The sequence below is a fragment of the Luteibacter sp. P4_D7_3 genome, from assembly GCF_056401735.1.
The window spans coordinates 1-41,606 of the sequence record NZ_JBFUIT010000011.1 but is presented as its reverse complement, the minus strand read 5'-3'; the positions used below and the strand labels follow the sequence as shown (position 1 = coordinate 41,606).

At 65.1% G+C, this 41,606-nt stretch carries 33 protein-coding genes and 1 pseudogene; 25 read left to right on the top strand and 9 right to left on the bottom strand.

Features of this window, described 5'->3' with window-relative positions; translation table 11 throughout:
* Positions 1 to 108: 108 nt before the first annotated feature.
* The 19 genes and pseudogenes from AC1DSN_RS02620 to AC1DSN_RS02530 all read left to right on the top strand — a co-directional run.
* Positions 109 to 1,479, top strand: a pseudogene (locus AC1DSN_RS02620) (YadA family autotransporter adhesin); the annotation flags it as partial.
* Between the two features lie 21 nt (positions 1,480 to 1,500).
* Positions 1,501 to 2,889, top strand: coding sequence for a YadA family autotransporter adhesin (locus AC1DSN_RS02615; protein WP_477329483.1), 1,389 nt, complete (start codon positions 1,501 to 1,503; stop codon positions 2,887 to 2,889).
* A gap of 205 nt (positions 2,890 to 3,094) precedes the next feature.
* Complete coding sequence (gene gspE / locus AC1DSN_RS02610) at positions 3,095 to 4,810, top strand: type II secretion system ATPase GspE (protein ID WP_477329481.1); 1,716 nt, start codon at positions 3,095 to 3,097, stop codon at positions 4,808 to 4,810.
* Between the two features lie 8 nt (positions 4,811 to 4,818).
* A complete protein-coding gene (gene gspF / locus AC1DSN_RS02605; protein WP_477295053.1) occupies positions 4,819 to 6,036 on the top strand; it encodes a type II secretion system inner membrane protein GspF in 1,218 nt (405 codons plus the stop codon).
* Positions 6,037 to 6,062: 26 nt separating this feature from the next.
* Complete coding sequence (gene gspG / locus AC1DSN_RS02600) at positions 6,063 to 6,488, top strand: type II secretion system major pseudopilin GspG (RefSeq protein WP_082878826.1); 426 nt, start codon at positions 6,063 to 6,065, stop codon at positions 6,486 to 6,488.
* Between the two features lie 16 nt (positions 6,489 to 6,504).
* Entirely contained in the window at positions 6,505 to 6,945 is a 441-nt protein-coding gene (locus AC1DSN_RS02595; RefSeq protein ID WP_063570378.1) for a GspH/FimT family protein, read from the top strand.
* Positions 6,942 to 7,358 (top strand): prepilin-type N-terminal cleavage/methylation domain-containing protein, encoded by a 417-nt coding sequence (locus tag AC1DSN_RS02590; protein ID WP_477295056.1) that lies wholly within the window; start codon positions 6,942 to 6,944, stop codon positions 7,356 to 7,358. The genes AC1DSN_RS02595 and AC1DSN_RS02590 overlap by 4 nt, the downstream gene beginning before the upstream one ends.
* Complete coding sequence (locus AC1DSN_RS02585; RefSeq protein ID WP_063570376.1) at positions 7,355 to 8,020, top strand: prepilin-type N-terminal cleavage/methylation domain-containing protein; 666 nt, start codon at positions 7,355 to 7,357, stop codon at positions 8,018 to 8,020. Before AC1DSN_RS02590 ends, AC1DSN_RS02585 begins: the two co-directional genes overlap by 4 nt.
* On the top strand, positions 8,017 to 8,871 hold the full coding sequence (locus AC1DSN_RS02580; RefSeq protein WP_063570375.1) for a type II secretion system minor pseudopilin: 855 nt from the start codon (positions 8,017 to 8,019) through the stop codon (positions 8,869 to 8,871). The genes AC1DSN_RS02585 and AC1DSN_RS02580 overlap by 4 nt, the downstream gene beginning before the upstream one ends.
* Positions 8,868 to 10,106 (top strand): PilN domain-containing protein, encoded by a 1,239-nt coding sequence (locus AC1DSN_RS02575; protein ID WP_477295059.1) that lies wholly within the window; start codon positions 8,868 to 8,870, stop codon positions 10,104 to 10,106. The genes AC1DSN_RS02580 and AC1DSN_RS02575 overlap by 4 nt, the downstream gene beginning before the upstream one ends.
* Entirely contained in the window at positions 10,093 to 10,689 is a 597-nt protein-coding gene (gene gspM / locus AC1DSN_RS02570; protein ID WP_231873815.1) for a type II secretion system protein GspM, read from the top strand. The genes AC1DSN_RS02575 and gspM overlap by 14 nt, the downstream gene beginning before the upstream one ends.
* Positions 10,686 to 11,459, top strand: a complete 774-nt coding sequence (locus AC1DSN_RS02565) for a hypothetical protein (protein WP_063570372.1) — start codon at positions 10,686 to 10,688, stop codon at positions 11,457 to 11,459. Before gspM ends, AC1DSN_RS02565 begins: the two co-directional genes overlap by 4 nt.
* A 38-nt stretch (positions 11,460 to 11,497) precedes the next feature.
* Positions 11,498 to 13,699, top strand: coding sequence for a type II secretion system secretin GspD (gene gspD / locus AC1DSN_RS02560; protein ID WP_477329479.1), 2,202 nt, complete (start codon positions 11,498 to 11,500; stop codon positions 13,697 to 13,699).
* Between the two features lie 42 nt (positions 13,700 to 13,741).
* On the top strand, positions 13,742 to 16,252 hold the full coding sequence (gene hrpB / locus AC1DSN_RS02555) for an ATP-dependent helicase HrpB (RefSeq protein ID WP_477296148.1): 2,511 nt from the start codon (positions 13,742 to 13,744) through the stop codon (positions 16,250 to 16,252).
* Positions 16,253 to 16,408: 156 nt separating this feature from the next.
* A complete protein-coding gene (locus tag AC1DSN_RS02550; RefSeq protein WP_213949834.1) occupies positions 16,409 to 17,590 on the top strand; it encodes a hypothetical protein in 1,182 nt (393 codons plus the stop codon).
* Positions 17,587 to 19,539, top strand: coding sequence for a hypothetical protein (locus AC1DSN_RS02545; protein ID WP_477296147.1), 1,953 nt, complete (start codon positions 17,587 to 17,589; stop codon positions 19,537 to 19,539). Before AC1DSN_RS02550 ends, AC1DSN_RS02545 begins: the two co-directional genes overlap by 4 nt.
* Before the next feature lie 2 nt (positions 19,540 to 19,541).
* Positions 19,542 to 20,393 carry a hypothetical protein gene (locus tag AC1DSN_RS02540; protein WP_477296146.1) on the top strand — a complete coding sequence of 284 codons (852 nt, stop codon included), beginning with the start codon at positions 19,542 to 19,544 and terminating at the stop codon, positions 20,391 to 20,393.
* Positions 20,394 to 20,432: 39 nt separating this feature from the next.
* A complete protein-coding gene (locus AC1DSN_RS02535) occupies positions 20,433 to 21,665 on the top strand; it encodes a hypothetical protein (protein WP_477296145.1) in 1,233 nt (410 codons plus the stop codon).
* A complete protein-coding gene (locus AC1DSN_RS02530; RefSeq protein WP_477329477.1) occupies positions 21,662 to 22,501 on the top strand; it encodes a hypothetical protein in 840 nt (279 codons plus the stop codon). The genes AC1DSN_RS02535 and AC1DSN_RS02530 overlap by 4 nt, the downstream gene beginning before the upstream one ends.
* Positions 22,502 to 22,514: 13 nt before the next feature.
* On the opposite strand, the gene dbpA is transcribed toward AC1DSN_RS02530, so the two are convergent.
* The 8 genes from dbpA to AC1DSN_RS02490 all read right to left on the bottom strand — a co-directional run bounded on the left by dbpA (position 22,515) and on the right by AC1DSN_RS02490 (position 30,836).
* Complete coding sequence (dbpA, locus tag AC1DSN_RS02525; protein ID WP_213949831.1) at positions 22,515 to 23,891, bottom strand: ATP-dependent RNA helicase DbpA; 1,377 nt, start codon at positions 23,889 to 23,891, stop codon at positions 22,515 to 22,517.
* 45 nt (positions 23,892 to 23,936) lie between these two features.
* Positions 23,937 to 25,004: a hypothetical protein gene (locus AC1DSN_RS02520; protein ID WP_477329475.1), complete on the bottom strand. Its 1,068-nt coding sequence runs from the start codon at positions 25,002 to 25,004 to the stop codon at positions 23,937 to 23,939.
* Positions 25,005 to 25,009: 5 nt separating this feature from the next.
* Positions 25,010 to 26,134 (bottom strand): hypothetical protein, encoded by a 1,125-nt coding sequence (locus AC1DSN_RS02515; protein ID WP_477329474.1) that lies wholly within the window; start codon positions 26,132 to 26,134, stop codon positions 25,010 to 25,012.
* Positions 26,127 to 27,101: a hypothetical protein gene (locus AC1DSN_RS02510; protein WP_063573214.1), complete on the bottom strand. Its 975-nt coding sequence runs from the start codon at positions 27,099 to 27,101 to the stop codon at positions 26,127 to 26,129. The genes AC1DSN_RS02515 and AC1DSN_RS02510 overlap by 8 nt, the downstream gene beginning before the upstream one ends.
* The gene (locus AC1DSN_RS02505; protein WP_477295941.1) at positions 27,098 to 28,231 is read right to left on the bottom strand and encodes a hypothetical protein; all 1,134 of its coding nucleotides are present in this window, start codon (positions 28,229 to 28,231) and stop codon (positions 27,098 to 27,100) included. Before AC1DSN_RS02505 ends, AC1DSN_RS02510 begins: the two co-directional genes overlap by 4 nt.
* A 178-nt stretch (positions 28,232 to 28,409) precedes the next feature.
* Positions 28,410 to 29,129 carry a pseudouridine synthase gene (locus AC1DSN_RS02500; protein ID WP_213949827.1) on the bottom strand — a complete coding sequence of 240 codons (720 nt, stop codon included), beginning with the start codon at positions 29,127 to 29,129 and terminating at the stop codon, positions 28,410 to 28,412.
* 4 nt (positions 29,130 to 29,133) lie between these two features.
* Positions 29,134 to 29,907 carry an ABC transporter permease gene (locus AC1DSN_RS02495; RefSeq protein ID WP_063572878.1) on the bottom strand — a complete coding sequence of 258 codons (774 nt, stop codon included), beginning with the start codon at positions 29,905 to 29,907 and terminating at the stop codon, positions 29,134 to 29,136.
* A complete protein-coding gene (locus tag AC1DSN_RS02490; protein WP_213949826.1) occupies positions 29,904 to 30,836 on the bottom strand; it encodes an ABC transporter ATP-binding protein in 933 nt (310 codons plus the stop codon). Before AC1DSN_RS02490 ends, AC1DSN_RS02495 begins: the two co-directional genes overlap by 4 nt.
* Positions 30,837 to 30,918: 82 nt before the next feature.
* Here AC1DSN_RS02490 and AC1DSN_RS02485 point away from each other — a divergent pair, with 82 nt between their 5' ends.
* Positions 30,919 to 31,665 carry an FAD-binding oxidoreductase gene (locus AC1DSN_RS02485; protein ID WP_477295940.1) on the top strand — a complete coding sequence of 249 codons (747 nt, stop codon included), beginning with the start codon at positions 30,919 to 30,921 and terminating at the stop codon, positions 31,663 to 31,665.
* 29 nt (positions 31,666 to 31,694) lie between these two features.
* On the top strand, positions 31,695 to 32,975 hold the full coding sequence (locus AC1DSN_RS02480) for a flavohemoglobin expression-modulating QEGLA motif protein (protein WP_477329471.1): 1,281 nt from the start codon (positions 31,695 to 31,697) through the stop codon (positions 32,973 to 32,975).
* A gap of 10 nt (positions 32,976 to 32,985) precedes the next feature.
* Here the strand turns inward: AC1DSN_RS02480 and AC1DSN_RS02475 are convergent, their stop codons facing one another.
* Complete coding sequence (locus AC1DSN_RS02475; RefSeq protein ID WP_477329469.1) at positions 32,986 to 34,854, bottom strand: reprolysin-like metallopeptidase; 1,869 nt, start codon at positions 34,852 to 34,854, stop codon at positions 32,986 to 32,988.
* A gap of 225 nt (positions 34,855 to 35,079) precedes the next feature.
* Between AC1DSN_RS02475 and AC1DSN_RS02470 the strand changes: the two genes are divergently transcribed.
* From AC1DSN_RS02470 to AC1DSN_RS02455, 4 genes are all read left to right on the top strand, one after another.
* A complete protein-coding gene (locus AC1DSN_RS02470; RefSeq protein WP_477329467.1) occupies positions 35,080 to 37,380 on the top strand; it encodes an NADP-dependent malic enzyme in 2,301 nt (766 codons plus the stop codon).
* Positions 37,381 to 37,645: 265 nt separating this feature from the next.
* Complete coding sequence (gene aceE, locus AC1DSN_RS02465; RefSeq protein WP_213949823.1) at positions 37,646 to 40,339, top strand: pyruvate dehydrogenase (acetyl-transferring), homodimeric type; 2,694 nt, start codon at positions 37,646 to 37,648, stop codon at positions 40,337 to 40,339.
* A gap of 217 nt (positions 40,340 to 40,556) precedes the next feature.
* Positions 40,557 to 40,889 carry a DUF4377 domain-containing protein gene (locus tag AC1DSN_RS02460; protein WP_063570509.1) on the top strand — a complete coding sequence of 111 codons (333 nt, stop codon included), beginning with the start codon at positions 40,557 to 40,559 and terminating at the stop codon, positions 40,887 to 40,889.
* Positions 40,890 to 41,149: 260 nt separating this feature from the next.
* On the top strand, positions 41,150 to 41,606 hold a 457-nt coding region (locus AC1DSN_RS02455; protein WP_477329465.1), incomplete at its 3' end, for a tyrosinase family protein.

The window sequence follows — 41,606 nt, the reverse complement described above, 5'->3', positions numbered from 1 at the left end:
GCGGTGAACAAGGGCCAGCTCGATTCGTCGGTGAGTGGCGCCACGCGCTACTTCAAGGCGAACGGTCTGAACGACGGCAGCGACGATGCGCAAGCAACTGGCCAGTACGCAACGGCTTCGGGTTCCGGTGCTCTCGCCGGCGCTGATGGTGCCACGGCGACCGGTAGTGGTGCGGTAGCGACGGGCGTCAACGCGACAGCGACGGGTTACGGCAGCGTCGCCACGGGGCAGAACAGCGCTGCGTATGGCGCCGTTGCGCAGGCCGACGGTGCGAGTAGCACGGCCATCGGCGAGTCATCCTACGCGTCGGCGGCAAATTCGGTCGCCCTCGGTGCCGGTTCACTGGCTGACCGCGCGAACGCCGTCTCGGTAGGCAGTGCGGGTAGCGAGCGTCAGATCACCAACGTCGCCGCGGGTACCGAAACCACCGATGCGGTGAACAAGGGCCAGCTCGATGCATTGGCGGGTGGCGTAAGCGACGCCAGTCACTACTTCAAGGCGAACGGCCTCAACGACGGTAGCGACGATGCGCAGGCGGTGGGTGATTTGGCCACGGCGGCGGGGTCGGGCGCTTTCGCGTCGGGTACCGGTGCGACGGCGACAGGTGCGGGCGCCAATGCGGTGAACCAGTTCGCCACGGCGAACGGTTACGGCAGCACCGCCAGTGGCATGAACAGCGCTGCCTTCGGTGCGGGTGCACAGGCGACGGGTGCTGGCAGCGTCGCGGTCGGAGGCAATGCCGTCGATGAGGACGGTAACCCCCTTATCTCAGACAGCAATGGAAACCCCGTCGACACCGGCGCGACCAGCGCAGGCGTCGGCGGTACGGCGGTTGGCGCAAGCTCCCAGGCAGGCGGCTTCGCAGCGACCTCGGTCGGTGTCGGCGCCTACGCCAGTGGTGCACAGTCCACGGCCCTGGGTGCCGTCGCCAACGCCACCGGCGACTACGCGACGGCCGTGGGTACATCGACGACGGCTTCGGGTGCGGGCTCGGTAGCCGTCGGTGGGCCGAGCAACCTGCCGGGTGTGGGCCTGATCTATACCGGTGCGACGGGTGACAGTGCCGCCGCGTTCGGCGCGGGTGCGCAGGCCACGGCGGATTACGCCACGGCGCTCGGTGGCGTGGCCGCTGCCGAGGGCGTCGGTAGCACGGCGCTGGGTTACTTCGCCTACGCGCCGGGCGGAAATGCTACCGCGCTGGGTATCAATAGCTGGGCATCCGGTGCCAGCAGCGTCGCGGTGGGTGACTTCTCGACCGCCTTGGGCGCGAACAGCGTCGCGCTGGGTTCGAACTCGCTGGCCACCCGCGCGAATACGGTGTCGGTGGGTGATCGCGGTAGTGAACGGCAGATCACCAATGTCGCAGGGGGCGTGCAGGGTACGGATGCCGTCAACGTACAGCAGCTGAATACCCTGTCCGACAGTGTGAGCAGCGCCAGCCACTACGTATCGGCGACTGGCGCGGCCGATGGCTCGGACGATGCGAGCGCCACGGGCCAACTGGCCATCGCGACCGGGGCGGGGAGTAGCGCGAGCGGCGACCTGTCGACCGCCAACGGTGCCTTCGCCACCGCGAGCAAAGAGTCGTCGACGGCGATCGGTGCCTCGGCCAATGCCGGGGCGGCCGGTGCCACGGCCATCGGCGACAGTGCCAGGGCCCTGGGCGTCAATTCGGTCGCGCTCGGTAACGGATCGCTCGCGACGCGGGCCAACACGGTGTCGGTGGGCAGTGCGGGAAACAACCGTCAGATCACCAATGTGGCATCCGGTACGCAGACGAACGATGCGGTGAACGTCGGTCAGTTGAACACGGCACTCTCAAGCGCCTTCTCGGGCAGCTCGAACGTGGCGGGAAACGCCATGGCGATGGCCCTGGGTGGTGGCGCAACGATGGGCGCCAATGGCTTCGTCGGCCCGGTCTATCGGGTGCAGGGGGGCTCGTACGGTACGGTGGGTGGCGCGGTCGGTGCGCTGGACGGCGCCCTGACATCGCTGAACAGCCGTGTGGGCAGTCTGGAATCGAAGTCGGCAGGCGGTTCCGGCACCGGAACGACGCCGATTCGGCGTGATGCGGTCGCTGCAGCACCGGCATCGGTCAGCAGTCCGGGCGTCATGGCGGCCGCCGTCACACCGGCTGTCACATCGGCCGCCGTGGCGCCTGTCGTATCTGCTGCTGCGGCAGCGCCGCCGGTGACGGCCCAGGCCGTCGTGCCAGGGACCGGCAACGGCATCGCGATCGGTACCGGCAGCTATGCTAAAGACCCAACGGACATCGCGGTTGGCAACAACGCCAGTGTCGGCGCCGATAACGGCACGGCGGTCGGCAACGGAGCGACGGTGACGGCGGCGGCGACCAACAGCGTCGCGCTCGGCGCCGGATCGGTCGCTGACCAGGCCAACACGGTGTCGGTGGGTGCGGTGGGCGCCGAACGGCGCATCACCAACGTCGCCGCCGGCACCGCGCCCACGGACGGGGCCAATGTCGGGCAGGTGGATCAGGCCGTGGCGACTGCGAAGGCCTATTCCGACCAGGGCGATGCCGCCACCCTCAACAGCGCCAAGCAGTACACGGACCAGAAGTTCGGGGATGTCGTGAGCGGCGGGGCCTTCAACGAGTACAAGAGCCAGGTCGACCACCGCTTCAACGACCTCAACGACCGCCTGAACAAGGTAGGCGCCATGGGTGCGGCGATGTCGCAAATGGCGTTCAGCACCCAGGGTGTCAGCGGGGACAACCGGCTTGGCGTGGGCGTCGGTGGGTACAAGGGTCAAGGCGCGATGTCGGTCGGCTACTCGCGCAGCCTCAGTCCCAAGGCGACTCTCACCTTCGGCGCCGCGATCAGCGGTGGTGAGACTTCAGGAGGTGTTGGTGTAGGCATCGGCTGGTAATCAGCCCGGCGATATCCTACGAGTCAGCCCTAAGGGCGCGAAAGCCGGCGGTGACGTCGGCTTTCGCTTGTTGCGCCATGTCGCGGAACACGGGATTCACGGTCGCCGTCGACGCACGGTATGTGCTACCAATAGCGGCCCGCGCGGTCTGGATCGATCGCGTGGATCGACCGCTTTAACGGACCGTGAGGAAGGCATGTCTGCAATGACTGAGCATAGGGATATGCTGACCGGGGAACCGGGAGAAGCTCACGTCTGTGCGCACCTGGTGGCGCATGGCCGCCTTAAGGACACCGACCTCGCGCGGGCCAGGCGCCTGCATGACGAGACGCCGGAGGGTACGCTTACCTCGTTGATGGCCCGTCTTGGCCTGGTGTCGGAGCGCGATCTGGCCGATGCCTGGGCCGAATTGCTCGGTCTGACGCTGCTGGCAGCCAAAGACGCCCCGGACCTGCCCCCGGCCGATATCGAACTGTCGGTTCGCTTCCTCAAGCAGTACCACGTCATTCCCGTTCGCGAAGGCGAGGGCGGTCTGGCGCTTCTGGTTGCCGATCCCGCCGACCCGTATCCGTTGCAGGCTGTCCGGCTCGCCACGGGTCGCGACCTGCCCCTGCGGGTGGGACTGCGTTCGGAGATCGACGGACTCATCGAGCGCTATTACGGCCAGGGCCGTTCTGCCATGGGCAGCATTGTCGAGAGCCTGGATGGCAGCGCGGCCGAAGAGGACGATGTCGAGCACCTGCGCGATCTCGCCTCCGAAGCGCCGGTGATTCGCCTGGTCAACCTCATTCTCCAGCGCGCCGTGGAACAGCGGGCGTCGGACGTGCACATCGAGCCGTTTGAGAACCACCTCAAGGTCCGCTACCGCATCGATGGCGTGCTGCACGAAGTGGAAGCGCCACCGTCGAGTTCCACCGCTGCGGTTATTTCGCGCGTGAAGATCATGGCCCGTCTCAACATCGCGGAGCGGCGACTACCCCAGGACGGCCGCATTCAGCTGCGCGTGCAAGGCAAGGAGCTGGACCTGCGCGTGTCCACGGTGCCGACCAGCTTCGGCGAATCGGTGGTCATGCGTATCCTCGATCGCGAATCGATCATTTTCGACTTCGCCTCGCTGGGCTTCACCGACAACTTCCGCGATCGTTTCGTCGAAGTGCTCGACCGCCCGCACGGCATCCTGCTGGTGACCGGCCCGAMCGGCTCCGGCAAGACGACGACGCTGTACACCGCGCTGTCACAGATCAATACGCCGGACGTGAAGATCATCACGGTCGAAGATCCGGTCGAGTACCAGATCGAAGGCATCAACCAGATCCAGGTCAAGCCGCAGATCGGCCTGGACTTTACCGGTGCGCTTCGCTCCATCGTCCGACAGGATCCGGACGTCATCATGATCGGCGAAATGCGCGATCTCGAAACCTGCCGCATCGCGATCCAGTCGGCGCTGACGGGGCATCTGGTGCTGTCCACACTGCATACCAACAGCGCGTCGGGCGGCATCACGCGCCTGCTCGACATGGGTGTGGAAGATTATCTGCTTGGCTCGACCGTGAATGGCATCCTCGCCCAGCGCCTTGTTCGCCGGCTGGATCCGGAAACGGCGATCGCGTACGAGGCGCTGCCCGAGGTGATTGAACAGTTCGAGCTGCACAAGTACACCGACGAGCGGCCGATCCGCTTGTGGAAGCCCGGAACCAGTGCGACCAACCCGACCGGCTACCGCGGCCGCCGCGCGATCATGGAATTCCTCGTCATGAGTGATCCGCTTCGTCGCCTCGTGATGCAGCGTTCCGATGCCGGCGAAATCGAACGGCAGGCGCGGGCCGAGGGTATGCGCACCATGTACGAAGACGGCCTCGCCAAGGCGGTGGCCGGTGTCACCACGATCGAAGAAGTCCTTCGCGTCACCCAGGAATCCTAGGCCCTCCCATGAGCCAGTTCCGTTACCGAGCTATCAGTGCCGCCGGCGAAGCGCTCACCGGCAGGATGGAAGCTGCGTCCGTCGAAGACGTGGTTGCGCGCCTCCAGGATCAGGGCCACACGCCGTTGGAAGCCGCACCCGCCGACGGCGCGGCGAGCGGTGGCGGATTCGCGGCGTTGTTTCGCAAGGGGGTGTTCACCGGGGATCAGCTCGCCCAGTTCACTCACCAGCTCGCCACCCTGCTCAGCGCCGGCCAGCCACTGGATCGGGCGCTTGGCATCCTGCTCGACCTTCCCGAAGGCGAGCGCGCGAAGAACCTCGTCGAGCGCGTGCGTGACCGCGTCCGCGGCGGAACGACCTTGTCCACGGCACTCGACGAAGAGAACGGGGTCTTCCCGCGTCTCTATGTCAGCCTCGTGCGGGCGGGCGAAGCCGGTGGCTCGCTCGACGAAACGCTGCGCCGCCTGGCCGACTACCTGGAACGGGCACAGGCGCTCCGCGGCAGCATTATCAACGCGCTGATCTATCCCGCTTTCCTGATGGTCGGCGTGCTCGGTTCACTGGTGCTGTTGCTGGCTTACGTCGTGCCGCAGTTCGTGCCGATCTTCGCCGACATGCAGGTGCCGATCCCACTCATTACCAAGGTGGTACTCGCCCTGGGTACGGTGATCAGTGACTGGTGGTGGGCGCTTGGCCTCGCGCTCTTCGTCCTGGGCGTCTTCATCCGCCTGCGCCTTCGTGATCCCGACGCGAAGCTGGCCTTCCACGCGCGCCTGCTCACCATGCGGGTATCCGGGCCGTTGTTACTCAAGGTCGAGACCGCACGCATCGCACGCACCCTGGGTACCCTGCTGAAGAACGGCGTGCCCTTGCTTTCGTCCTTGGCCATCGCTCGCCAGGTCACCGGCAACCGCGCGCTCGACCTGGCGCTCGAACAGGCCGCTGAACGTGTCAAGGGCGGCGCCGGTCTCGGCAGCTCCCTCGCTCAGACAGAGCGCTTCCCGCGCCTTGCGCTGCAGATGATCCAGGTCGGCGAAGAGGCCGGCGCGCTCGATACCATGCTGCTCAAGGTTGCCGATACCTTCGATGTCGAAGCCAAGCGCGCCATCGATCGCCTGTTGGCGGCGCTGGTCCCGGCACTCACCATCGTCATGACCGTCATGGTCGCTTTCATCATGGCGGCGATCCTGCTGCCTCTGCTCAGCCTTACCAGCAACATCAACTGACCGTATTCGTTCCAAGGAGCTCTGCCATGCGCGCGACACGTACGCTTCGACCCCGCCTCTCCCGTGGCTTCACGCTGCTCGAAATGCTCGCCGTCATCGTCCTGATCGGCATCATCGGCGCCATCGTCGTGACCCAGGTCGGCAAGAACGTCGACAAGGGCAAGTACGGCGCGGGCAAGGCCCAGGTCGTCACCCTGGGCCAGAAGGTCGAAAACTACGCGCTCGATAACGGCGCGCCGCCGCACGACCTGGGCGACCTCGTCGCCAAGCCCGCCGATGCACAGAACTGGCAGGGTCCTTACGCGAAGGAGTCGGACCTGAAGGATCCGTGGGGCCATCCGTTCGGCTATCGCTACCCGGGCGAACACGGCAGTTTCGACCTCGTGTTCTATGGTCAGGACGGCAAGTCCGGCGGCGAGGGCTATTCCGCCGACTACGGCAACTGGCAGTAAGCGACCCGGCACGGCCATGCATACGCGCGGATTTACGCTGTTCGAAATGCTGGCCGTGATCCTGCTCATCGCGATCGCGGCGGCGGCAGTGTCCATTCCTATTACCCAGGGGCTCGCCAGCGCACGCGTGAATGCGGCCAGTGGCGAGCTCGCTGCTGCCTTGCGCTGGACCCGTGCGCAGTCGATCGTCAAAGGCGAAAGCCTTGCCCTCGAGGTGGATACGTCGGCATCGACATACAAACCGCCGGGCAAGTCGTTGGTCACCCTTCCGAAGGATATGCGCGTCTCGATCACAAGTGCGCGCGAGGACCAGGCGAACGCCACCACCGGACGCATCCGCTTCTTCCCCGACGGCAGTTCGACGGGTGGTCGCGTTACGCTGACGCGTGGGCAACGGGAATGGCACGTCAACGTCGCCTGGCTCACGGGTGCCGTCAGCGTCGTGGATTCGAAGTGAGCTATCCCGGTCGCCAACGCGGGTTCAGCCTGCTCGAGATCATTGCCGCCATTGCCATCCTGGCGATCGCCTTCGCCGCGCTCATGCAGGTTGCGGGCAGTTCCATGAGCCTCACGGCACGCGCCAATGAACGTACCCAGGCGGCGCTGCGCGCGCGCACGCTACTTGACGGTGCCTTCGTCATGGAGCCGCTGCGCGAAGGCGATAGCGAGGGGCGCTTCGACGATACCTACCGCTGGCACATGAACGTCACGCGCTATGTCACCCCCGATGTGAAACCTCCGGCGGACGGCACCGCCAGTCGCGTGTATCGGCTGGATCTGGACGTCACCTGGGGTGTGGCCGACAACGAGCGGCACGCGCGTTTTTCAACGCTGCGCATGGGTGGCGCGAACACGGACGGCTCACCGTGAGGCGCGCGGCCGGTTTTAGCCTTATGGAAGTGCTCGCGGCGCTGGCGTTGCTGACCATCGTGTTGCTCGGGGTCTACTCGGGCATCAGCACGGCGTCGCGCATCGTCCGTAGCGGCGACCAGGCCATCGAGCGCATGGATGAGATCCGTTCCGCGCAAACGTTTCTTCGCAGCGAACTGGCCCAGGCGCTCGCCGTGCCGTTCGACGAGACCGACGATGGCGATCCGATCGTGTTTTCCGGTACCTCGCGCACGCTGCGGTATGTCGCCCCGATGCCGGGTTACCTGTCGAAACTCGGCCCGCAATTACAGACGGTCTCGCTGGTCGACGATGGCCGTCAGAGTTATCGCCTCGAAGTGACTCTTGCGATGTTGCCTCCGGATGGCGGCGCGCCGCAGCCGATCGGCGAGCCCGAAGTCCTTCTTCGTGGCATTCGCAAGGGCTCGATCTCGTATCGTGGCATGGACGATCAGAACCGCCCTGGCGACTGGCAGGACAGCTGGGATGACGGGCGGCGCACGCCGTCGCTGGTTCGCATCGAACTCGATGTCGGCGGCAACGTGACCTTTCCGACCCTCGTCGCACCCATCCGCATCGACGCGTCGGCATCGCGGAACGGTCTGTCGCTGACGCGTGGCACACGCGGGCCGGTGATTCGATGAATCGTGAACGCAACCGAGGTGTCGCGCTGCTTATCGTCCTGTGGGGCTGCACGTTGTTGGCCATCATGCTTGGCGGGTTCGCCGCGCTGGCGCGAACCGAGGGCTTGCAAGCGCGCTACCAGTTCGCCCAGACGCGTGCCCACTATGCCGCGGAGGCAGGCATGGTCCGCGCCATCGAGGGTTTACAGACGACCGACCCCGACGGGCGCTGGATTGCCGACGGACGCCCTTATGTGTTCGAGTTCGATGACGCCAAGGTCAACATCACTGTCGTCGATGAAGACGGCAAGGTGGACCTCAACGCCGCCTCCGACCAGGTGTTGACCGGCTTGTTCAAGGCGGCCGGCGCCAACGACGACAAGGCGAAGAGCCTTTCCGCCGCCGTCCAGGACTGGCGCCGCCCCGGCGATGCCGCTTCGCCCAACGGCGCGAAGAAGCCCCAGTACGAAGCAGCGGGCCTCGGGTACGGGCCGCGCAACGGGCCCTTCGCCACGGTGGAGGAGGCGCGCATGGTGCTCGGCATGGATCCGGCCATCTGGACCGCCGTCGCGCCAGTCCTGACGATCTGGTCCGGTCGCGAGCGACCGAACACCGAGCACGCCCAGCCGCTCGCACTGGCTTCGATTCCCGGACTTGGCGAGGCGGGTGCCCAGGCCATCCTGGCCACCCGCGGGCAGGCCAACGGTGCGTCGGTCGCCGGGGGCAACGGTGTCACGCACACGATACGTGCGGAGGCCATCCTTGACGACGGAACTCGGAGTTTCCTTACATCGACCGTCCGACTGCGTGGGATAAGATCCGGTAACCAGCCCTACGCGATATTGCGTTGGCGCGAAGGAGATGTTGAATGACCGCTTTGCAGGATGCCTCCCAGCTTCAGCTCGACCGCCTGCGCCGTGCCTGGCGCGGCAGCGTGCTGCCGGGCTTTCTGCGCTGGTGGGGTGGCGAGTTGTCGGCGCTGCTGCCGGTACGCTGGCGACAGGCCTTCGCCGGTGGCGAGCGCTGGTATGTCCTCGAACGCGGCGACGACGTCTGGCAGCTTCGTCGCGCCGGCGAAAGTCTGTCCATCGCGGACGCCTTCGACGCCGACACCGCCGAACACCGTGCCGCCCTGCTGGCGCGTGCCCTGGACGAGTGCGATCCCGCCGATCGCCGTATCGCTTTGCTCATGCCGGCCGCCCAGGTGCTCCGGCGTCGTCTGGTGCTGCCGGTCGCTGCACGCGACAACCTGCGTCAGGTGGTCGGCTACGACATCGACCGGCAGACACCCTTCCGCGCTGAGGACATCCACTTCGGCGTGCGCGAACTGGGTGAAGGCGGCCCGGAGGGGCGCTTCGTTGCCGAGCTCGCCGCCACGCCACGTGCCTCCCTCGATCCGCTTCTCGACGAGCTCGCGGCCTTGCGGGTTGCCCCCGATCGCGTCGATGTCCCCCAGGGCTACGGACTGGCCGGTGTCGATCTGTTGCCGCCTGCGCGTGCGCCGCGCCGCGTGGATCGTCGACGCCGATTGAACCTCGCCCTGGTTGCGGCCATCGTGCTCCTGCTGTTTGGCGCCATGGGCGCATGGCTGCACAATCGAAACGTCGCGCTCGAGACCATGCGTGCCGACGTCGATGCCATGCAGTCCGATGCACAGCGGGTGAAGGCCCTGCGTCAACGTCTTATGGATAGCGCGGGCGCCTCGGGCTTCCTCGTCCGTCGCAAGAGCGAGTCTCCGTCGATCCTGCCAGTACTCGACGAACTCACCCATCGGCTGCCCGACGACACCTGGCTGGAGCGCTTCACGCTCAATGCCACGGGTCAGATCGGCTTTCAGGGCCAGAGCCCGCAAGCGGCCCGCCTCATCGACGCGCTCAAGGGAGCGCGCAGCATTGCCGAGCCGAGCTTCCAGGGCACCATCCAGACGGATCCCACGTCCGGCAAGGAACGCTTCTACATGCAGGCCAAGGCGTTGATGGCGAAGCCTGTGACTGCCGCACCTGCAAGGGCAGCGTCTGCCCCCGCGCCGGCAGCCGCATCGACGAAGGCAGCGGCGACCCCGACCGCCCCGATCAAGGAGGATGCCCGTGCGCATGAAGCCCGCTGAATCTCGCGTCGCCGCGATCCTGCTTCTGGTCGTAGCCATCGCCATCGGCTATTTCGTGTTGATCCACTGGTGGTTCGTATCGCCACAATTGGCGATCGCCAGCGACATGAATGACCTGCGCGACACGCAACGCCGATACGCCGCCGCGATCGCCGAGCGACCACAGCTGGAGAAACGTCTGGCTACGCTCGAACAGGGCCAGACACGGAGCGATGCCTTTCTCGCCGGCGACGACACGAACGCTGCCGCGGCGGGGCTCATGCAGCGCATCGTGGATGTCGCCGCAGCCCACAAAGAAGATGGCTCCTGCGACGTCGTGCAGAAAATGCCCGTACCAAGCCAGGAGAAAGCCGGTGATCCGTACCGGAAAGTCACCGTGAATATCAGCCTGCGCTGCCAGGTGCAGCCGATGACCGCGGTGCTTCACGATATCGAGGAAGAAACGCCGTACCTCTTCATCGAGGACTTCAGCATCTATCGCAATCCCGTTGCTGCGCGAGCCGGTGGCGCTGCGCCGATGGAAGTGCAGTTCACCGTGTCCGGTTATATTCATGCCGCCCGCGCGGCGAAGGCGGCCACATGAACGCGGCCGGTCAACGTCGGCTGACGCCGGTGCTCGCCATCATTGCGCTGGCCTTTGGTTGCACCGCTGTCGCCTTTGCCATGGGCGTAGGGCAGGGCGTGCGCTGGGACGATCCGGCGCCACCGGAAGCCTTGCCGCAGCTGCGCGCCGCAGCGATGCCGCCCACCTCGCCACTGAATCGCTATGCCGAGGTCTGGCAGCGACCGTTGTTCATGGCTGACCGTAAACCCGTGGCGGCAGCGGACACGGACGATTCATCCAGCAACATCGGAGATCTCGAACTGACCGGCATCATCATGACCTCAGACCTGCGCATGGCCTTGCTACGCGATCGGGGCAAGGACATGACGGTGCGCGTCAAGGAAGGCGCCGCGCTCGCCGACGGTCACTGGACGCTTGCCTCGCTGACGCCCCGCAGCGCCGTGTTCGACAACGGCGGCCAGCGCCGCGAATTGACGCTGAAGGTCGCCGCTCCCGAGGCACTGACCAAGGACCCAGGTCGGCAGGGAGCCGTACCGGCAGCGGGACAGTCGCCCCAGCCTCCGCGCACTAACCCTGGCCTTTCGGGCAGCGGTGTGCACGTGGAGCAGGCGTCCGGCATGACCGGCCCCGCACTGCCTCGTCCGCCTGCCGCACCGGCGCGGGATGCTCCGCCCCGACAGGACGACAGCGCGCTCCAGCAAGCCAGGATCGAAGCCCTGAAACAAGCCGTACAGAAGCGCCGCATGGAGCAACAACAACAGCGGCAGCAAGCGCAGGACTCGCAGTAGCGGGCGCATGAGGCGCCCACCACGGAAGGAAGGACATCATGAAGCGACTCAATCTCGGCATCGCCGTCGCGGCGGCTTTGCTCGCGACGGGCTGTGCCCCCCACGCGACGCGCTCGACCTATGGCGATATCGCGCGTGAAGCCCTCGCCGGCGTCGACCATCCCGTACCGGAGCCGTTGCCACTGGCCCCGGCTTCTGAATCGCCCCCGTCAACGGCGCAGCCCGCCGGGGCCCAGAGGGAAATCAGTCGCGGCAGCGGAACCTTCATCCACCCGCAGGCGCTGAAGGAGCCTCGACAGACGGTGGCTGRCGAGGGAGCGGTCACACTCAACTTCGAAGACCAGCCGATCGAGGCTGTCGTCAAGGCGATCCTCGGCGATCTCCTCGATGCGAATTACTCGCTCGCCCCCGGCGTGCGCGGCACCGTATCGTTCTCGACATCCAAGCCGGTCAAGCGCGAAGACGCCTTGCCGATCCTCGAGAACCTGCTGTCGTGGACGGGCAATGCACTCGTCAGGGAGCACGGTCGATACACGGTCGTGCCCACGTCGCAGGCCGTCGCCGGGCGGCTCGCGCCGACCCTCGGTGCGAATGCCCCTCGCGATGGCCTCGGTGCCCGGCTATTCCCGTTGCGCTTCGTCGCCGCACCGGAAATGGCCAGGCTTCTCGCGCCGTTCGCGGCGACGGACGCCATCCTCCTGTCCGATCCCGCAAGGAATGTCCTGGTGGTCGCGGGTACGCGTGAGGAACTGGATAACGTGGCACAAACCATCGACACCTTCGATGTCGATTGGGTGAGTGGTATGTCGGTAGGTGTCTTCGGCCTGAGAAATGCCGGTGTGGCTGAGTTGATGCCTGCGCTGGATTCCGTATTCGGGCAGAAGAGCGGTGCGCCTGTCGCGRGGCTTATCCGGTTCATCCCGATCGAACGCACCAACGCGATCGTCGTGATCGCCACGCAGGCCGCGCACATCGAGCAGGTGGGCGAGTGGATCGAACGTATCGACCGTGGCGGCGGCAACGAACCGCGCCTCTTCGTATACGACGTTCGAAACCTTCTCGCCTCGGATGTGGCCCGCTACGTGGGCAACATCTTCGGAGGTGCCGTCAGTGGCGACACCTCATCCGCGCAAGTAGGGCCCGGACTCAATGGCATCGCCTTGGGAGGAAGCGTGGGCGACGGAGGCAACGGCTTCGGTGATGGCAGTGGCGGTGGAACAGATGTCGCCCCGGACAGCGACGCGTCGTTCTACCAGGCGCCATCCGCGGCGTCATCGGGCGATGGAAAGTCCAACATCCGCATCACCGCGATCGATGCGAACAACCAGTTGATGATTCACGCGCGGCCGTCGCAGTGGGCCGATATTCGCCAGGCCGTCGAGCGGCTCGACGCCGTTCCGCTCCAGGTGCAGATCGAAACCCGCATCCTGGAAGTCGTGCTTCGCGACAACTTCCGCTTTGGCGTGCAGTGGTATCTCGAGGGTCTCGCCGGCGGCAGCGGTGACTTGAGCCAGCCCGGCAACAAGCAGCAGTGGGCGCTAGGCAGCGGAGGTGGCAAGCCTTCGGGTAGTGACACGCTCTTCTATTCCTTCGTAAACAAGAACGTCCAGGTCGCGCTGCGCGCCATGGAAACGGACAGCAACACGACGACGCTCTCCGCGCCGTCGCTGGTGGTGGTGAACAACCGCAAGGCACGTATCCAGGTGGGCGACCAGATTCCCGTCACGCAGACCTTCGTCAACCCCGGCCTGGGTAGCGATAAAGAAGTGGGCCAGGTCACCTACAAGGACACCGGCGTCATTCTCGAGGTGCGTCCGCGAGTGAATCCGGGTGGCCTGGTTTACCTGGACGTGACCCAGGAGGTCAGCCGGGCCGACGAGGCCGTTGTGCCGGGACAGAACGTCGCCATCGCGAAGCGCAAGCTGGATACCCAGGTGGCGGTGCGCAGCGGGCAGACCGTGTTGCTGGGTGGCCTCATCAGGCAACGCGACAACCGTGGACGCGCGGGGGTGCCGGGACTGTCGCGCATCCCATTGCTGGGCGCCCTGTTCCGCAGCCGCAACGAAGATCTCATGCGGACGGAACTGATCGTACTGATCACGCCGAAGGTCATCGCCAGCGGCGACGATGCGAAGCGTGTCTCCGATGAGTACCGACAGCGCTTTCGTTCGCTGCAACCGCTCGAAGCGGCGACGCCGGAGGCCGCGACCGCATCGGCCCCAGCCGCCAGCGCGGGATGATTCCGGGCGATCCTGCGCCGGCTTGCGTAACATAGCCGGCGCATGACTCCCGTCTTCCCGATCACACCGCTCCTCCCAGACATCGTCGCTTCGCTCGCGGTGCGTCCACGCCTTGTCCTGGAGGCGCCGCCAGGCGCAGGTAAGACCACCCAGGTGCCGTTGGCCCTGCTGGCTGCACCGTGGCTCGCGGGAGCCCGCATCATCGTGCTCGAGCCGCGCCGTATCGCGGCGCGTGCCGCAGCGGCGTTCATGGCCGCGCAGCTCGGCGAGCAGGTTGGCGAGACGGTTGGCTACCGGATCCGCTTCGAGTCCCGGGTGGGGCCCCGTACCCGGATCGAGGTCGTTACCGAAGGCATCCTCGGYCGCATGATCCAGGACGATCCGACACTGGATGGCATCGGCGCGGTGCTCTTCGACGAATTCCACGAGCGTCATCTTGCCGGCGATCTGGGGGCCGCGCTCGCGCTGGATGTGCAGGCGAGTCTCCGCCCTGACCTCCGGCTGCTGGTGATGTCGGCAACGCTGGATGGTGAGCGCATCGCCCGCTGGCTCGACGCGCCCCGGCTGAGTAGTCCCGGCCGGAGCTTCCCCGTCTCCATCGTGCATTCCCCTGCGCGACCGCAGGAGACCACCGAGCAGCACCTCGCGCGGACCGTGCTCCAGGCGCTGCGTGAAAATCCCGGCGATGTGCTTGCCTTCCTGCCGGGTCGGCGTGAGATCGAGCGCGCCCGCAGCATGTTGGAGAAGCACGACGACGCGATCGAAGTAGTGGCATTACACGGTGAGCTGTCGCTGGCCGAGCAGCAACTCGCGCTGGCGCCTGCGGACCCTGGCGTGCGCCGTGTCGTGCTTGCGACCAATGTCGCCGAATCGAGCGTCACGTTGCCGGGCATCCGTGCCGTCGTCGACGCCGGTCTCGCGAGGGAGCCGCGATTCGATCCCCAGTCCGGCTTCACGCGACTGGAAACCGTGCACATCTCCCAGGCTTCGGCGGACCAGCGCGCGGGTCGCGCCGGTCGTGTCGCCGAAGGCACGGCCTACCGACTATGGCCGCAAAGCCGCCGTCTCGAACCATCGCGCACGGCGGAAATCGAACAGGCCGAGCTTTCCGGTCTCGCGCTCGAACTGGCCGGATGGGGTAGTGATGACCTGCCGTGGCTGGACGCGCCGCCGGCCGGCGCGATGAGCCAGGCGCGTGACTTGCTGCGGAGGCTCGGCGCACTCGACGAGACCTCGGCGATCACCGCGTTAGGCCGCGACATGTTGGGCTTGGGTGCGGCCCCGCGCCTGGCCGCCGCGGCATGGCGGACGCCGCCGGAGCGTCGCGCACTGGTCGCCGATCTGCTTGCCTTGACCGAAGCCCGCTCGCCGCTGCGGGGGGAGCTCGGGCGCACCGACGACTTCCGCCAGCGCGTCGCCGCACTGCATCTCTGGCGCGACGCGGGAGCGCGCGGTGCACGCGCAGGCTCGGCCGACATCGGCGCACTCGCGGCGATCGAGAAGGCCTCTTCCGGTTGGCGTCGACGACTCGACGTTCGTTCCGCCGCCAGCGGCGTGCCCGACGCGCACGCGGTCGGTGACCTTCTCGTTCATGCCTTTCCCGATCGCGTCGCCCGCCGTGACGATAGTCAGCCGATGCGCTACCAACTCGCCAACGGCCGCGGTGCGCGCCTGCACGAGGCGAGCGCGCTGCTCGGCGAGCCGTGGCTGGTCATCCTCGACCTGCGTCTGGACGCTCGCGACAGCCTGGTCTTCGCCGCTGCGCCCTTCGATCCCGACGTGCTCGAGCGCGACCACGCGGATCGTTTCATCACCGAACGCGTGTTGCGGTGGGACGACGAGCGGCAGATCGCCGAAGCCTTCGAGGAACGACGTTTCGATGCACTGGTGATCTCGCGCAAGGCCATTCCGGTGCGTGGCGATGACGCCATGCCGGCACTCCTCGCCGCGATTCGCGCGCGAGGTATCGCCAGCCTGCCGTGGAGCGACAACGCGCGGCGCCTCCGTGCGCGTATCGGGGCCCTGCACGCATGGCGTCCCGAGTTGAACCTGCCAGACGTCGCCGATGCCACGCTGATGCGTTCGCTGGAATCCTGGCTCTCGCCGTATCTCTCCGGCAAGCGACGGCTCGAAGCCCTGCAGGCGGCGGAACTGTCCGAGGCGCTGTCGGCCATGCTGGACTATGAGCAGCGTCGCGCGCTCGACGCGCATGCACCGGAAGAACTGAAAGTGCCCAGCGGGATGACCCGTCGGCTGGAGTACGGCACACGCGAAGACGACGCCGGTGCGCCGCCGGTGCTCGCCGTAAAACTGCAGGAATTGTTTGGCCTCGCCGATACGCCGCGTGTAGGCGACGGCCGCGTGCCCGTGATGCTGCACCTGTTGTCGCCCGCGGGCCGTCCGATCCAGGTCACACAGGACCTCGCCGGCTTCTGGAACCGCACCTATCCGGAAGTAAAGAAGGAGCTCAAGGGACGCTATCCGCGGCATCCCTGGCCCGACGACCCGTGGACAGCCGTGGCGACGCACCGCGCGAAACCACGCGGGACCTGACACGCGCGCGGGACATTGCCGTGCCGCTGCAGCGGCGCGCGCCGCTACTGCCTGAGCCACCTCCCTGCTGAACTACGTCGTCTACTCGCATCTACCGGACAAGGAGTTCCTGGTATGCCGTCGACGAACGTTCCCCAAGCACGCCAAGGTCGACGCATGCGTCACCTGGTCTGGATCGCCTGCGCCTGGTGCGCGGGAGCGGCAGCGCAGACGTCCGTGCCGCTCGCGCATTTCCTCCAGCCACCTGCCGGTGATTTCATTGCCGAGTTGATGAGCGAGCGCTTGTGGCGCCTGACGCCGTCCGCTTCGCCGCTCCACGACGACTCCGATGTGGAGCGACTCTCGCTGGTCGATCCGACGAACATGTATACCGAGCTGGCGCCTCTCAGCGAAAGGACCATGGACGCGACATGGCGCGCGGCGTGGACGTCCCTCGGACAGCGCGGCTTCGCCATGCCGCTCCCGCAAACCCAGGCGATTTTCCGCTGGGATCTCGGTCTGACCCGTGCACGCCCCGGTATCGAAATGCCTCCGCTGCGGCATGTGGAGGAACTGGGGAAACCCTGGGTAGCCGCGAACATCATCAAGGCTGGCGTGGACCGTGACCTGTTCGTCCAGGCGCGGCTGCTCGCCGGTCCCGGCAATGGGTTGATCGCGGCTAATCTGGCCCTGGCGGGGCAGCTCTTGCGCGAGAAGATCGAAGCGGCACAGGCATCGGGCGAGATCTATGCCGGCCTGTGGTCCGCTCCGCTTGAACACATGGTGGCTGCGCGTCGGGCGCATGCGCTGAGCGCGGTGGAGACCTCCTATCTGATGCGACTGCTCGAGAACGAGCTTTCCTCATCACGCGATCGTCCCCTCTCCGTCTATGGCAGTCGCGCGGTTCCCACGGCCGTCCGCGTAGCGCGTGCCGCGGCGGCGTATCGCTCGGAAAACTACACAGCGCCCTATCCCTGTTCCGACGATGGCGCCTTCGTCCCCGGCGTGGCGTCGACGAGCCTGGCTGACACGGAATCTGCTTTTTGCTTCACGGACATGATCGATCGCCGCGTCCTCGCCTGGTACGGCGCCGCGTTGCGCGACGATCTCGCCGCAAAGCTCGAGGATCCCGAGGTCATGGTGTCTGCGGTCGGCCCTCTGATCGAAGCCATCGACCGGCTGCGGCCCGCATGGTTGGGTGCCTTCGTTGGCGACACCCAGGATGCCTCGCTGGATACCGACATCGTCGCGGCGACGGTGGGCCGGGAACTGGTGTGGCAAGGACGGATCTCCGCGGAGGCCCAGGCCGCGCTGGAAGAACTTGCCGTCGACCGAATGTGTCGAGGGAGTGCGCTATGAAGCGCTCGAATCTGCGTTGCCTGGTCCATACCGGATTTGCCGTGTCGTGCCTGGTCGCGAGCCTGTCCGCTGCGGCGGTCGTTATCGGCAGGCGCTCGGTAGACGACGATCCCAACGGCAATGTCGTGAACGCGTTGATGAATGGCTTTCGCTTTTATGCCGATGGTTTGTCGGCGCGATACATCGATCGGGCCAACCAAGGCGTCGCGCCTGCGACCGGGCAGACGTGGCGAGCGTTCGAGCAGCGTATGATCGGCTCCACCTTTGTCACCCTGCTTTACACCTACCAGAGCGCCGATGGCGTGTCGCGCTCGCGAACGTATTACGCCATGTCCGGCAGCAGGGGCTCGGTCGACAGCCGAGCGGAGACCCTGCTGACCCCGGATCTCCCGGACTGGCTGGACCCGTGGCCCGGCGAAGTCATGGCGACCTCACAGGACGGCGCCAACTCGCGCGTGCCCTGGCAGATGCCGATGATCCGACCGGAAGCACCTTGGGATCTGCAGGACGCCGAAATGAAGGCCGTGCGCACGCTGGAGACGGACCTCAGAGACGGGACGGTCGAGAAGGGTGGTCTTGCCACTGTCTTCGTCAGCGGGCCGCTGTGCCTGGCCTGCGATCAGGCATTGAACAACTTCGCCAATGCGTATGAGCTGAGCCTGGTGGCGAACGAGAACGTGTGGGGTGGCTCGCAGGCGAGCGCACTGTTCCATGGCAGGCAAATGGCCTATATGGCCACCGTGCGCAGTTCGCTCATCGGCCGCGAACGGTTTCGTCCCTCGCATGCACCGCCGGCACGGGGAAAGGTCCCCGACATGTGTGTCGCGGGACGTCCCGTCGTCTCGTTCCCGCTGGCGGTCAGGCCGTCGACCCATAGCGCGCTGGTGACCCTGATCCGCGCGTATGCACGGACGAAAGGTGATGCTTCCTACGTTCTCTCCGGCAGCGACGAGAGCTACGCGCGTTGGGTACTGGTCGATCCGTCGTCGCCGTATTCGGAACCCGCGGAGCGCGACCTCTCGAGCATGAACGACGCCGTCCGTCTCGCCGCACAACTGCTCGCCATCGAAGGCCGCGTGCCCGGGCAGCGTGAACTGAGCCTGCGCAAACAGCGCGAACTGGGCTTCACCAAGAGCCGGCCCTGGACGGACGTTGACGACTACTACGGTCCCCCTATCAACACGTATCGCGGCGTGCCCAGTCATACGAAGGCAGGCGTTCATGCCAACGTCGTGATCGGTGTGCGGGACATGGTCGGCCATGACTATCCGGCTATCGGCGCGTTGTATGCGGTTGCTGCACAGCTGCTTCGGGAGAAGCTCGACGCGACGCCGGTCGCTGAGCAGCGGCGGCTCGGACTGCGCCCGGAGGTCCTGCAAGGGCTGGTCTCGACCCCGCGCGAGTGGCGACCGACCGAGTTCGATCGACAATACCTCGCCATCCTGCTCGACGGTGCGATGCGCGAGTGGGATATCGGTGCGCCACACAACAACACGCTTCCCCGTTTGCCGGTGGCCTTGCGCATCGGGCGCATGGCGGCGGCGTATCGCGACCAGCAGCCGTTCGATGTGGACCCCTGCCTCAATGCGAGGGATCACGACCCGGCGACGGCCGGCAAGGGCGGTGGCGATCCGCGACCGTTGTGCTTCAACGATGCGACAGACCGCGCGGTCTATGCATGGTTCGTCGACGAACTTCATCGCGAGATGGCACCCAGGCGCCCATCTGAGATCGGCGATCCTCATCGGGAGAAGATCGCGGGCCCCTTCCGGTACACCCAGTTCGCCGAACGATCGCTGGGCGGCGCGTCGCTGCACGCCGCGGTGCGCAAGGAAGTGGTGGAGATGAAGATCGTCAATCGATTGGTCGCGGACGGCGACCTCTCCTACGCAGCATCGCTGCCGGTGATCCGTCGCGCTGTCACCCTTATGCAAGCGAAGGGGAACTAGTCATGCGCCCATCATCCATGACGTCTGCCGCACGGCTGGCGCTTGCCGTCCTGCTTTGCTTCGGCGGCGCAGACGCGTCGGCCGTCCGTAGGAAGCCCGCGCCCAAGCCCACGCCTGCGCCGACGGAGCTTCCCGACCCTTCACCAGGTACGGTCGTCGAAGCCGGGTATACGGAGGATGTCGAAGGCACGATGACCGATCGCCTTGGCTTCCTGATMAATGTCTATGCGCACGGCATGCAGGGCTACATCAGCGACGCCGTGCGCGACCGCAGCCGGGGTGTGGGTGAGCCGTCAATGGAGCGGTTTCGGAACCAGCTGATGAGGGCGACCTTCGCCTTCTTCGAATACAGCTGGCACGTCGGGGATGTTCGCTACACGCGCGTCTACGTGTCGCGTTCGAATCACGAATTCGAGCGGCTCATACCACAGGGCGATTCGGATCTGGTCGTGCCGGGAACGCGGGAGGCGGATTACCTGCCCGACGTGAGTGTCTTTCGCTTCGCAAGGACGAATGTGGAGGTGCCGGGTTCGTCGGTCAGGCCGAGCCACGATCCGCTGGCCAATCGGGCCAGCGATGCAGAGATCAAGATTCTGCAGACGCTGAAGAACGATATCTACCTGAATCCCGAGATGGCGAATGGGGAGCTGGTCGGCTTCGTCAGCCAGAAGCCCTGCATATCGTGCAGCCCGGCGCTTCGCCGTTTCGCCAGCGAGACCGGTGCGACGGTACGGGTCAACTACGTCGACGGTGAAAATGCCGATGGCAGAAGGACACCCTTGTTCCTGTCGTTGCGGCAGATTCGGGAAGTCGCGGCGACGCTGCTGGTGAGTTATTTCTCCCACATGCCCTGACGAGTGGGACGTAACCTCGGGTCTTCGAGAAGGAATCTCATGACTACCTTGCTTCAGCCCGCACCGGCTCGCGCCTGCCGGGTGGGTGTCACCCTCGCATTCGTCGTCGCATCGAGCTTTGCTGCCGGCGGAGCTCTCGCCAACACAAAGCAAACCAGCCCCCTTGCGCCACCATCGGGCGACTTCACTGCGCTCTGGATGGAGGAGCGCATCAAGGCGAACGGCCTGGCCGGAGCCATGCGTGACGACGACTCGTTGACGTCTCGCTTGCTCGTCGATCCTTCTTCTCCCTATAGCGCGGTAGCCGACTTGCGAGAGAGCCAACCTGGCGACGCTCCGTGGGTGAGGGCGCTTCATCGGATGGACGAAGATCTCGAGACGCCGATGACGCATGCGGAAGCAAGAGCTGCCGTCGCCTGGGATCTCGGCCTGACCAACGCCTTGCCGGGATTGTCCGCGGGTGACCATCCCGTCGCCTTCGCAGGCGACAGCATGGTGCAAGCCCATCTCATCAAAGCGGGCGTTGCCGTCGACATCTTCAATCAAGCACGTCGCTTGTTCGGCGAACGGCACTATGCGGTGGCGGCTTACTACGCTGTCGCGGCCCAGGTGCTTCGCGATCGCATCCCGACGCTGCAGGTGACGAGACGGCGTGTATCCGGCGTTCGCGAGATGGTGTTGTTTCGCTTCCTCCTGGCCGATCGCCTGACGGATATCGTAAGTTCGGACTGGTCATACCTCACGCACATGCTCGAGTCGGAAATGTCGGGCTGGCATGCGGGGCGAGAAACGATCTACGGCCACAGGGAGATCCCCCTGGCGTTTCGTGTGGCCCGGGTGGCGGCGGCTTACCGGCAAGCCATGCCCTATGCAGGGCGTCCCCCGTGCGACGCCCGCGGTGTGGCCGATCGACATGTCGCGGCATCCAGTCCCTACGACCCCCGGCGCGAGCTGTGCCTGTCGAATGCTATCGATCGCAGCGTGCATGCCTGGTTTCGGCGCGTACTGGAAACCCAGATGACCCAGGACGAATCACATCACGGCCTGTGGCCACCTGAGCTATCGCCCGCACTGCTGCCGCTGGACTATGCCCGGTCCGGGCGCGAGACGATGCCGCATGGTGAACTCTTCGCCCGCCATGCGGGGCATACCGAGACGGCCGATCGCTTGCTGATCGAAGATCGTACACGAGGCGCGTTTTCCGCCGAGGAGGCTGCCGAGGTCATCAACAACCACGTGGCGACGCACTTGTGCGGCAGGAGTCGCCCATGAGATCGCGCCGTGCATCGATTCGCCACCGCCTGCTCCTTGGTCTGTTCCTCGCCGTCGCTGGATGCCCTGCCAGTGCGGGCGAGGTGAAGACTTACGAATGGACCTATGACTACGACGACATCGTGCTATGGCACCTACGCCTGAGCTTCCTTCACCACGCCATCCCTTCGGTGGAATGGTTTCTCGGCGCCACGTCGCATAGGCGGGGCAACCGCCAGGCCTTCCATGAATTCGCGCGACAGTTCTTTTCATCGACCTTCGCGGCGTTCGAATACACCTATACAGTCAATGGCAGGGAGCACACGCGGACCTACTATGCGCGGTCCGGCGAGGACCCACCGAGGCTAGGCGTGCGTGGACAGGCGCCGGCACCCTATGAGAACTATCTGCAGGTGCAGCCTACCGAGGTGCACGCCGTGTTGTTGCCCTCGGACAGGTCGGTGATCACCTGGACGGCCCTGGCTGACGGTCGGCCGTCCGATGCACGACGCAACGACGCTGAACTGAAGGCCGTGCGGTCCATCGAACGCGACCTGATCAGCAAGCGCGTCCCGCTCGGGGGCGAAGTCACCGCCTTCGTCAGTCAGCCGATGTGCCTTTCCTGCGAGATGGCCGTGCGTATGTTCGCCCTGCAGTACGACATCGACGTGCACATCAATGCACTTTCCGGCGACGGCGCGTGGGCATCGCAGCGATTCATGCGCAAGCGGGTGCTGTTCTTCACCTCGGCGATGGGCTCGCTCATGACTCGCGGACCCACGCCGAGGCCGGGGCCACCCACACCGCCTCCCGCCGCCGACACGAGAGGTTATTGCGCCGCGCCGCGTTCGTACTGAGGTAGCCCGGGAATCAGCCGAGCGGTCTTACCCGGAAGTTGCGGCCCTTGATCTTGCCGGCGCGCAGGCGCTCGAGGGCCCGATTCGCGAGATCCCTGCGGATGGCTACATAGGCGCGCGTGGCGAAGACATCGATCTTGCCGATGTCCTTGGCCTCGAGGCCGGCATCGCCGGTGAGTGCGCCGAGGATGTCGCCCGGGCGAAGCTTGTCCTGACGACCGGCGTCGATCACGAGGGTTTTCATGGCCGCGAGGTTGAGCACCTTGCGGCCATCCCCGACCGGCTTTGCCGGATAGCGCAGCATGGGGCCGCCAAGACGTTCCTCGATGGCGCGAATCTTCGGCTGTTCGCGCGAACCGACCAGGGTGATGGCGAGACCCCTGGCGCCGGCGCGGCCGGTGCGCCCCACGCGATGGGTGTGCGTATCGGCATCGTGGGCGACGTCGTAGCTGATCACCAGTGGCAGGTCGATGATGTCCAGGCCACGCGCGGCCACATCGGTGGCGACGAGGATATTGCAGCTGCGATTGGCGAAGCGGACGAGCACTTCGTCACGATCGCGCTGTTCAAGGTCGCCGTGCAGGGCCAGCGGCGAGAAGCCACGGCGATCGAGCTCCGCGGCAAGCGTTTCGGTGTCCTTGCGCATGTTGCAGAACACCAGGGTGGCTTCCGGCTTCTCGTGGGTCAGTATGCGCGACAGCACGTCGGGCTTGTTCGCCGGTTCCACCTCGATCATGCGCTGCTCGATGGTGTTCTCGTCGTGCTTTTCTTCGACGGTGACCGTGACCGGATCACGCTGCACGCGACCGCTAACGGCACGGATCGCATCGGGATAGGTAGCCGAGAACAGCAGGGTCTGGTGATGCTTCGATATGCGCTTGACGATGTCGTCGATCGCTTCCTCGAAGCCCATGTCGAGCATGCGATCGGCTTCGTCGAGCACCAGCACCTTGATGCCGCCGCCGTGCAGGCTTTCACGCTTGAGATGTTCCTGCACTCGTCCCGGGGTACCGACGACGATGTGGGGGTCGTGTTCGAGCGAGGCGAGCTGGGGGCCCAGTGGCATGCCGCCGCACAGCGTCAGCAGCTTCACGTTGGGCAGGTTGATGGCAAGGCGGCGAATCGCCTTGCTCACCTGGTCGGCGAGTTCGCGCGTCGGGCAGAGCACCAGCGCCTGCAGCTGGATTTTCGTGAGATCCAGTTGCTGAAGAAGCCCCAGGCCAAACGCCGCGGTCTTGCCGCTGCCCGTCCGGGCCTGGGCGATCACATCGCGGCCGTCAAGGATAGGCGGCAGGCTTTCCCGCTGAATCGGTGTCATCTCGGTGTAGCCGAGGGAGTCCACGGCGGCAAGGAGGGCGGGCGAAAGGGTGGTCTGGGCGAAGGCATTCATGTGCCCATGATCGCATGCCGGGTCGGACGCCGCCGCTTCACGCGGTCAGCAGCCGGTGGCAGGGTCTTTTGGAACGCGGGGCCGCGGTGGGGGAGATCCTTCGGATGAGYCCTCGGAGACGCGCTGTAACCGAATCGGGTTCAGCCGGAACGAGCGTCGGGCCCAGGGCATTCCCTTGAAGGACCGGCCCATGGCGCGGGGGCTCAGTGACCGCCTGATCTGGCCTTCGCGAGCACCCCGCAAGAGATCCGCTGCCAGCAGGGGGCGGTCGGTGACCGTATCGACCAGCATGGTCCCTCTCAAGCGGGCGCGGCCCGAGGCGATCAGCTCAGCCTGGGCAGGACGGGACATGGAGGGGAAGACCTGGGCGAGGCGGACATCGACAGCATACGTGTCCGAAAAGCGTTTCATCGCGTACTTGCACGACGTGCACGCCATGCCGCTGACGCTGCCCTGAATCCTCCCGCCGCTTGGGATGACTCCCGTACGAAGATCCCGCTCGATGGCACGCAAGGCCTTGAACTCGGGATCGAAGGCCCGGTTCTCGCCTTCGACGAGGAACGCCTCCAGCGCCGAGCTATCGTCGGCCATCATGGGGGCTCGCACGTTGATCTCATCGAACTCGGTGTAGAAGCGGTTGTCCTCCAGGTCCGCGGCGACCTCGTCCACCGCCGGCAAGGCACGCACGGAACCCTCGTCCTCGGATTCGATATCCATGGGGCTGGCCGGTGTGTCTGGCGTGCCCGGACGCGTCGGTCCTTCAAAGATCGACTTTGCCAGCGAGCCCAGCGGGCGCCCGCCCATCGCGTGGTACACCCGGACGTTGGCGACACCGTTGATGGCGAAGTGATATTCAAGGCGGGCGATGGGCGCATCGCGCATGACATTCTCCAGGGCTTCCCAGCGAATGGCGCGATACTCGTCCTGGTAGCGCTCGCTGATCAACGAGCGCATGGCGTCGACGTAGTGTTGGCTGGTCGACTCCAGGAGCGCCGTGACGTTGCCCTCGTCGAGGGTGATTCGATCGGTCTCCACAACACCGCCCATGCACGCTGAGGAAATGGTGGACGCGAAAATCGCGGCTGAAAGCGTCGCAATGAGAGCGGGGCGCATGGCGGTCACTCCGGAAAGGGGCAGAAAAGATGGTCAGCGCGTTCGGCAGCCATGTCGGCCTCGACCGGCGTGAGCCATTCGGCGGTGACGAGATCGTCGGCGGCGACGGCCTCGACCACCTCGACGAGCGGCGCGAGGTCGAGCAGGGTGAGCACTGCCGCGGCGAATCCCGCCAGTCTCAGCATGCCATCGTGCTCGCGTTCCGGTATCCAGATCGCCTGTCGCTGCGCTTCGTCGATATACCAACGGTGGACGGCACGATCGGTTGCCGCGACGAAGCAGAGCGGGCGATCGTCCCCCTCGACACCGGTTCCCGCGCGCCCGGTCACGGGCGTTGCATCGGGTCGGCAGGGATAGCTACCGAGATACCCTTGCGCATCGCGATACGCGGCGGCCGCGCGAGCCACGCGGTAGACCGTGGGGAGTGCCCTCAGGCCCGATCGGGAGCGCTCTCCCGGTTGCCAGTGGATCAGCCGGTGTTGAACCAGCGTGGACAGGTACTGCATGTCATAGGTGGAAACCTGATCGAGATAGGCAGCCTTCATGACACGGCGAAAGACCGCTTCGTCGATACCGAGCAGGGCACGACGTTCCGGTATCGTCGCCTGAACCTGGTCGCGCAGCATCTGCATGGCGACGGCATAGGTCGCGGCCCGAGCGGAATGGCGGAAGCCGGTCAGGTCGATCATGTGCCAGAAGATGTCGGCGTCGACGTCAGCCTTCGTCGCGCTCGCGGCCACGAAGGTGTCCTTGTAGCCTGGATGCGGCTCGACGTCGTGTCCGGGCCTGGCGCGCGTCAGGCCGAGATCCCAGTCGAGAACGGCCACCGCCGAGGCCGTGGAGAGATTGCCCGGCAGACCCGCGAGGACCTCCGGCCACTCGGCATCGTTCGTGAAGTCGGGTTCACGCACGGTCTCCGAATAAGGCGATGCGGGGTCGGTGAGCAACTGGAGCATCAGCTCGCTCTCCGATCCGGCGAAGGCCTGCTCACCGCCAACGCGTGCGACGCGCTCGCGCTGCAGGTGCGACCACACGTCGACATCGACGATCGTCGTCGCCTGGGCGAACGAGCTGCCGATCACGACGAGGCTGACGCCGAGAGCGCGGATGCCATGGCGCACGTCAATCACCACACGGTTCGATGGCCTTCGATCCGGCCTCTTCGGCTTCCAGGGCCTTGACGCTATCCAGGCCGATCCACGATCGCTTCCCGGGGTCCGTGACGGCATTGCGCCTGAAGTGCTTGCTGGCGTACGCCTTGCGCGAGTTCTTCAGCGCCTCGGACGACGTGTGGCTCGCCTCCAGTGCGGGATCGAGCGCGACCGTGTTCTTGTCACGCTCCACTAACTGTTGAATCGTGCCATTGATGTCGAAGTGTTCGGCAAGGTCTTCCGAGGCAGGACCGCACGATTCGCACATCGCCTTGCTCACATATCCGGTGAGTGTTCCACCACGCGTGACGATGCCATCGTTGATGTCGGCTTCGATCTGCCGGAAAATTTTCAGCTCCGCGTCTGCCTTATGAGTGTCCTTGCCGCCGACGAGACGCGACTGGATGACGGAGTCGCTGCGTAGCGGAAGATTGGGAACGCGCACGTTGAACGGGGTGTCTGCCGGGTAATACACGCGCTCAGCGAAATCCTTCGCAATGTCCTCATCGGAGATCTCGTAAGGCCGGGATCCTTCGGACTCGTTAGCGCTCGATTCGCCCGCGGATGCATCTGTCGACGGGGAGAAGTCATACCGGCTCAGGACGACCTCCATCGCGGGGCCACTGCGCGCATGATAGACACGTCGGAGCGTGCGTCCGTCCTTGGTGTACACGTACTCCATCCGTGCGAGGGTCGGGGAATGTATGCCGTGTCGCACGCGACCCCATGTTCCGCTATTTCCAACCGTGTCCAGCTGCGCGTCGATGAGCTTCGCGCGATAGGCATCGGCGAAGAAGATCGACTCGCCGTCCAGCATGGCAACGACGCCCTCACCGGAAGCGAACTGTCCAACGGTTTCGATCTTTCCCGCGTATGCCAGCGAAGCCGAAAGGCCGAGCATCAAAGCGCCCAGGCGGACAGAGAAGAGAACGTTACGATTGATCATGAGCGGAGCCTGCAAGTCAGTTGATTGGCGCGTTCTTCGGCGTATGCCGCCTCTTCCTCGGGGATGGCGCCCTCAGCGCTCATCTCGCCGAGAAGGCCTGCTTCACCCATTTCGACAAAGCCTGCGAGATCGATCAGGAGCAGTGCGCCGCTGAACCAGGACATCAGACGCGTGGCGGTCTCGTCGCGATTCTCATGTGCTTTACGTATGAGGGATGCTTCGTGGCGCATCTGACGGCGGAACCACGACTGCACGGCACGATCGGTCGCGGCGACGAAGCAAAGAGGACGGTTGTCGTCGATGGCGTCCGCTCGGGTCGGTTCATCCGGATGGGGATCGTTGCCCCGGCAGTAGCCGTGCGGATTGAGATAGCCTCCGGCATCCGCGAAGGCCGCGGCGACGCGTGCGACACGATATGCGGCCGGGAGTTGCCTGTGTCCGTCCGTGTCGATCGTGAAGTCCTGCCTGGACAGGGCATAGCGAAGGAGGTCGGCGAGGTAGGCCTGGTCAAACGCGTCGATCTTCTCCGGATTGTTCTGCTGGAGATAGCGGCTCAGCACGCCGGGTTTGATCCCGAGGGCGTCGTACGTCTCCGGCGCGTTGCTCCGGACCTGATGGCGAAGCAACTGCAGCGCGACGGCGTGGCCGGCGCCGATGGTGGTCATCCGCCCGTTCATATCCCAGGCCTTCAGGAAGATGTCAGCGTCGACGCCAGCCTTGATCGCACTGGCAGCGGCATATTCACCCCGATAGGCGCGGACAGACGCTTTGTCGACGACCACATCGATTCCGATTCTCGCCTTGGTGAAGCCACCCTGCCATTGCAACATCTCGAGAGCAGCGTCACTTTTCTCGGTCGCGTCGATCGGAAGGCTGTCGACGAAGTCGTACCACCAGATTTCATTGGTGATGGGCGGATCGATCCGCAGATCGCTGTACAGCGAATCCGGGTTGTCGAGGAACTTCGAAACGTACGCGTGCGTGTCGTATCCGAATGCCTTCTCCGCACCCACCGTAGCGGCGCGGTAACGAATGAGTTCGCGATAGACGTCGACGGTGGTTTGCCCTGCAGCCAATGCGGGGCCGGGAAGAAGGGCGGCGAGGCACGCCAGCCGGAGGAGGGGCTTCATGTCTGAGGAACATCCTTGTTTGAATCACGGTGCCGTCTTCATGTCGGCCCACGTAGTTTCTGACAAGGCACGACGGGTCGCCGCCGGGGTTGCCCCAGACAGTTGTGGTCCTATCTCGTTTTGCTATGTCAGTGGAAACGCAGAGGCTGTAGGCGTTCGTGCCAGAGCCGTGCCGGCTCTACCAGCGCGTGCGTTCCGGCAGCAAGCCCTGGAGCTCAGCTTCGGTCAGGTTTCGCCACTGCCCCGGCTTGAGATGCCCCAGCTTCACGTTGATGATGCGCACGCGTCGCAGTTGGGTCACGCGATAGCCGAACGCCGCAGCCATCAGGCGGATCTGTCGGTTGAGGCCTTGCGTGAGCACGATGGAGAAGCCGAATTTCGCGATCTTGCGCACGCGACAGGGATCGGTCATCTGGTTGTGTACGCGCACACCCTTGGCCATGCCGCGGATGAACTCGTCGGTCACGGCCTTGTTCACCGCCACGAGGTATTCCTTTTCGTGGCGGTTTTCCGAACGCAGGATCTCGTTGACGATGTCGCCATTGCTGGTCAGCAGGATCAGGCCTTCGGAATCCTTGTCGAGCCGGCCGATAGGGAAGATGCGCTGCGGATGGTCGACAAAGTCGACGATGTTGCCATCGACGGTCTGATCCGTGGTGCAGGTGATGCCCACCGGCTTGTACAAGGCGATATAGACGCCGCGGTTTTTCGCTGACTCGGGGGCCATCGTTCGCGCGACGACGATCTCGCCATCCACGCGCACCACATCGCCCTCGAGGGCCTTGGCGCCCATGCCGACCACGTCCTCGTTGATCGTCACGCGACCGGCGACGAGCAGTTCGTCCGCCTCGCGTCGCGAGCAGAGGCCGGCCTCGCTGATGTACTTGTTGACCCGCATGTCGTTACGAGCGCAGGCCCACGCCGCGCGAGAGCAGGCGCAAGGCGATACCACTGAGGCCGACCACGAAGACCAGCATCACGATGAACGCGGTGACGATGGGCACGTCGCTCACGCCGAGCACGCCGAAGCGGAAGGCGTTGACCATGTAGAGGATCGGGTTGGCCAGCGAAATGGTGTGCCAGGGCTCGCCAAGCAGGTCGACCGAATAGAACACGCCACCGAGATACGTCAGTGGTGTGAGCACGAAGGTCGGCACCAGTGCGATATCGTCGAATTTCTTGGCGAACACGGCATTGACGAAGCCGGCCAGCGAGAACACCGTCGCACCAAGCACCACGGAGAGGAAGGTGATGATCGGGTGGGCCACATGCAGGTCGGTGAAGAACAGCGCAATCACCAGCACCAGGGCACCGACGATCACGCCGCGCGTCACTGCGCCAGTGACATAACCCAGCAGGATCACCCAGTTCGACATCGGCGAAACCAGCATTTCCTCGACGAAGCGGCCGAACTTCGCGCCGAAGAACGAGGAGGAGATGTTGCCGTAGCTGTTCGTGATGATGCTCATCATGACCAGGCCCGGCACGATGTACTGCATGTACGTGAAGCCATGCATCAGGCCGATACGGCTGCCGATGAGCTTGCCGAAGATGACGAAGTACAGCGTCATCGTGATCGCGGGCGGGATCAGCGTCTGCGTCCAGATGCGCAGGATGCGCGCGATCTCGCGGCGAACGATGGTGTTCAGCGCAACGAGGTTGGTGGCAGCGCTCATGCCGCGTTCTCCCTGCCGTGCTCGACCAGTCGGACGAAAAGCTCTTCCAGCCGGTTGGACTTGTTGCGCATCGAAGTGACGGTGACACCGTGCGAGGAAAGCGCGGCGAACAGGGAGTTCAGGTCGTGGGAGCGGGACATCTCGGCTTCGATGGTGTGATCGTCCAGCGTGCGGAGAACCACGCCGGGCAGGACGGGAAGGACGCCCGGTGCGCTGGGAACGTCCAGCACGAAGGTTTCCACGTCCAGCGTGGCCAACAGGCTCTTCATCGACGTGTTCTGCACGATGCGACCCTGGTCGATGATCGCGATGTTGCGGCAGAGCTGCTCGGCTTCCTCGAGATAATGCGTGGTGAGGATCACCGTGGTGCCGGCAGCGTTGATGCCGCTGACGAACTGCCACATGGAGCGGCGAATCTCGATGTCGACGCCCGCGGTGGGCTCGTCGAGGATCAGCAGCTTCGGCTCGTTCATCATGGCGCGGGCGATCATCAGGCGGCGTTTCATGCCGCCCGACAAGGTCCGTGCCTGGCCGTGTGCCTTGTCCCACAGGCGCAGCTCCTTCAGGTACTTCTCCGCGCGCAGGGAAGCCTCGGCGCGACCGATGCCGTAGAAGCCGGCCTGGTTCACGCAGATGTCGAAGGGCTTCTCGAACTGGTTGAAGTTGAGTTCCTGGGGCACCAGGCCGATCAGGCGCATCGCCTCGCTGCGGTGCTTGTGGATCGACACCCCGAAGATCTCCGCGTCGCCCGAGGTCGAGTTGACCAGGGAGGAGAGGATGCCGATGAGGGTCGACTTGCCGGCACCGTTGGGGCCGAGCAGGGCGTAGAAGTCGCCCGGTTCGACGGTCAGGGAGATGCCTTTGAGGGCCTCCACGCCGTTGCCGTAGGTCTTCCGTAAATTATTGACGTTTAAAGCAGGAGTGGTCATGGGCTGCGCCGGGATGACAAGCCGCCTATTATACCGGGCTTTGTCTGTCCACCTTGTTCCCGCACGTCAACAGAGACTTTCCATGGCCGAACAATTCCAGCTCCGACTCGCCGACAGCTTCATGCTCGCCCCCTCGGTGCGGCACCTGTCGTTCGAGCGTGCCGACGGCCAGCCGCTGGCCTTCGTGCCGGGGCAGTTCCTCCAGGTCCACTTCCATTACGACGATGGCAAGCCGACCAAGCGCAGCTATTCGGTAGGGACCATCGGGGACGGAACCGGGCCGGTCGATCGGGTCGAGATCGCGGTGAGCTACGTGGACGGCGGGGCGGCAACCAAGCTGCTGAGTGGTCTGAAACCGGGTGAGACGATCGACGCGAGCGGCCCGTATGGCCGTTTCTGCCTGATGGACGCCGACCAGAACCAGCGCTACATCCTGATTGCCACGGGTACCGGCGTCACCCCTTACCGCGCCATGTTGCCGCAGATCGCCAGCCTCATCGCCAGCCGTGGCTGCCGTTTCGTGCTCCTTTACGGCGCCCGCAACGAGGGAGAGCTGCTCTACGGCGAGGAGTTCGAGGCATTTGCCCGTACTCACGAGGGGTTCGATTTCCACCCCTGCCTGAGTCGGGGCGCCCGGCCGAACCCGCGTCCCCACGACCGCCTCGGCTATGTCCAGGACATGCTGGTGGAGCTGCAGCCCAACGGCGAGCAGGACATCGCCTACCTGTGCGGCAACCCGAACATGGTCGACGCCGCCTTCGCCTCGCTGAAGGAGCATGGGCTGTCGGTGCAGCACATCCGCCGCGAGAAATACATCTCTTCGCGCTGAAACGGCGCCCCGGCCTATACTTCCGCCCCATGCACGCCCACGTCCTCCCGCCCCATCTGACTCCGGAAATGCGGCGCTATGCGGCGCTTGACCAGCGGCTGCTGGCCGCTGTCCGCGCCATCCGCATCCTGCCGACGGTGTCCTGGCCGGCATCGGTCGAAGAGCGCCTCATCGAGGAATTCGGGGCCGGGCGCCTTTCGCTGCCGGATATCCGTTACCGGCCACCCGATCTGGGGGGCACCCGGGCCGAGTTGGAAGCGATCGAGCGGGAGGTCTGCGAAGACCATCCGATTGCCGAGTACCTGCGCCGAACGGCCGAATCCTGGCGCGTGGCCACCGAGATGCTCGATGCCGCCGGCACCGATGGCGTCACCGTCGCCTCGGTGGCGCTTTACGGCAAGCCGGGCGACGCCATCCCCGGAAGCAACCGCAGCAACCTCGATGCCGCCCGCTATTTCGTCGACCTGGCGGACGAGTTGGGTGCGGATCTGGAAACCGAGGACGCCACGGGCACGATTCCGGCCGAAGAACTGCGCCGCGACATGTCCGAGATGCTCGATGCCTTCTTCTCGCCGGGAACGATTTCGGTCGAAGTCGATCCCGAGCTCACCGCCAAGGCCGCGGCTGGCGCGACGCGCATCCGCCTGCGTGGTGGCATCCACTTCACGGAATACGACCGGCACCAGCTGCTCGCGCACGAGGCCTTCGTCCATTCGCTCACGGCGCTCAACGGCCGCGAACAGCCCGTGCTCGCCTCGCTGGCGCGTACATCGCCGCGTGTCACCGCCACGCAGGAAGGCCTGGCTGTGTTCGCCGAGCTGATGTCGGGTGCGATCGACATTTCGCGGCTGAAGCGCATCAGCCTGCGCATCCTTGCGATCGACATGGCGCTGAACGGCGCGGACTTCGTGGACGTGTTCCGTTATTTCCGCGAATGCGGGCAGAACGTGGGCGACAGCTTCCATTCCGCGCAACGGGTCTTCCGCGGCGTACCGCTGRCCGGCGGCTCGGCCTTCGCCAAGGACAACGTCTACCTATCCGGCCTGCTGGCGGTGCACACGTTCTTCCGCTGGGCCTTGCGCCAGCGCCGCCTCGACCTGTTGCGCAACCTGTTCGCCGGCAAGCTCGCCCTGCATGACGTGATGAGCCTCGAAGCCCATTTCGCCAGCGGCGATATCGTCGCGCCGCGCTATCTCCCACCGTGGATGCAGCACGTCCATGGCCTGGCCGGGAAGCTGGCCTTCTCACTCTTCGTCAACCATATCCATATGGCGGGCGTGGAGGCCGAGGAAATCTCCCTCGGCCTGTAGCGCGTACCCGTTACGGGCCGGGCACGATCGTGAAATCGCCGGGCGACACGGCGAAGAAAGGTCGCCAGTCACAGCGCAGGCGCATGCGTGCATGGTCGGTCGGCGTCTCCAGGGTGGGCAGCATCACCTCGGTCTCGCCGCTGTTCCGCACGTCCGTTGCGATGGGCGTGGCGAGCCACGTGTCGCCGCCATCGACGGAAAGATCGATCTCGAGAAAGTGACAGGAGATCGGTTCGCCCGTGGTGCCGGCGACATCCCAGCGTACGCGCAACGCCTGTCCAGCGATGCCTCGCGCCGCCGCTTCCGGCGATAGCACGGCGAAGGGCCGCCCGGTATCGACCACGCGCACCCGGGTGTCGGTGCTGGCGACCGTCGCATGCTCGCCACCGTTGTCTCTCACGGTGAGTCTGAAATTGAGCCGGCGCGATGTCGTCGGCAAGGTTTCGCCGGGCTCTGCGGTTTCACGGCCAAGCACCGCGGCCATCCTCGGGAAGCTGCGGTTGCCCGAACGTGTGGGCGCGAACGAACGGAACAGGGGGCCGTTGCCTTTATCCGTGAGTGAACCACGTTGCTCGTCGCCGACATCCATCTGCTCCCAGGTGTAGGTCAGGCGACGCGCACCCGCTTCCTGCTCCGCCATGGCTTCGAGAGCGAAGGGCGTGCGGGCCGGGATGACCTTCTCCTCGGCGAGCGGTTCGGGGTCGAACCATGGGGCGGACACCGGATTGATACGCTTGTTGGCGCAGCGCCCACCGCGTGACCCCAGCCACGCCTGCATCTGTTCGATGTTCGCGGCATGGAAGTACAGGTCCGAGCGTGCCTGCAACGCCTGCGCGTCGCCGCCGCAGCCGGAGGGCGCATAGCCCATCGCCGTGCTGCCGCTACCGGGTTCCACCGCGCGATCGGGGAGGGTCGGGCGGCTGCATCCGTTGGCGGTGGGCCACGCACCCAGCTGGCGGCCGAGCACATGGATCATGAACCCGATGGCATGCGGCTCACTCTCGGGATGCGCGTGGCCGCTCCATGCCGCGGCCTTGTGCGTGGCAAGAAAATCGGCGCGTCTATCGTCACTGCATGAGGTGCCGATATGGCTCTCGCCACCGAACAACGTCGTCACGGCATGTCCGATGTCGTAGTTGCGCTTGCCGATCTCGCGGTCGATCAGCGTCACCGTGGCGGGGCCCGGGTCCATGCGTCGGTAGGGATCATGTCGCGGATCGGCACGGATGATCCTGTCGTTGTCGTCGACCAGGGTGAAATGCACGCCGACATCGGTTTCGAAGACTTCATTGGCGCGATTCACGGCATGGACGATCTCGCCGAGCGCGTCTTCGACCGTGCCACCGAGTTTCGCGACATAGCGGCTGTCTGCGGCGACCGCAAGCCGGAAGTCGTGGCGGATGCCGCCACCACTTCGTGCCGTGGTCATCCTTGCGGCAAGCCCTGAATCCTCCGTCGGCGTGGCGGCCAGTGCGTCCGCTGGGGCAACCGACGTGTCGTCTGACGCGACGTTCGCCATCCTTGCCACCTCGCCGGGTCGAAGGATCCACTCGGCATGCCCGTCGCGAACGCTGGCTCGCATGCCTGCCTTCGACAGGTCCAGCCGAACGGTTCGCCCCTGCGTATCGCTGCCGCGAAAGCTCCGCATGCCGGGAAACTTCTTCGCGAGGGCAACGGGGAGGGCGCCCGAATCGCGCACGCGGAAGCGCGACGACGAGGTGGCGCTCGTCGGAAGGGTCACCTCGACGCTACGACTCGCGTCCTGGGGCAGTCGAAGCAGGCTCCGGCGCAGCGCCGGCTCGTCGACCACGACGTTCGCCAGTGACAGCAGGGGGAAAAGGCCGCCGACCAGGGCGGTAACGATAGCGAAACGCGACATGACGATCCTCGACGTGCAAGAAGGACCGTCGACGGTAGGCGCGCCAGCGTGGGCAATCTGCCGGATTCCGCATGGCTGACATGTAGCGTTTTCATATCACAGGATGTCGCAATGCAACACACCCCGGGTCGGGCGAATCGCCATGGCGGTGCTAACATCGACGCTTCACGGCGTGGCTGCAGGCCCGCTGTTCGTCCCTTTTCATTGAAGCTCCCACAGGACCCCATGGCCATCTCCGAGGAACTGCGGCAAGCCGCGCTCGAGTACCACCGCCTTCCCCGTCCGGGCAAGATCAAGGTCACGCCGACGACGTCATTGCTGACCCAGCGCGATCTTTCCCTCGCGTATTCGCCGGGCGTCGCCGCGGCGTGCGATGCGATCGTCGCCGACCCGCGGGAGGCCGCTGAGCTTACCGCGCGCTCCAACCTTGTCGCGGTGATCACCAACGGCACGGCAGTGCTCGGCCTGGGCAACATCGGCGCACTGGCGAGCAAGCCGGTGATGGAAGGCAAGGGCGTCCTGTTCCAGAAATTCGCCGGTATCGATGTGTTCGACATCGAGATCAATGAGAACGACCCGGACAAGCTGGTGGATATCATTGCCAGCCTCGAGCCGACCTTCGGTGGTATCAACCTCGAAGACATCAAGGCGCCGGAGTGCTTCATCGTCGAGCGCAAGCTGCGCGAGCGCATGAAGATTCCCGTGTTCCATGACGACCAGCATGGCACGGCGATCATCGTCGGCGCGGCGGTCATCAATGCGTTGCTGGTCACCGGCAAGAAGATCGAGGACGTGAAGCTCGCCACCACGGGCATGGGCGCCGCAGGTATTTCCTGCGTCGACATGCTGGTGACGCTGGGCCTGAAGCGCGACAACATCCTGGCCTTCGATCGCGACGGTGTCCTGCACACCGGCCGTACCGACCTCGACCCGGACAAGCAGCGCTATGCGCGCGATACCGACAAGCGCACGCTGGCCGAGATCGTCGTCGGCGCGGATATCTTCCTGGGCCTTTCCGCCGGTGGCATCCTCAAGCCGGAGATGGTCGCGACCATGGCCGAGCGCCCGATCATCTTCGCGCTGGCCAATCCGAACCCGGAGATCCTTCCGGAGGACGCCAAGGCTGTCCGCCCGGACTGCATCATGGCTACGGGCCGTTCGGACTACCCGAACCAGGTCAACAATGCCCTTTGCTTCCCCTACCTGTTCCGCGGCGCGCTCGACGTGGGCGCGTCGGTCATCAATGAGCAGATGAAGGTGGCCTGCGTGAAAGCCATCGCCGAGCTGGCGCGCCGTGAAGCGTCGGACGTCAGTGCACGGGCTTATGGCGGCAAGCCGCCGAGTTTCGGCCCCGAGTACCTCATTCCACAGCCGTTCGATCCGCGCCTGCTGATCCAGCTGCCGCCGGCGATCGCCCAGGCCGCCATGGATTCCGGTGTGGCCGAGCGTCCCATCCAGGACTTCCCGGCTTACATCGACCAGCTCACCAGCTTCGTCTTCCGCACTGGCCTGCTGATGAAGCCGGTGTTCGATCGCGCCAAGGCCGATCCGAAGCGCGTGGTCTACGCCGAAGGCGAAGAAGAGACCACGCTGCGTGCCGTGCAGACGGTGGTGGACGAGGGTCTGGCCCGGCCGATCCTGGTCGGCCGCCCCGACGTGATCGAGCGCCGCATCGCGCGCGCCGGTCTGCGTCTGAAGCCGGGTGTGGACTTCGAGATGTGCAACATCCACTCGGATCCGCGTTTCGAGGATTACTGGCGCCTCTACCACTCGATCATGGAGCGCCGTGGCGTCACGCCCGCCTCCGCCAAGGCCGTGGTCCGCTCGCGTCCGACGGTCATTGCCGCGCTGATGGTGGAGCGGGGCGAGGCCGACGCGATGATCTGCGGCCTGGTCGGCACGTATCACAGCAAGCTCGACTACATCACCGACATCATCGGACTGGATGAGGGCATTGCCGAGGCATCCGCGATGGCTGCGGTATCGACGGAGAAGGGCACCTTCTTCTTCCTCGACACCTATGTGCAGGACGACCCGACGGCCGAGCAGATCGCCGAAGCCACGCTGCAGGCCTCGCTTCGCCTGAAGCTGTTCGGCATCCAGCCGAAGATCGCCCTGCTGTCCAACTCCAACTTCGGCGGCCGCGAGACCCGCAGTTCGAAGAAGATGCGCGAGGCGCTGCGCCTGATCCGCGAGAAGGCGCCACGTCTCGAAGTCGAGGGCGAAATGCAGGCCGATGTGGCGCTCACCCCGGAACTGCGCGAGAGGATCTTCCCGAACTCGCGCCTGGAAGGTAAGGCCAACGTCTTCGTCTTCCCGAATCTGGACGCCGCCAACACGGCCTACAACATGGTCCGCGTGCTGTGCGACGGCGTGGTCATCGGCCCGATCCTGATGGGCGTGGCCAAGCCGGCCCACATCCTGACGCCCCAGGCGACGGTGCGCCGCGTGGTCAATATGACTGCCGTGGCGTGCGTCGAGGCGCAGATCCGGGCCGGGAAGCCGCGTACGGTTGTAAATGATTGATTGAGCGGCGCTTTGCGCCGCATCGCCGATGAATCGGCTCCCACCCAGCAAGCCCCTCCTTGCTCGGTAGGAGCCGCTTCAGCGGCGATCCCGCGGCAGCGGGCCAGTTCGCCGAACCCCCCCGTCCCAAACCGATTTATCACGAGACAAACCCCCATACCGCCGCGTATGTGAAAACTTCGCGGTATCATGGAAAGGTTTTCCCGCCACCCCAGCGGGCTCTACAGACCTCATGAAGCGCGCGCCACGCGCGAGCGGAGCATCCATGGACCAGATCGACGATATCCTGAACCAGGACCTCGACCCCACCGAAACCCGTGAATGGGTCGAGTCGCTCAACGCCGTCATCAATCACGACGGCACCGAGCGCGCGCATTTCCTGCTGGAGCGCATGGTCGACTCCACGCGTCGTTCGGGTGGCTACCTGCCGTTCGACCCGACCACCGAGTACGTGAACACCATCCCGCCGCACATGGAAGCGCGCAGCCCCGGTAACGCCGCCATCGAATGGCGCATCCGCTCGCTGATCCGCTGGAACGCGCTGGCGACCGTCGTGCGCGCCAACCGCAAGCCGGGCGACCTCGGTGGCCACATCTCCAGCTTCGCTTCCTCGGCGACGCTGTACGACGTCGGCTTCAACCACTTCTGGCGCGCACCCAGCGAAGACCATCCGGGCGACCTCGTGTTCCACCAGGGCCATTCGGCCCCGGGTGTGTACGCGCGTTCGTTCCTCGAAGGCCGCATCAGCGAAGAACAGCTCGACCTCTTCCGTATGGAAGTGGAAGGCAAGGGCAAGGGTCTCTCCTCGTACCCGCATCCGTACCTGATGCCGGACTACTGGCAGGTACCGACCGTGTCCATGGGTCTCGGCCCGATCCAGGCGATCTACCAGGCGCAGTTCTGGAAGTACCTCGAGCACCGCGGCCTCATTCCGAAGTCCGATCGCAAGATCTGGTGCTTCATGGGCGACGGCGAGTCGGACGAGCCGGAGTCGCTCGGCGCGATCTCGCTGGCCGGCCGCGAAGGCCTCGACAACCTCATCTTCGTCATCAACTGCAACCTGCAGCGCCTCGACGGCCCGGTTCGCGGTAACGGCAAGATCATCCAGGAACTCGAAGGCGTGTTCCGTGGCGCCGGCTGGAACGCGATCAAGGTGGCGTGGGGCAGCTACTGGGATCCGCTTCTCGCCCGCGACACCACGGGCAAGCTGCGCCAGCTGATGATGGAAACCGTCGACGGCGAGTACCAGGCCTGCAAGGCTTTCGGTGGCGCGTACACGCGTGAGCATTTCTTCGGCAAGTACCCGGAAACGGCCGCGCTGGTCGCCAACATGTCCGACGACGACATCTGGCGCCTCAACCGCGGCGGTCACGATCCGCACAAGGTCTACGCGGCCTACCACGCGGCCGTGAACACCAAGGGCATGCCGACCGTGGTCCTCGCCAAGACGGTGAAGGGTTACGGCATGGGCGCTGCGGGCGAATCGCAGAACCCGGCGCACAACCAGAAGAAGATGGATACGGACGCGATCCGCGCCTTCCGCGACCGCTTCAACATCCCCATTCCCGACGACAAGCTCGAGGAAGTGCCGTACTACCATCCGGGCAAGGACTCGGAGGAAGTGCAGTACATGCTCGAGCGCCGTCGCGCGCTCGGCGGTTCGCTGCCGCAGCGTCGTCGCAAGTCGGACAAGTCGTTCACCGCGCCGACGCTCGAAGCCTTCGAGCAGATCACCAAGGGCACGGGCGAGCGCGAGATCTCCACGACCATGGCCCTCGTCCGTGGCATGAACCTCATGCTGCGTGACAAGGAACTCGGTCCGCGCGTCGTGCCGATCGTTGCCGACGAGGCTCGCACCTTCGGCATGGAAGGCATGTTCCGCCAGATCGGCATCTACGCGCCGTTCGGCCAGAAGTACCGTCCGCAGGACGCCGACCAGCTGCTGTACTACCGCGAAGACCAGAAGGGCCAGGTCCTCCAGGAAGGCATCAGCGAAGCCGGCGGCATGAGCGCGTGGCTGGCTGCAGCAACGAGCTACAGCATCAGCAACGTGGCGATGCTGCCGTTCTTCATCTACTACTCGATGTTCGGTTTCCAGCGCATCGGTGACCTTTGCTGGGCGGCGGGCGACATGCGCGCGCGCGGCTTCCTCATCGGTGGCACGGCAGGCCGCACCACGCTCAACGGCGAAGGCCTGCAGCACGAAGACGGTCACTCGCACCTACTCTCCGGCGCGATCCCGAACGTCATCTCCTACGATCCGACCTTCTCCTACGAGCTGGCGGTGATCCTGCAGGACGGCACGCGCCGGATGATGCAGGAGCAGGAAGACGTCTACTACTACATCACCGTGATGAACGAGAACTATGCCCACCCCGACCTGCCCAAGGGCAGCGAGGAAGGCATCGTCAAGGGCATGTACCTGTTCAAGGACGGTGGCAAGGCGAAGAAGAACGAGCCGCGCGTGCAGCTGCTCGGTTCGGGCACGATCCTGCGCGAAGTCATCGCCGCGGCGGAGCTCCTGGAGAAGGACTTCGGCGTGACGTCGGACATCTGGTCGGTGCCGAGCTTCTCGGAAGTCCGTCGCGAAGGTTTCGACGCCGAGCGCTGGAACCGCCTGCATCCGGAAGCCACGCAGCGCGTGCCCTACATCACCGGCTTGCTGGGTGAGCGTCAGGGCCCGGCCGTTGCCGCGACCGACTATGTCCGCGAGTTCGCCGACCAGGTGCGTGCGTTCATGCCGGACGGCATGCGCTACACGGTGCTCGGTACGGACGGCTTCGGTCGCAGCGACTCGCGTGCGAACCTGCGCAGCCACTTCGAGGTCGACCGCTACTGGATCGCCCACGCCGCCCTGGCCGCCCTCGCGAAGGATGGCAAGGTCAACGCGAAGGATGTGAGCCGCGCCATCAAGGAATACAAGCTGGACGTCGACAAGCCGAACCCGCTGTACGCCTGATAGCAGGGAAACGAAGAGGGGCCGGAGCAATCCGGCCCCTTTTTTTTGTTGGTGTCCTGTGGGAGCCGATTCATCGGCGATCCCGCGCCAGCGGGCTAGCCCACGGCAAGCACCCATCGCCGATAAATCGGCTCCTACCGCAACGTCACATCGTGTCCATGGCTTTGCCACGCCGAAGCTGGTATCTCTTTGGGGCATTCGACTTCGGATTCCCGCCATGCGCTCCGTCCTTCTTGCTGCCGCCGTCCTCTCGCTCGCCGCCTGCGCGACAACGCCGTCCGACCACGGTTCGCGGTCGCGCCTGCTGTACATCGCCGGCAGCAAGGTGCCGTGCACGAATGGCGTCATGAAGACCGAATGCCTGCAGTACCGCGAGACGCCGAAGGACGCCTGGCAGATCAACTACGCGCCGGTCGAAGGCCTCGACTGGAAGCCGGGCAATGAGTACCTGGTGAAGATCACCGAGGTGCATGCGAAGAATGTTCCGGCTGACGCTTCGCCGGTGACGTGGCATGTCGACAAGATTGTCGAGCAGCATCCAGTGCCGTGATTCGGTTTCTGGCCAATCACTACTTAAAATGCAGCATGTGAGCGATTTCAACAGCTTCCATGCTAACTGCCGGAACGGCGTTGCGATTCCGCCGTCGGCGCCGTGGTTATCAACGTAGGCATCTTGTTTGCCCGTTTCCAAAGGGCGACGCTCCTCCTTGAGTCATGAGTTCATTGCACGCAGGCATTCACGAATGCGCGTGTCGATGCTCACCAGCCACGGAGAGGAGCACCAWGAAACGACGTCACTTCATCCAGGGTATGGCCACCGCCGCCTTCGCGTACGCCGCGACCCGCAGTGGAGCGTTAAAGGCACAGTTGAGCTGTTCATCGATCTACGTGCGCCGCGACTACTTAGCGCTATCCAGTTCCGAACGGGCAAACTTCGTTGATGCCTTAAAGCGAACGAATCGACCTCGGCTTGGTCTTCCGTTGCCGACGGTGTACGACGGCTTTGCCCAAGAGTACTCGACATATCAGAAATCGTTCCTGACGTGCGGTGCCGATTCCCTAAGCGGGCTTAGTCGTCTGCGGCAGTTCCTTATGCGTTTCGAGCGAGAGCTTCAACGGATTGATCCCTCGGTGAGTCTTCCGTACTGGAACTTTCCGCTCGACTCGCAGGCGCCGGAAAGGTCTCTCGTCTTTTCACCTGACCTCATGGGAGGCAATGGCCAAGGGTCCCACTCCGAGGTAGTAGACGGATCGTTTGCTCATTGGA

Bases quoted from the DNA above. Each gene is read 5' to 3' on its own strand.
- gspF (WP_477295053.1), top strand. From the start codon at position 4,819: ATGAGCCAGTTCCGTTACCGAGCTATCAGTGCCGCCGGCGAAGCGCTC.
- gspG (WP_082878826.1), top strand. From the start codon at position 6,063: ATGCGCGCGACACGTACGCTTCGACCCCGCCTCTCCCGTGGCTTCACG.
- AC1DSN_RS02595 (WP_063570378.1), top strand. From the start codon at position 6,505: ATGCATACGCGCGGATTTACGCTGTTCGAAATGCTGGCCGTGATCCTG.
- AC1DSN_RS02580 (WP_063570375.1), top strand. From the start codon at position 8,017: ATGAATCGTGAACGCAACCGAGGTGTCGCGCTGCTTATCGTCCTGTGG.
- AC1DSN_RS02575 (WP_477295059.1), top strand. From the start codon at position 8,868: ATGACCGCTTTGCAGGATGCCTCCCAGCTTCAGCTCGACCGCCTGCGC.
- gspM (WP_231873815.1), top strand. From the start codon at position 10,093: ATGAAGCCCGCTGAATCTCGCGTCGCCGCGATCCTGCTTCTGGTCGTA.
- AC1DSN_RS02565 (WP_063570372.1), top strand. From the start codon at position 10,686: ATGAACGCGGCCGGTCAACGTCGGCTGACGCCGGTGCTCGCCATCATT.
- AC1DSN_RS02550 (WP_213949834.1), top strand. From the start codon at position 16,409: ATGCGTCACCTGGTCTGGATCGCCTGCGCCTGGTGCGCGGGAGCGGCA.
- AC1DSN_RS02545 (WP_477296147.1), top strand. From the start codon at position 17,587: ATGAAGCGCTCGAATCTGCGTTGCCTGGTCCATACCGGATTTGCCGTG.
- AC1DSN_RS02535 (WP_477296145.1), top strand. From the start codon at position 20,433: ATGACTACCTTGCTTCAGCCCGCACCGGCTCGCGCCTGCCGGGTGGGT.
- AC1DSN_RS02530 (WP_477329477.1), top strand. From the start codon at position 21,662: ATGAGATCGCGCCGTGCATCGATTCGCCACCGCCTGCTCCTTGGTCTG.
- dbpA (WP_213949831.1), bottom strand. From the start codon at position 23,891: ATGAATGCCTTCGCCCAGACCACCCTTTCGCCCGCCCTCCTTGCCGCC.
- AC1DSN_RS02510 (WP_063573214.1), bottom strand. From the start codon at position 27,101: ATGATCAATCGTAACGTTCTCTTCTCTGTCCGCCTGGGCGCTTTGATG.
- AC1DSN_RS02505 (WP_477295941.1), bottom strand. From the start codon at position 28,231: ATGAAGCCCCTCCTCCGGCTGGCGTGCCTCGCCGCCCTTCTTCCCGGC.
- AC1DSN_RS02500 (WP_213949827.1), bottom strand. From the start codon at position 29,129: ATGCGGGTCAACAAGTACATCAGCGAGGCCGGCCTCTGCTCGCGACGC.
- AC1DSN_RS02495 (WP_063572878.1), bottom strand. From the start codon at position 29,907: ATGAGCGCTGCCACCAACCTCGTTGCGCTGAACACCATCGTTCGCCGC.
- AC1DSN_RS02490 (WP_213949826.1), bottom strand. From the start codon at position 30,836: ATGACCACTCCTGCTTTAAACGTCAATAATTTACGGAAGACCTACGGC.
- AC1DSN_RS02485 (WP_477295940.1), top strand. From the start codon at position 30,919: ATGGCCGAACAATTCCAGCTCCGACTCGCCGACAGCTTCATGCTCGCC.
- AC1DSN_RS02475 (WP_477329469.1), bottom strand. From the start codon at position 34,854: ATGTCGCGTTTCGCTATCGTTACCGCCCTGGTCGGCGGCCTTTTCCCC.
- AC1DSN_RS02470 (WP_477329467.1), top strand. From the start codon at position 35,080: ATGGCCATCTCCGAGGAACTGCGGCAAGCCGCGCTCGAGTACCACCGC.
- aceE (WP_213949823.1), top strand. From the start codon at position 37,646: ATGGACCAGATCGACGATATCCTGAACCAGGACCTCGACCCCACCGAA.
- AC1DSN_RS02460 (WP_063570509.1), top strand. From the start codon at position 40,557: ATGCGCTCCGTCCTTCTTGCTGCCGCCGTCCTCTCGCTCGCCGCCTGC.